Genomic DNA, 51,684 nt, shown 5'->3' on the forward strand with positions numbered 1-51,684 from the left:
CAAAAAAAATAGGGTAGCGTCAAGAATCTTGTGTAAATGAAATGCCTTCGTACATATAATATGTATCTAACTTAAATAAATGATGCTTCCAAGGTGTCCTGGAGTCCTTTGAACCCTCGGTGGATCCGCTTCAGAGACTTCTCGTTATAAGCATTAAACTGAGAAACCAGGAAGCGATCCAGTGAATCTTCCGTTGGAAATTGTTCTTTGTGGTGGGTGGTGCGCTTGAGATGCTTGTTAAAGTTCTCAATCAAGTTAGTGGAGTAGAGTGATTGCCGAACGGCTGGTGGAAAGTCCATGAAAGTGAGCAGATTCGGCATTTTAAGCAGATCTTTGATTAACTTGGGATAGGTACGATGCCAGTTGTTGGCGAACTCATTCAGTTTCAGTTCGGCTGCTTCACGATTGGCAGCTCGATGAACTTGTTTAAGTCATTGATCACGGCCTTACGGTCTTTCACACGAACTTTGTTCATCAAATTACGCCCAACATGAACCAGGCAACGTTGTCGTTTGGCTTTAGGGAAATGCCGATTCAAGCCTTCATCCAAACCAACTAACCCATCGGCCACAAACAACAGCACATCTTTAACGCCCTGCTTGATCAAGGTTCCCAGCAGTTCAGTCCAGATTCCAGTCGATTCCGTTGGCGCCACTTGGTAGTTCAGCACTTCTTTCGTACCATCTGGACGAATGCCAATCGCAATATGAACGGCTTCTTTTTGAACGGTATCCCGCTTTAACGGCAAGTAAGTGGCATCTAAGAAGATGGCCGCATATTGTGAAGCCAGTCGACGTTGCTGGAAAGCTTGAACCTGTTCATTGACGGCTTTAGTCATGTTGGAAACCGTGGCTTTGGAGTAGTGAGCACCGTACATTTTCTCAATGAGTTCGGCAATTTCAGCAGTGGTAATTCCCTTGGTATACAACTGAATGACCGTTGTTTCTAAATTATCACTGTGCCGACCGTAGGCTGGCAAGGTATGATTTTCAAACCGGCCATTGCGATCTCGAGGAATGGTTAAGTTAAGTTGGCCGTACTTCGTATCAAACGAGCGCTCATAACTGCCGTTGCGGTTATTACCAGTGTTAATCCCAGCGTATGAGTAGCGTTCGTAACCCAAAAACTCTGCCAATTCGGTTTGAAGCAGCTGGTTAATCGCAATTTCGAGGTGGTGACGAAAAACTTCGTCCAAATCTTGCTTTTGGGCTAGTGCAGCGATAATTTCTGTGGTAAGTTCATTCATGGGGAATGCCTCCTGTGATGTTTTCTGTGGTTACTAAATATCATAAGGGAAGGCATTCCCTATTTCTATACAATTCAGAAATCTTTTATGCATTTACACAAGATATTTTACGCTCTCTTTTGTTTACAAAATTCAACTATTTGAGTTTTTCTGTTGATTAGATCTATAATAAAGTTTAGATGGGGGTAAGTATAATATAGATTCTTTAGTTTCTGTATTGTCATATCAGTTCAACAACCATTTGGATAAGGTTATTGTACCTTTATTTTTTTTATTATTTAAATAATGCCATTCTTATGTATCCAACTAGCCATAAGTAAACTATTTTCTTTGTTGATAAAATGAAAGCCGGGTGAATTTTAAAATCGAGTTCTGCATTTGTTTGAAACAAAATCACATACCTTAGCTGTCTGTACTTTTGTTACAACTGCATTATTGTGTTTTAAATTTTTTATAATTAACAAATGCGGTGTAACTATTTTTAGAATTTTTAAGTTAATTAACAATTACTGACTCACTAATACAACTTATTTAAGATTACATCAGATTAATGTTGGCTTCATAAAATGAAAGGATGAATTATCGTGAAAATAACATTAATAACACAGTATTTAGAGGGACATGGCGGTACCGAAAGAGTCATTTCGAACTTGGTCAACGAAGATTTAAAAAATGAATATCAGGTTTTGATCCCTAAAAGCGGAAAACCTGAATGGCTCCAATGGATTACACGTACTACCGGCTACCAACTTAAAATTTGCCATGCACAAGATACACAAGCACAAAAAGAGTTTATTGAAAAAAATGTTTTAGCAGCAGAACCAGATATCGTTTTGGGACTCGAAGGCAGAGCTTGTGTAACTGCCTATCAGATCAGGAAAAAATATGACCTTCATTATAAAATTGTTTCTTGGGGACATACCTCCATTGCTGAATCAAACATTTTTGCTCGTCAAGAACTTGCTTTCTCAGAATATCATCTTGCAATTAGTACAGGGATAAAAAAACAGTTGATCAAACTCGGGGTCCCAGCCCAAAAAATCTTTCTGATCTATAATCCTATCCGCACTGTAAATAAGAAAACAATCAGCACACCTAAAGCTAACGCTCCTTTCCATGCAATTTTTATTGGAAGAATATTGTTGGATGATCAAAAAAATGTACGTATGCTTCTTGAATCAATGGCACAGCTTAATATTCCTTGGAAACTGGACATCTTTGGCAAGGGAGCTGATCTTCCAAAAGCAAAAACATTAGCAAATGATTTGCATATTTCACAAAACATTAACTGGCAAGGTTGGATGCCTAATCCTTGGGAAGCAATTAATGAAGCTGATTGCCTGCTGCTCTGTTCAAAATATGAGGGATTCCCAATGGTTGTTATTGAAGCTGCTTCTTATGGCTTGCCAATTGTTTCAACAAACTGTCCTACTGGACCGGCAGACATCATTAATTCCCACAATGGAATTTTAACTCCAATGAACGACCAAAAAGCTTTTATAGCTGCATGCCGGCAAATCTATCGTTTGCGTGGTAAATATAATCATACAGATATCAAAAAAACAGTTTTGAAATTTGATATTTCTCGCTATATTAAGCACATAGAAAACATCTATAACTTAATTGCTGCTGATAATAAAAACACAGATAAATCAGCCATTAAACTTTCTTCTTTATAATAGGTTCTTTATCAAGTGGTACTGATGAAATGAATTATTAAAAATAATAAGCAATTGGTCTACTTGGTCAAGCTGCTTGTTCCTGAATGGAATGAGCAGCTTTTTTAATGTGACTATGAAAATTCAAACTGACATAACTATTCTTTAATTCGATGAGAAGACGTAAACGGAAGTTTTCAAAGTTCCGGAAACCGTAAGCAGTCTTTTTAATGGCTTTGATCTTGTTGTTTGTTCCTTCCACGGGTCCATTAGAAAAGGTCGTCTGAAAGCTGTTCTTGATTTCTTGTAGATGTTTACGCAAGGTACGATTAGTTTTTTTGATGGGCTCAGGCATGCCTGCAGCTGAACGTGTTAGACTTTCTAAGAGCCTTGGATCTCGCTGCTGGACAGCTTGTAAAAGTGTTTGATAATAAACGTAAGCTTGTCGCAAAGCGGAGGACATGTTTAATAAACGCTCCACAATATCCTGTTCACATAACTGCATATTACGAAAGTTTCTGCTTTTACGATAGGTTTTAAAATCAAGTTTGGTCGAGTCTTTAGTTAACAATTTCCAATAATGTTTCAAAGCACGTGCGTTGTGCGAACCCTGTCCCGCCTGTTTCATGGTTTGTGTCCGAACTAAGTTTAAGGCCCGATAAGCTTGGGTTACGACATGGAAGCGGTCGGCAATGATCAGCGCTTGCGGAAAGATCTCATGGATCAAGGATCGATAAGGCGAGTACAGATCAACTGTGACCGTTTGGACTGCCCAGCGAGCTTGACGGTCATATTGTAAAAAGTAACTTCGTAAGTATGTATTATGCCGAGAACGCACGATATCTAACGTGCGGCGTGTCGCAATGTCCATGACAATGATACTCATGCCGCTACTAGAAAAGTTGCCCGCTTTAAAGTCGTCAAAAGCGATATTTTGCGGTAAGAAATGATGATTGGGCCTTAAGTAAGTTGAGAGCTCTTGCGCAAAGCGCATCACTGTCATTCCAGAGATCCCAAAATCAGCGGCAATATCTTTTTGTGAGATATTCTGGTCTAATTTAGAAATAGCCTGATATTTAACGGCTTGTGAGATTTGGTCGTTAGCCTTGACGTCCTTGATCTCCGCAAGTTTTGTAATAGTTTTAGGGCAGGCAGCTGAAGCCGGGCAGAGATATTTTTGTTTGCGGATCGAAAAAACATTTGTGATCCCACCCGAAGGCAAACCGAGCATCTCAACGGTTTTAAAACCGTTGTAGCGCATTTTTTGACCACAAACTGGGCAAGCACAAGGATAAGATTGCCGCAAATGGATCTTGCGGACTTTTTTATGTTGGTAAAATCCTGCAGCTATCACTTTATTCTTATATTTTGGATCAAATTCCAGGTGTGAGTCTTTAATTCCCAATAGATCCAGTGTACAATTCTTCATGTAGGACATTCCTTTCAGTGTAGGGATTGTTTCTTTGAGATGAAGTGTGTCTTCATCTCTATTTTTTTATCATAAAACAAAATTGGTACTGAGAGAAGATTTTTCTATCAGTACCAAATATTATAGAACCCAGTTTTAAGACAATCCGTTGGTGTTAAGAAGGGATCGGGTACTACATGGTTTTGTAAATGTGATTGTGGTAATTATACCGACGTGGCAAGCACAAAACTTATTCAAGGAACTACCAAGAGTTGTGGTTGTCAATTAAAGAAGGCACGAGAAAAATGGAAAAATATTTACAAAGATGAAAAGATACAAGAGAAGATAAAAAAACTTTTAGAAAAAATGACGGTCGTGAAAAAAATACTAAACTATCTATATTGGAACTAGCAACAAGCGACAAATTAAAGGCAAATAATTCTAGTGGTGTAACAGGGGTTTCTTATAGTAAACGTGATAAGAGGTGGCGTAGCTATATCACAGTAAAACATATACGCTACGAGCTAGGATATTTTAAAGATAAGGAAAGTGCAATCCAAGCTCGAAAAAAAGCTGAAAAAGAATTAGTTGAACCCATTTTAAAAAAATACAAAAATAAATAAAAAATTCATAGCCTTTATAAGACACGAAATAGATTTGTTATAAAAAATAAGCTGAAAAATACCTTACTACCCAATTTTTTACAGACATGATATAATAGAAGCAGAAAAAGAAGCCTTGCTTGAACAAGACTTCCCATGTAGAACCGTTTAAGACGGTGGCATAACTTAATACGATTAAATAACCGCTAGCTTGCCAGAGCTAAGGCGGTTTTTTTTTGCTGATTTTTAATCAACTCAACAACTAATGCGATTAAGGCCACGATAAAAGTACCGAAAGCCAGCATTAATTGTAAAGCGTCCGAAACGGACACTTGGGCTACTCCTTTCCTAGAATGTGAGTTTATAGTTTTTACACCATAAGCACCACCCCCTTTAAGGAAATAGCCACCGCCTTAACTTCTCTACTTGAACTATTATACAGGATAACTAGTAATTTACCTATTGATGATTAATGTTATATTACCTTAATAGGCATTGAAACATTGCATTTAAGTTTTATTGTGTATAACGATGTTACACAAATTAAATCGGTGGTGGTTTAAAATGAAAAAAATTTATTTTTTATGTACAGGAAATTCTTGTCGCAGTCAAATGGCTGAAGGATATGCCAAAAGTATACTATCGCCCGATATTTTTGAGATAGAAAGCGCGGGTATTGAAACGCATGGACTAAATCCAAATGCTGTTAAAGTTATGGCTGAAGACGGAGTAGATATTAGTAGCCACTACTCTAAATTAATTGATCTAAGGTATTTTAATACTTCAGATTTAGTTATTACTTTATGTGGTGATGCAAAGGATAAATGTCCTATGCTTCCCCCGCAAACAAAAAGTTTACACTGGCCTTTATCTGACCCAGCGCAAGCAACAGGAACATTAGAAGAGCAACTAGAAGTATTCCGTAAGGTTCGTGACGAGATTAAAAAATTAATTATAGATTTAAATGACCACTTTCATTGATTACAGAAAAGCGACATAACTCAACGATTGTGTCGCTTTTTTAATACCATGTAATTAATGGTCTTAGCATATGTTATAATTTATCGCCCTAATTATGATAGGAAAACTTATGCAAAATCTAATAAACTTGATGTCAAAATACAGTATAGTAACAAAAAAGATACTCTGAAAATTAAGCAGAGTACCTTTCTGTTGATATTAGTGGATGTTTTTCGGATGATGAGGATTAATCATATTTTGAATGTAGTTAGTTACCTAATATTTTTTTCTTCACGATTCAAAACTTTAACCTGATTTGCTTGATTTGGGTGTTTCTTGAGATAACTTATTATTTATAACTGAATGCTTATTCTCATTGATTTTGTTTGTTGAATTTTATTTTTCATTTTGTTTTAACATAAGCAGGATCGTTTCTTTTTGCCGTTGAGAAACATTATTATCCAAGTAGGTTTTACACATCTGATTAACTAAATCGTACATCTTAGTATCGGTAACGACAGACATACTTTTAATTAAGTCATATACAGGTGGATCAACCTTAATGGTCTTTCGTTCGTTAGCCTTATATTCTTTTTTGATTGAAAGATTTCTGCTAACATCGGCAGTATTTTTGATGTTTGGTTGAACATTGTTATCCCTCTTCAGTAAAGCCACTAAGCGTCAGCCCCTTTCCTTTTTCAGTGAGCCTATTATTATTAATAAATTCATGTTCATATTTAAAATCTACGACATCACCAGTTTTTTCAAAAGATTTGATTCTTAATAATAATTCTTTGAATATATCTGCATATAGTGCAAAAATTCTTTTATCATGAAAGTCTTCAAATTGAATTCCTTGTGCTGTGTACCATTCCAATCTAGCATGATTGTTAATAATGTTATTAAATACGTTATCACGGCCAAAATATTTTATGGTTTCATCAACTATTTTTTGCTGTAAAGGTCTACGCGCCTGTAAAAGAACTGGCAAGACACCAGCAACTTGAACATTAATCATATTCCCAAAATCATTTACCAAAGTTTGTAAATATGTAAGAATAAGACGCTTTGATCCATCGAAAGCAAATTGTTGTGTCTCTTGAATAACAATAACATAGTCGGCACAAACCATAGCATTATCGACTTTAATATCTGTGGAAGGTGGAACATCAATGAAAATAAATTCATAGTTATCTTTGATCTGATCTAAAAGTTTTTTTAAATAGAAGGTCTTATCTGTTAATGATTTAAACTTTTTATCCAGGAATTCGGTATAGTTACGCATGTCATAGTCGCACCCAATTAAATCTATCTTCGGAGCTAAGTGTACAATTCCTTGCGACAGGTCTTCTTTTTCCAAGCAGGCCATTAAAGTGTTTGGAATTTCAGGATTTCCGAAAGTCTTTGATAAAAACTGAGTTGCATTCCCCTGTAGATCTGTATCTATGACTAACACTTTTTTATTAAATACGGTGGCGGCCACTACTGCTTCCATTACTGTGTCTGTTGTTTTACCTACGCCACCCTTTTGTTGAGCGTTAATTATTGTATACGTCATTTAGACACCTCCATTAAATACATAGTAAGTCAATTTTATTTAAAAGTAAAGTAAAATGTAGTAAATCTCCTTTATACTTGTTTATCAAAAAGAGAAAAAGAGATTATGCTCCTAAGAGAAAAGGAGAAAAAGAGATTAATCTCCTATTCTCTTAGTACCTTAAGAGAAAAGGAGATTAAGAGAATAAACACTATAAAAAGGCCTTCTAATCAATAATAATAATTTAAAAAGGAGAAAAAGAGATTAAGAGAAAAAGAGATTAGTGTAAAAAGAGATTAAGAGAAAAGGAGAATAGTGTACTAAGAGAAAAGGAGAATAGTGTACTAAATTATCAAAAGGAGATTTTTTGCATAATAGCTTTACACTAGAGATGAAAAGGAGTAATCTATAAATAACAAAAAGAAGCTTATCTAAATTGATAGATAAGCTTCTACATAAAAGAAAAAGCCACCCAATATTGGCGTATTGGAATGACCCGAACTAAGTTTTTATTTATGGTCTCATTGTAGCACATTTTACTAGTGTGTTCAATGTGGTGATTTTCAAAACTCAGGAGACAAGCTGAGTAGTAGGTTAGTAGTACATAGGTTTCATATTTCGATATGCGACAGCTGCTTATGGATGAACGCTAAAAAGTAGACATCTGGTGAACTCAGCCAGAACTTCACAAAAATAATTGAGTAGTCTATGGATTCTGTAATCTGATCTGTAGGCTGGGTTCAGAGCCGACCTGCAGACATAGAAGCTGCTGACTAATGGCTAGAGTGGTAACATGAATGGAGTCTTAACATACAGTAAGGGCATGTTTTTGCTGGTGAGTAAAAAACTTAATTGTTAAGATAGCTGTAAGAAGCTGAAACTAGATTACTTGTGAGTGAAGCGAGGGGAAACCTCAAAAACTGAGCTGCACGTTATTTTTTTGTTTTTCTCTGCAAAATTAAGGGAAAAACTTTGCTCATATCGCTTCAGGCTTCCTAAAAACTAAGCCAGCCAAGAACAGAAGTCAACTAAAGGTATTCATATTTATTGAATAACTTGTTAAGAATGTAAGTGAGGTTTCAAAGTAGGGGATTTGAAATTCACAAGTTCAGAAAGTTAGGTTAATAAGAATCTTGCGAAGTAAAATAACTATACCAATTTTAGTTAAGAAATTGGTAAAATTAGTAAGTTGATTTTAAGTTGCTGAGTAGGGTAGTTGCGAGTATACAGCGGTATACTTAGATTAAGATGCATTATGTAAATTAAAAAGTTTTTTAACTAGTAAACATGCATGTTAATATATAAAAACACCAGGATAACTAAATCCCAGTATTTTTGTATCTACTTCTTGTTATTTCTAAATATCAAGTATATGATAAATAGTTGAATAACTAGAGAAACAGATAAAGTAAATGTTACTTGCAAAGCGTAGCATACAGTTTAATTAAAGGCAACCAGCCTTGTGTTGTAGCCATTTACCAGTATAGCATACTGGACTTGATAGCTATGAAATGATAATACGTAGGTAAGGTAAATGGAAAACAAGGGGTTTTATCCTTTTAAGTGGACTTAATCAACCCACGTCACTCACGGGCTCTCAGACTTAACTCTCTGAGGGCCTATTTTTTGTATTAATTTTCTTTTATTTACCTCATGGTTTCAAAGGTATTTTATATGCTTTAGTACAATGTAACATGTTAGGGTAGCAATAACGGTAATTATGGATACAATAAAGAAACCAGGCATTGAAGATTGGAAGGGAACCTTAGTATTAACACCCCAAAGGCCAACTATGATAGTGGGAATAGTGATAATAATTGATAGTTCTGTTAAAATTTTCATAATGATATTTAACTGATATGAAATGATATTGCTGAACATGTCACTTAATTGGGAAATTAAGGTAGTTAGGGTTTTTGCTAATTTTAGCGTTTGCAATCTTTGGATACGTAGTTGGTATTGCTTGTCCTTATACTTAGCGTTGTTTAAAAAGAGTTTTTCACAGTGTTCTAAAATATATTGGAAGGTTTTTTCATTACTTTCTAAAGCGCTTTCTAAAAACACGATGCTTTTTTGACAAGCAGCAAGCCTGTCTAACCCAGCGCTGTTAGTTTGGAGCTTATGAATATTTCTTTCTATTCCTATTATTTCACTTTCTATTTTTAGAAGCTGTTTTTTAAATTCTTCGTAAACTGAACTTATAAGGTGTATGGCTAACTCTTCTTTATTATTATTAACTTCGCCTAATTTTTTTGGGGGGGCTATGAAAGGTAAAATAATGTCAGTAACGGTTATTATGGTACTATCAACTAGCAGTATTAGTAATGGATAGCCCGTAGTAACATTATTTTTCCCAAATGTACCTTCTCCAGCACATAACAATAATATTTCAGTAATTTGCTGCTGTTTTAGATTAGTAATGTAATTAATGTGAGAGGCTGTATTTAAATTAGAACTTTCGCGAATAATATCTCTAGGTAAAAAATATTTTGACGTAATGTATTTTATTTCCTCCTCAGTCGGTTTTATTAAACTAACCCAGTCGATCCGTTCTTTTTCTTGTGCCACAAGTATTTTCTTATTTTTAAAAATATAGTTTTTTAAAATCATGTTCACCTCCATAAAGAATAAAAACTCTTCATATTATACCTACTTGGTCCCAAACAAATCCATATTTGGCCATATGAATAGGGAAAATTTAAATTTAATTTTGCTCATTTAATTGACTAAAAAGTAAATTCCATTTTTCATTAATATAAGGTAGTCGGAAGTCGTGTGACCGTTGTGTTGCAAGGTTTCCAAATTTTTGTCGCAAGTCAATATTTTTCAATAATGGTAATAGTTTTCTGTAGAGATGCTCTGTATTATGGTCTGCGATTATTATTCCATATTTTCCACTTTGTAAATATTCTTGTGAACCTGTATTCCACATACTCACAATTGGCAGCCCAAAGTTCATAGCTTCACCGATAACTAATGGAAATCCCTCCCACCTAGAAGTTATTACAAAGATTGAGCCATTTCTATAATGTTCTTGTAATTCCTCGTCGGGTAAGGAATCTAAAATAATAAATTGTTTCTCTATTTTTTTGCTATGAACCTCATTTTTTAACCATTCTTTGTCAGGCCCATCACCAGCCAACTTTATTTGCCAATTATCGGGCAAGCGTTGCGCCAATTCTAACAAATAGTCAAGTCCTTTATGTTTTACATCTGTTCTGCAAACAGCTACAATAACATTTTTATTCAAGTTACTTTTATGATTAGACACCAGCGTAACTGGGTTATGGATCTTTATTGTATTAACATTATGTTTTGAAAATTTTAAAAGGTCGCTTTCTGTTAAAGTTACGACTGTATCCACCGCTTCAAGTCCAGCAATAAATTCAACCCGCATATCCTGATAGTATTCTTTCATATAAGTCTTATAATTATTGTGCATCCAAGCGATTAATTTAGTGGTAGGATTTGCTTCCTTTATTAACGGACTAAAGCTAGTAAAGAGTCCTGCATTCAGAAGAACAATATCGATCTTCTCTTTTTTTATGGTCGTGTTTAAATCTGCAATCTGTAACTTGAATTTTTTTAGTGGGAGATCTTCACGGAAACTTTTTCCTGAATTTATTGGATGTTTGGCTTTAATCAAAGGAGCTTCTAAATGGAAAAAAGAACCTGCTGAGGACAATGAATAATAAAAGATATTGTGTTGTTTAGCTAAGCTATTACCAACAACGGTGGCAACTCTTTTAACCCCATCCATTTTTAAGTTTTCTATACAAATTAAAATGTTCATACTATTAACCTTCCTTAGTGACAAGTTAAGAACTTGCTTTAAATTTTAGAGCTTGGGAAAATTAAATTTAAAAAAGAAGCAGTGCAGCTAAGCTTTCACCGTCTTTACTGCTTTATATAGTAGGTTATTGAATATAAGTAGAGCTTAACAATAAATGTTTACCAAAACAAATAATTTGTATTTAAAAAGCTAAACCATTACGCTTGGATTAAGTTTTAAATACACGTTCCGTTTTTGAAACCAATATTTTTTAACCCTATTAAGGAGGCTGATTGTGGTGGTAAAAGACCAAGAACCTAAAAAAGATTATTTGATAAACGATACGGAAAAGGAGTTGAAGCATGCACCCTTACTGGAAGATCCAAATTATATTCCAGCTCACAAACTTGAAGGGAAAGTTGCAATAATTACAGGAGGAGATAGTGGTATCGGAGCTGCAACTGCGATTTTGTTTGCTAAAGAAGGCGCAGATATTGTAATAGTGTATTATGAATCTGATAAAGATGCTAATAATATAGCTAAAAGAATACGGGAAATAGGCCGCCAAGTTTTAGTTTTATCAGGGGACATTGCTGATGAAGGCTTTATTAAAAAAATAACAGCAGAAACTTCACAGAAGTTTGGTCATGTTGACATACTTGTCAATAATGCTGGTGAACAACATGTTCACGAACATTTTTTAGATATTCCAATGAGTGAAGTCACAAGAATTTTCAAAACAAATGTTATAGGTATGTTTATGTTGACTAAAGCAATATTTCCTCTATTCCGAGAGGGTGGCTCAATAATAAACACTACTTCTATTACGGCATATGCAGGCTCACCTGTCCTTGTTGATTATTCTGCAAGCAAAGGAGCAATCTTATCTTTTACTCGGTCATTAGCGCAGAATGAAGACATATTAGAAAAAAAGATTAGGGTAAACGCAGTAGCACCGGGGCCAATCTGGACACCACTGATTCCTGCAACTTTTACTTCTGAACAACTAAAAACATGGGGCAAAAGTAATGCACTTAAAAGGCCAGGTCAGGCTTTCGAAGTAGCTCCAAGTTATTTATTTTTAGCAGCTGAAGAAAATAAATATATTACTGGACAAACTATCCATGTTAATGGTGGTTCTGTTGTTAACGGATAACGCTTAATTAGTTGAATTATAAGCGCTCCTTTTATTCTCACAATTTTGCTTAGTGTTTTAGCTTCACTAGCATAAAAATGCTCACTATACTTGTCCAATCTATGTGCACTGTGTACTAGCTATAATAACAACTTGAAATTAAAGTAACCCCTTAGTGATCGGTGATCACTAAGGGGTTACTTAGTTGGCAATTTATTTTAACTAGGTGACCGATATTAATTAATAATTATTTTTTAGGTTTATTTTATATTTGTCTAAAGGTTATTTATTTCGTTGTTCTCCGCCTTTTTTTCCAATCTTTTCATAAAAATCTTTATCATGTGACTTAGCAGTTGTTTTTCCGCCTTTTTTCCCAATTTTTTCGTAATGGTCTTTATCATGTGACTTAGCGGTTGCTTCTCCGCCTTTTTCCCCAATTTTTTCGTAATGGTCTTTATCATGTGACTTAGCGGTTGCTTCTCCGCCCTTTTCACCATTTTTTTCGTAAAAGTCATCACCATGAGAATCGGCAGTTGCTTTTCCGCCTTTTTTCCCAATTTTTTCATAATAATCTTTATCATGTGACTTAGCGGCTGCTTCCCCGCCCTTTTTTCCGGCTTCTGAACGAGTTAATTTATCATCTTTATTACTCATAACTTGTTCCTCCTTATCATGATATTTTTTATTAAGCATAAGGTATTACTAATGCATATCACTACCTTTAGGCTTATAGTCATAGTACAGCCTATAGAATTTAAAGTCAAAACATCTGTTTTATTTATTTTGATTGAAATTATTGCCAAAATAACATACTTTAAATTCTCTTTACTTAGAAGGCTAATTATTTTATTTTAAAACACTGGCCATAATTTGAGGTTTTTCCCGAATGTATAAATAATTTTAGAAGAGACTACAATTTGCCGTAAAATTTAAAAAAGAATGTTAACAAGGTGAAAGCGCCATTATTATGTAGTATAATTAAAAACACTTTTATATAGATAATAAAAAATCTGGATAACCAAAATTTTACAAACTATAATTATCGAAAAAAACAATTTCTTTGGTTTTTAGAATGTTGTTTAGCTTTTAAAGTGTTTCTTTTAAGTGTACCCTAGTGGTACATTTTTTTAGTTGTGTTATACTAAGAAAAACGTCTGTACCATTTAGATGTACCAAGGAGGATTCAGAAGTGAAAGTCGGATATGCACGGGTTAGTACCGCTGAACAGAACTTAGATCGTCAATTAGAGGCACTCAAAAAAGCTGGTGTGCAAAAAATCTTTGCCGAAAAAATTTCGGGGAAGAATGCAGACCGGCCTCAATTAAAAGTTATGTTGGAATATATTCATGATCAAGATGAGATTGTCGTCTTGAGTTTGGATCGTTTAGGTCGAAGTTCACGTGACTTGACGGAAATTATTGAAGAAGTCCGCCATAAGGGAGCTGTGCTAAATATTTTGGACTTACCAAGTTTCGCAGGGGTCGAAGACCAAAATTTGAAGGCTTTATTATCTAACCTAGTATTGGAGATCTATAAATACACGGCTGAAGAAGAACGGCGCAAAATCCGTGAACGGCAGCGCCAAGGAATTGAATTGGCCAAACAACGTGGCGCTTATAAAGGTGCTGTCCGTTTGTATGCGCCAGACTCACCTGATCGTCGGAAACGCTATTTATATCATCAGGTAGTGCAAATGCTGCAACAGGATCCCCCAGTACCAATTGCACAGATTGCTAGAACAATTGGGACTTCAAGGTCACAGATTTATCGGATTAAGAAGTTTTCCAACCTTTGATTGAGTAAAAGTGATTCTACATGTATTATGGTGGTTGAAAAGAGTTGTTGATGTACTAAATTGGAGTTAGCATAAGAAAGAGTAAAGAAGAACTAGCTGCAGCTTATTTTTTAATATTAGAAAGAAAAGATACAAACGACTTCTCACAAGGACAATTTCAAGATGAACGTCAAAAACTTTTCAATATTCAGCATAATAGTGAACTAACAGATAAGGAAAAATGGCGTGCTATTGATAAAGTTAAGGGTTTAACTTTAGGTTCCACTGAGAAACAGGTATTGGCTGAAAAACAGGCCAAACATGATAAAAAAATAAGAGATCAAGCAAGACAAGAAGCACTTGCTGAACTCCGAAAGGGGTTTGGGAATCATGCCTAAAACTATTAGAGAGCTTGCTGGTGAATTGAATGTCTCCAAACAGACTATTCAATATCACTACCAAAGACTACCAGCAAAGAACCAGCAAAAAGATAGTCAGGGTGCAAACATGATTAGCCTCACAGCTGAAAGGATTATTAGAGACAAGGTAGCAAAGCCTTTGGTAGCAAAGAACCAACAAACAGGTAGCAAAAAAGTAACAAAGACTAGCAAAGAAAATAATGATCTGGTTGCTACTCTGAGAAGAGAAGTAGAAGATTTAAAGTTTCAACGTGACAAACAGCTTGCTACCAAAGATCAGCAAATAAGTAGTAAAGACCGACAAATAGATCATCTAACAAAATTGGTGGATCAGCAACAAAAATTACAGATAGCAACGGTAACAGAAAACCATCGATTAAAAGAGCACATTCGGAAATTGAGTGGATTGCTTGAACCTTCTAGTGCAACTCAACAGCAACAATCAAACGACAAGGACGATACCTTGTCGAATAGTATTAATGCCATTCATGACAATGCTGAAAACGACAAGCAAGATCAAAGTCATATTGTCGATGAAAAGAAAAAAAGAATACATAAAAATAAAGTCAATAAGAGTTGGTGGCATTTTTGGTAAAAATTAAAGGGCGGATTAGAATGGAAATAGAACCTAAGATAATGTCTCAAGTCAAAAGTATTTTAGGAGAGTTTGGAAACAAGTATTTAACTAGTAAGGGTTCTCTGAAACGAAATAATGTAATTAATGACTTGGATAAATTTGACCGTGAATTGATGACAAAGCTATTTAAAGATCCTTTAATACATAAAAATTATGTAGAAAAAATTGCTGACACTGAAGTATTTAGACTCAATCAATTTATTGAAATGTTTGAATATAAAGAATTTTGGGAAAACAGTTACACCAAATATACAAATAAAATTGGTTTAACAGCTAATGGAAAATTTATTGATGAATCTGCTGATGTTGTTTTGGATTTTCCCTTTAAAGATACTGTTTTAAAAGCTGGTATGACTAAAGAAGATCTGGATAAAGATGAATCTGCTGATGAACCATTTTTAAACGAAATCATTGCTAAACCTGAAATTGATGAGCTATTAGAGCCTAAAATATTTGTTAATGCTAAAAAGTATGATCAAAACGGTGAACATAACGCATCTAGTTATTCTGATCAAGATAATTTAATTATTAAGGGGAATAATTTGATTGCCTTGTATAGTTTAAAGAAAAAGTACTCCAATAAAATAAACATGATATATATAGACCCACCATATAACACTGGGTCCGATTCGTTTGCATACAATGACAAATTCAATGAATCTACTTGGTTGACGTTTATGAAAAATAGACTTGAAGTGTCCAAGGAACTACTGACGGACGATGGTGTAATATTTGTTAGCATTGATCGTAATGAGTTTGCTGAGTTGAAAGTACTAATGGATGAGGTGTTCGAAAACTCGTATCTAGGAACCATGATAAATGTTTCTACACCTAATGGTCGAGATTACGGATCCTTTGCACAAACACATGACTATATTCACGTGTACGCGAAAAATATTGATATGGTAAAAACTAATACTTTGGATGTTTCTGAAGATAAGTTTAAGCTGCAGGATGAAATTAGTAAGTTCTACTTGCACCCATTATTTAACAGTAATTCAGCATTTAGTAAAGATAATCGCCCAAATCTTTACTATCCATTTTATATTTCAGAACGCGAAGATGAAAAGGGTTATAGGTCTGTTTCAGTTAAGAAAGATACTTTACATACAATTGAAGTATTTCCACCGAAATCTAAAACGGATGATACTCAGTTTGTTTGGCGTTGGGGAAGAAATAAAGGACAAGAACTTGGTGAAACCGAGCTAGTTGGTCAACAGAAATCAGATGGATCGTTTAGAATTGCCCAAAAAATGCGACCTAAAAAACAAATTCCGCGGACTATTCTCCAAGATGCTAAGTATTCCAATCGTCGTGGTACGGAGGAACTTCAAAAATTATTTGATGGTAAGGTATTCAGCTTTCCAAAACCAGAAAACTTACTCAAGACAATTATTGAGATAGGCTCAAATACTGGTGATACTGTATTAGATTTTCATATGGGCTCTGCAACTACCCAAGCGGTAGCAATGAAAATGCATCGACATTTTATTGGTATTGAACAAATGGATTATATTAATACTGTTTCAGTCCCACGTCTCCAAAAAGTTATCGCGGGAGAACAAGGTGGTATTTCTAAAGATGTTGACTGGCATGGTGGTGGCTCTTTTGTTTATGCAGAGTTGATGGAAAAGAATCAAGGCTACTTAAAAGATCTGCTAGCGGCTAAAGATATAAATGAATTAGATGCTGTATATAAACGCATGAAAGTGGGAGCAGATTTCGACTTTCGAGTGGATCTTGATAAATATGAAAATGATGCAGAACGTAAAGCTTTGTCTTTTGAAGAACAAAAGCAGTTATTAGTTAAATTATTGGATAAGAATCAACTTTACTACAACTTCAATAATATCGATGATGCCGATGTTCGTGACCTGATTTCCGATAAGGATTATCAATTTAATCAAAGCTTCTATGGAAAGAGGGACTAAACTAATGGCTAAAAAAAAAGTTATGCGCAAAATTGAACTCCCACTGGTCGATTTATTGGAAAACAAACGTAAGATTGATCTTCTTAGTAATGAAAAGCCCTTTATTATCCCAGAATATATTAAAGGTAATTTAAAGCACCAATTACGACCTTACCAAAATCAAGCTTTAGTTAATCTAGACTGGACACAGCGACAGCCATTAGCTGATTACCAATATAATCAATTACTTTTTAATATGGCCACTGGTAGTGGTAAAACAGACGTTTTAGCTGCCCTGATCTTGTATTTGTATACTGAATTTACTTATCATAACTTTCTTTTTGTGGTAAATACAAATGCTGTGGTGGCTAAGACTTGTGACAATTTATTAAATACTGCTTCACCTAAATATCTTTTTTCCCAACCTTTGACTATCCATGGTCAAAGAATCGAGCTTCGCTCAGTAACTCGGTTTCCTAGTACACCAGAAGATGGTGTGATCTATTTAAGATTAGCAACTATTCAAGCCTTGACCAATGAGTTAAGTGAAACCAAAGAAAACAGCCTCACTTATGATGATTTTAAGGCTCATAAACTAGTTGTTTTAGCCGACGAGGCTCATCATTTTAGCGCTGGTACTAAAAGTAAAGAGGATAAAAAGGAACGTTCGTGGGAATATGTCCTTGACCGCATTCGTCAAGCTAATCAACATAATCGTCAATTTGAGTTTACTGCAACTCTAGATTTGCAAAATGAAGCGATTTATCAAAAATATCGTCAAAAGATTGTTTATAGATACGATTTAAGCCGTTTTATTCACCAAGGATATTCTAAACGGGTATATCGATTACAAGCAAATAACGACGATGAGAACAAAATGCTGAATGCTGTTTTGCTTAGCCAGTATCGTAAGCGAATTGCCAATGAATTAAAAATACCTGACTTTAAACCGGTAATCTTGTTTAAGTCTAATAAAATTGCGGTTTCTAAAGATGCTCGAACAACTTTTTTAAGCATGATCTCACAGTTGAATATAACGGACCTAACCGATTTTCTTAAACATCAACAAAACACTAGCCATAGTCAAGCATTGAAACAAGCTTATGATTACTGGTTATCGCAAGATTTGGGTACTGCAATTGTTGAATTAAAACGTGACTTTCAGGCTATGAATACTATTAATGTTAACGATAGTGCCAAAGAAGGAATTTTAGGCGATTTAAATGACTTGCATAATCTAAATACCTTGGAAAGTTCTGATAATCCCTTTCGGGTTATTTTTGCTGTCGCTAAGTTAAGTGAGGGCTGGGACGTTTTAAACCTTTATGATATTGTGCGGATTGGTGAACAATCCACTACCTTGAACCAAACAAACAGTGAAGCTCAGTTGATTGGTCGAGGAGCACGCTACAATCCTTTTGTTTATCAAGGCGAAAACTCTTATACACGTCGTTTTGACAACCAGAATCCTAAATATCAGTTATTAGAGAGTCTTTATTACCACACTATCAATGATCCTAAGTACCTAGATAACCTTAAGAAGTCACTTGATAAGATGGACCTACCCGTTGAAGATGATAGTGATTTTGATGTTTTTGAAACTAATGTTAAACGGGCCTTTAAAAACTCTAAAGTTTATCAACAAGGTAATCTTTACTACAACGAAGTTGAACCTGTACCAGATAAAGAATTTAATTGTCTTGACCGTTATGGGGTTAATACCACCACAATGGCTGAAGTCAATTTGGTAGAGAGCACTTGGGAAACAAATTATAATGCTGTTGCTATTGAGAAAGATCCTTTAACAGAAACTAGATTTTTGTTTAAGTTTCGAGATGCCGTAATCTTAGTTAAAAAAGCCTTCTCACGTAATAAGTTCTATCGGTTTAACTCTCTGAAGCAATATATTCCTACTTTGAATTCTTTAAATGAATTTATGACAGCTGATAATTGGTTGGGACATATTCGTTTGTATGCTCGTGTCAGCAATGGTTCACCAGCCTTAAATCGTAAGCAGCAACTTAAAGCAGTTGAACAATATTTAACTTTTGTTCAAAAACAGATTATTAATAACTATCAAAGACAACGCGGTACTAAGCGCTTTATTCCAGTTCCTATAAAATCCTTGATTAGGGACTACCAAAAGAAAGTTGCCAAACATTTTAATAAATCAGTCAGTGAAATGATCTTACCCTACTCAATGAAAAATAAACCTTGGTTTGTTTTTGAAGAAGCCATTGTTGATAAGCTGGAGAAGTCTTTAGTTGACTTAATCGGCGCTTTTGTTGACCGATTAAGTCAAAAATATAGTCAAATTTATTTATTTAGAAATGATGAACGCAATACTAATTTCAAGCTACATCAATTTAAAGGTCAGACAACTCATTATGCCGGTTTCATGCCTGATTTTATCCTCTATTTACAGAATAGAGATTTTTGTTATCAAATTTATATTGAGCCTAAGGGACCCCAATTGCTTGATCAGGATCAGTGGAAACAAGAACTCTTAGAAAGTATTCGTCCTGAAAATATTGAACTTGTTGGTGAGAATGATCAAGTTAAGCTTTATGGTGTTAAATTCTTTACTTACAACGATGGCAGAAATGTTGAGCAAGAAATAGAAAATTTACCGTAGAATTGTGAGGTGATTGTATATTGGAAGATGAAAGTTATTCAATTTTAAATCAAAGAGCTATTATAGATTTACTTATACAAGGAGACATATTCCCCTATATGACTGGATCTGAAATTCAAGATATAGGAATAAAATTTGGAGTAAGTTACGAGGGAGGTAGTCGCTGGCAAATTTTACAATCAATACTTTTTTCGTTACATGAAAATGGGAAAACTAGTGATTTCTTTTACTACTATCTGTTTAAAATGAACATTACTTCTGCTGTTAGAGAAGTGATTGATGGAAATATCAATGCTAAACCGAAATACACAAAAGTAGAAGAAATAGTAGAAGAATCAGAACAAAACAATAAAGCGATTGCTAGTGTATTGAGAACAGATTTAATTAATAAGATAAACTTAGAACTATCAGTATCCGATAAAAAATTAATTGTTCTCAATGATAAAATAGTCATTATTGATTCTAAAGCAACCCCCAAAGTACTTGTTGATCCTGCCGAAATTATGAATATTGGTTATGTCAAAAAAAGTTCTCAGCAACGCTAAAGAAGATTTATTAAATAATGATTTAGACAGCGTAGTAACTAAATCTAGAACAATAATTGAAACAGTATTCATAGTAATATTACGTAAGCATAAGATCGATTTTAAAGAAAATGGAGATATTGGTCATTATAGATCTCTAGTTAATAAAACATTGGGCATGAAGCCTGACAATAGGTGGGATAAGAATGTTTCTTCTTTAGTTGGTGGTCTTAATAAAATCGTTGATTCTATAACTACCATGAGAAATATTAATAGTGATTCTCATGGTAGCTCTAATAGGGTGAAAATCAATGAGGCTGAAGCTGAACTAATTTTAAACTCTGCCGTTAATATTTCTGTATACTATCTAAGAGTGGATGGAAGAAAAGGAAAAAATAGTGTTAATATTACAAAAACATCCTAATAATGAAATTTAAATTTTTTTGATTCGATTTTTTGGGTCTATTTTTAACAAATAGCCCCTCGAAAACATTGAAAGAATAACCCCTAATATCTATAATATAGATGTTGGGGGTTATTTGTTTTAATATTAAATAAATAACTTCTTCTATTTGTCATCAATACTAAACAATAATTTGTACAAAGTGATTATTTCTTCTAGTTCTTCACGCGATACATGATCGACAATAGTTTCATCAGTGACATGTCTTGCCCGTAAATCTAAGGCTATGGTTTGATCTAATAATACTTTTCCATATACTGTTTGACTACTAGTTAGTCGATGATACATTGGAAAATTACGCTTGGTACTGCTAATTGGAGCCACAATCGTCATGTTACTTGTCTGACAGACTAGATCATTGCTTAGCGCAATGGCTGGTCGCTTATTCATCTGTTCATGACCACGGCTTGGATTAAAGTTAACATAAAATATATCACCTTGGCTTACCATTGAAGTTCATTATCTTCTGACTTTCCCCAATCAAGCTCGTGATCCCTTTTCCCGTCATCTTTCCAATCCTTAAATAGTTCGTGAATATTGGTTGGGTTCTTTTTTATTGGTGTTAAAACAATTGATCCATTTTCAATGGTTATTGTCATATCTTGGTTATCATCTAATTTCAGTTGTTTAATAATTTGGCTAGGAATTCTAGCAGCTTTCGAGTTTCCCCACTTTGCTAAGCGTGTTTGTTCTTTAATAGGTTCCATATTTCCCCCTCCTAAATTATTATTAAAAATCAAGTATATCCTGTGTAGATACACAATGCAAATATTCTTACTGGAGGTCATTTACATGCAACAAGTTGTCTTACCCATCAAAGATTCAAACGTTCTTAAAGAGGTTCAAGATACGTTACTCAATAACTTTAAAGCTGGCCGACGTAACTATACGATTTTTCAAGTTGGTAAAGCGACGCTACTGCGAGTGAGTGACGTTATGGGCTTAAAACAGGCCGATATTTTTAATCCGGACGGTTCTATTAAACAAAATGCGTTTATTCATGACCGAAAAACTGGTAAACCTAATACCTTGTACCTTAAGCCTGTTCAAACAGAGCTCTTATTGTACCGTCAATGGCTGCTTGATCATAAGCTGGATTCTGAATGGCTCTTTCCTTCAATTCAACACCCAGAACGCCATATTACTGAAAAACAGTTCTACAAAATTATGAGTAAGGTTGGCGATCTATTAGGAATTAATTATCTAGGTACTCATACGATGCGCAAAACTGGGGCTTATCGTGTTTACACGCAATCAAATTACAATATTGGCCTAGTCATGCACTTATTAAATCATTCAAGTGAAGCCATGACTTTAGTTTATTTAGGCTTAGACCAAGCAAGTACCGAAAGTATGTTAGATCAAATTGATTTCGGTTAGTTTTCTTTGAGTTTTTAGTTGTTGCCGAAGGCAACTTCTGAGACAGATTTTAAGCGCAAACCCCCACTAAATTTTTGTGGGGTGTAAATGCGCATTGACCTAGTTTCACTTGGCCTGCTGATAACCACAAAATCAATTTCCGTCGTTGTTAAATTGAATGTATTTTTAATTCAATTTATGCTTGTACTTAACTAAGTTTGTTATGTTTTAAATACTTACAAAGTGCTGAGGAAAGGCACAATCCTATTTTATTCATTCGACTTCCAAAGCAAAAAGTCCACACCCAATAAAGTGCTCCATAATTGTTAGACAAGAAATCTAACAGTTATGGAGCACTTTTTCTATGGTCAAATATAGTTCAGAATTAAAAGCAGAAGTCGTTAGTGAATATCTTCAAGGTGACATTAGTATCAGTCTTCTTTCAAAGAAACGTAACTTGCCTCGAATACAAGTAGGTAGATGGATACAAAACTTTCGTTTGAGCGGCGCAGACGCTCTTAAACGAAGAAGAGTTAAACGAAGTTTCTCAGTTGAGTTTAAAGTTGATGTGATAAACTACTATCAAACTCATGATGAAACTTTAGCCGAAGTATCCGCAAAATTTGATGTTAATTCTTGTCAAATCAGTCTTTGGAGGACAGCCTTCAATCAGTATGGTATAGAAGCCTTGAAGCCTCATCCGAAAGGCAGAAAAACCAAAGTGAAACATAATAAGAAGAAATTACGTAAGTTAGTAAACAAGAACGAAATCGATCAACTTCGTGAAGAATTGACGAAAAAGAATCAAGAATTATATGATGCAAAATTGGAGAACGAAATCTTAAAAAAATCAATGACCCTGTTCGGAACCTCAAAGGACGAAAGAAAACACAAATAGTTGATCAGATCAGGGTCGAACAAGAGTCTCTTCCGAAATCTAACCGGTATAAAGTCGGCGATATTCTTAAGACCATTGGACTTAAGAAAGCGACTTATCATGATGAACGTAAACGTATCAAAAATTATGTAGATAAGTATGAAGATGTAAAAGTAGAGATACTAAAAATTGCCGAAAGCGGAAGATATCGCGGACGTCTAACCTACGGTTATCGTCGCGTTCAAGAAGAGCTCATTAAATTAGATATCCATCTATCAGACGCCGTAGTGCGTCGTTTGATGGATGAATTAAATGTTCAAGTAAGCCTTTATAACCGCCACAGAAATGGTAGATATTCATCTTATAAAGGTACAGTTGGAAAAGTGGCCCGTAACGTTCTACATCAGCATTTTAATGAAACCGTACCTTTCAAAGTATTACATACCGATGTTACACAAGTACGCTTGGCCGATACTAAGTGGGCTTACGTTTCAGCTATTACTGACGAAGCAAGCAAGGAAGTTTTAGCATTTCAAGTAAGTAATAGTCCTAACAGTAAACTAATTATGGATACACTCGATGAACTCACAGAAAATATTCCGGAAGGAATAAAACCAATAATTCATTCAGATCAAGGTTGGCATTATCAATTGAATTACTATACCGATAAACTCTCTGAAAAAAAATTTATACAAAGCATGTCTCGTAAGGGAAACTGTCTTGATAATGCGCCAATTGAAAGCTTCTTTCATCTTCTTAAAACAGAATGTCTTAATGGATTTCCACAGTGTAAAGATATTGGAGAATTCAAGGAAATCACAAAGAATTACGTCGATTGGTTTAACAATCGACGAATATCACAGAAAACAAAAGTCATGACTCCCTGCGAATACAGGGAACATGCCTTAGCAGTTTAAAAATATTCAATTTTGTCTAACTTTTGTGTTGCACTTTAAACCGCAGAATGTTTGACGACTTTTTTTATATTTTAGAGGAGGATCTGAATTTGTTTGAATGTGTGAATGTATTTAAATCAATTAAATCAAGTTAGCTACTTGCATTAAGATTGGCACAACAATTACGAACAAGACAGTTGATGTTGTAACAAGGTTAGTAGCGTAGTCAACATCACCATGTGATTGATCAACTAGAATAGGTAGGACAGCTAAACCAGGAGCAGCTGATTGAATGATGAATGAGTTTGATTCGATAGTTGGTAATGAAGTACCCATCATTGAACCACCAATAAGAATAATGCTAATCATGATTGCAGGAGCAACCACAAATCTACCTAATAGAGCTAGGATTGTATCACGGTCGAATCTGATTGATTTCAAACCTGCATCGGCTAAGATAATACCGATGTAGATCAATGACATTGGTGTAACGATACCACCGACCATGTCCAAAGTCTTGTTGATCCAGTCAGGAACTGGGATAGCAAGTAGTAAGAAAACAAGTGATACTAAGAAACCAACAAGTGGAGCAGGAAGTAATTTTTTCCAGTTAAAGTCTTTCTTAGCACCCTTTTCAACGGTTGGATCATCACTTGAGATGAAGAAGATACCAACAGCCCAAGTTGAAATTGTATTCATAACATAGTAGATAAGGAAGTAAGGTAAACTCTTAGTTCCAAATAAAGCCATGTTTAGAGGTAAACCGATAAAGATGGTATTAGCATTAACGAATATGTTAATGAAAGTACCACGACGGCCCTTTCTAATACGGAAGACCTTTGTTAAGATCCATGCAATGATGTAACCAATCGTGAAACTGGCGAAGGTAAAGATCAGTCCGCCGGACAAACTTGCTAATTTATCTCTGTTCAAATATTTAAGAACAGAGACGAAGATTGAAGCAGGTAAAGCAATTTTCATAATGATAAATGAAATATTGCCTTTAAATTCGTCGCCTAAACGTCCTGATCCTCTTAGCCAATACCCCAAAGCAATGACAAGAACGATTTCAGCAACACTTTCAAGTGAAGTGATAAATGCAGCCATGAATAAATTCCCCTTTATTTAACAAAAATTTTAATTAATATTTAGGTTCCCACTTAAGATCAGCAACTGCTTTTTTAGCGTCTGTAGCAGTTGTTAATTTTTCGTCAATAGCTTGTTGAGCAACACCATTGGCAACAGTCATACTGAACTTGTCTAGTTGTGAAACTGGAGGAAGAACAGCAGCACCAGGTTGTGTAGGATCAACGATACCACCCAATGAGTGAGCAGCTTTGTTGATCATGCCATCTGAAAGAATCTTAGCATTAACAGCCATAGAACCAAGACCAAGACCTGGGTAAACTAAAGCGTTATTTGCTTGACCGATATGATATGTAACACCATTGTATTCAACGGGTTCAACAGGAATACCAGTAGCAATAAGAGCCTTGCCATCAGTCCATTTCAAAAGGTCTTCAGCCTTAGCTTCAGCAAGCTTTGTAGGATTTGACAATGGGAAGATAATTGGACGTTCTGTATGAGCGGCCATTTCCTTGATAACAGCTTCTGTAAAGGTACCAGGTTGTGTTGAAGTACCAACAAGAATAGTAGGGTGAACAGCTTTAACAACAGCTTCTAAGTTTGTTAATTCATCAGCATTAGCAAATTCACTACGTTTTCTTGTAAATGGCTTTTGTTCTGGTGTTAAATCTTCAGTATCATCGAACAAAAGACCTTGTTTGTCGACTAGGTAGAAATGTTTTCTAGCTTCATCTTCAGAAAGTCCTTCTTCAACCATTGCATCGAAGATTCTCTTAGTAATACCAGCACCGGCAGTACCAGCACCAAATGATAGATAAACTTGATCTGTAAGTTTTTCCTTGGAAATATTCAAAGCACCAAGAATACCAGCAAGAGTAATAATACCTGTACCTTGAATGTCATCATTGAAGGTAAGAATATTATCTTTGTACTTATTTAAGATGTTAGCAGCATTGCTACGGCCAAAGTCTTCAAAGTGAAGATACATATCAGGGAATAAGTTTTCAGCAGTTTCAACAAATTTGTCAACGAAGTTGTAGTACTTGTCGCCAGTAACACGTTCGTGATGATTACCCATGTATAGATCATCAGCTAATAATTCTTTTCTGTTTGTACCTACATCAAGGACAACAGGAAGAACTGATTTAGGATCAACACCAGCAGCAGCTGTGTAAACCATTAATTTACCAACAGAGATGTCAACACCTTGAACACCCCAGTCACCAATACCAAGGATACCCTCACCATCAGTAACAACGATTAACTTGATATCGCGACCAGCAGATGCATTCTTCAATGATGCTTCAATATCATCTTGATCATCGATTGATAAGAAAGCGGCATTTTGTGGATCTAAGAAGAGGTGACTGTAGTTTTCAATTGTGTCAGCGATTGTTGGATCATAAACAACTGGCATAAATTCATTAACATGTTGACTGAATAACTTGTAGAATAAAGTAACATTTTCATTGAAAAGATCCATCAAATACATTCTCTTAGCCAAGAATGTATCCTTATTAGAATAGTTTTCATAAGCTTGTTCGACTTGTTGATCCAAAGTTTGCACGAATGGTGGCAACAAACCTTCGATGTGATTTTCTTTTCTTTCTTCCTTAGTAAAGGCAGTACCTTTATTTAAGAAGTGATTGTTTAATAGATCTAAACCCTCATATTTCATAAAATGATTCCTCCTAATTTAATTTTCTAACCATAATCACATTATAATAAAAAGTATGATTTGTTATATCAATATATATAAACATAATTTTCATATATTGAATTTATAGAAAATATTAACTTAGCATATTTTTTTTTATATATTGTTTTCTTAACTAACTTTTAAGGAGTATCATAGACCATAATAAAAAATATAGTCAAATATATTAACTTGGTAGATTGCAAATTTAATCCGAATTTTTTGACAAATTGGTCAGCATGACCTGATAAGGTGTTTGCCAGTCAAGTATTTTAAGTGGCCTCTGATTAATTTCGAGTAAGGTGGTTTTCAAGCCTTGAGCACTAATGTGCTCAAAATAAGTCCCCTTAGGATAAAAATAGCGTAAGTTCCGATTAAATCGTTCATTACTGCCGCGCTCAGCTGGCGTATAAGCATGGCAGTAATAGGTCTTAATACCGTATTGTGCTTCAAGTGATACTAGACCGCTAAACTCAGTGCCACGGTCCACCGTAAAACTATGAACCGGGCCATTAAAAGTTGCTAGAAACTTATTTAGGGCTTCATTAACAGTCGCTGTCGTCCGGTTTTTTAATCGGTAGGCCCAAAGGAAACGTGATTTGCGATCGATTAAGGTTAATAAAACTGCCTTACTATGCCCACGAGGACCAACGACTGTATCTAGTTCAAAATCGCCGATGCGATTACGTTGATTAATCATCATGGGACGCTGTTCAATTGATCGCCCCAAAGATTGATTATATTTAGAACGTTGGTCAACGTTACGCCGTTGGCGCACGCCATGTTCAGGCAAATCATTTAAAGAAAACTCAATTTTCCCTTGATTTAACCAATTATAAATTGATTTAGTCGCTAGTTTAAATTCGTGAGCTATCATTTCTGGTGACCAACTTAGCCGTAAATGGTTTAAAATTATTTGCCTTAATTTGTCATTCAATTTAGTCTTTCGGCCACATCGTGACCGCTTGTATTCGGCATCTGTTTGTGCTAATTCAGCCTGATAAGGTTCACATCGAGCTAATTCATAAGAAATTGTGGCAGGTGATCGTTTTAGGCGATCGCTCATTTGGATATTGGACAGGCCTAGTTCACAAAAGGTTTCGATTTTAATTCGTTCGGAATAGGTTATACTAGACAAAAGATCAGCTCCTAAAAGATGGGTTTGTGGTAAACACCATTTTAAAGGAAGCTGATCTTTTTTGTCCGAACAGCGTTCGGATTAATTTTACAATCTACCAAATAAATACGTTATCAGTTTTAAAAACATTTTATCTTATGTATGATAACCTGCCAAAAATTTTATCTCACACATTATCTAGACAATCTTGTCTCCAGCTTCTAATGTATCATCTAATTTATAATGGCTCTTTGTCAACCGCTGTTGATGAGAAATCTTTATGAGAAAATGGGCTTTAAAGGTTTAACACCATAAGCACCACCTCCGATTGGAAATAGCCACCGCCTTAACTTCTCTACTGGATCTATTATACAGGCAGCCTAGCTCTTTAACCAAATATAAAATTAAAGAATCAGTAAGAATACTATATTTATATCTGTAAAAACAGTTTTTAACTGCTAAGTCATAATGTATAGATAAATCAAAGCAAGCACCTATGTAAAAAAGTGCCTGCTTTGATTAATTATTAAAAAAATTCCAATCTATATTTATAAAGGGTTATCTCCCCAATTTAAATATTGATTAACTGATCTTCAATTGCTCAATTATTTACGTTCTAAGAAGCCTAATACAGATAAATTTGGCTAATTATCCATGTAATTTTTGTTGCAATGTATCACCAATGCCATCTACTTTCTTAGCAGCCAAGACGGTGCCACCGATGAGGACACCACCTACAATGAGCGTAGAAGCGATCATAAACTTAAATACACTTTTCAAGACGTCCATAAAATTCTCCCTTACTTTTTACTGGTTCGACCAACAACTAATGAAACAATCAGAACTAAAATAATTGCCCCGATGATCGATGGTATCAATGCCATGCCAGCTAACGAAGGGCCCCAAGTGCCAAGGAGCCCTTGGCCAATCCACGCACCGATTAAACCAGCTACGATGTTTGCAATCCAGCCCATAGCAGCACCACGGTTAGTGATTGCGCCAGCAATGGCACCAATGATTGCCCCGACGATTAATGACCAAATAAGTCCCATATTTACTCACTCCCTTAGTTAACACGACTAGATTTATTGTCAGACGTTACTTTATCAACGCTGTCACCTAATGTTTCCTTCGATTTCTTTGCGCCCTTACTGACGGCTTCCTTCGTTTTGTCTGTGGCATCGCTCACGCGATCTTGCAGAGAAGTCGAATCTTTTTCATATTGCTCCTTTGTCTTGACATCAACAACATTCACATTTACCTCAATTACTTCTAATTCGGTCATATTCTTTACTTCCCGAACGATAACATTTTTGATCTTGTCATACAGTTTAGAAATATCAATGCCGTATTCAGCAACAATGTCGAGATCCACTGCAACCTGCTTTTTTCCAACCTCTACATCAATTCCTGATGTGACATCTGAAGTATTAACTAGTTTATCAGCAACATTTGCGAAAAAGCCGCCATCTACGGTTAATAAGCCATCTACTTCAGAAAGTGCGATACCAATGATCTTTTGAATAACCTTATCATCAAATGTTAAATTGCCTTTAACACCAGACTTTTCGTTAGTTGTTGTTTTCTCACTTGGCGTTCCATTCTGCATAATTTTTCCTCCTTATAATTCAAACAGTTATTTAAAAACATTTGTTAAGATACCAGTTTTTTGAATATAATAACCCGCGGTAATCCCGATTGCCATAAAAATCAAAACAAAAAGCGTCTTGAAAAATCCAAATGTGATGATAAGGACCGCTAGGAGCAATCCCATAATTCCACCAATTAGTGGCCAAAAATAGGCTTTAATGAGTTCGGTCACGATATCACCTCCTAGACAACTCGAGATTTATGCACATTAGCGTCCAACTCATTAAAATCAACGAGTCTGATTTTAATTTTTTTCTGTTCAGAAATTCCAAGACAAATACGCAAATCTTTTTTTAATTGATTAAGAAAATTTGCAGTCTGTTTCTTGGCATTGACTGAATTTAGTAGATCACCCCATATTTTAAGTGTGATCCCTTTTCGTGATAACTTAGCTGATACCTTGGGGTTGCCAATAAAGGGTTCATGTTGAAGTGCTGAAAGCGCAAAATGTTCAATAGCTTTCTTACTGACGGTCACTTGACCATCAGACTTTTGATGAAGATATAATGATTGTGACCGTGGCCAAAAAAGTGTGATAAGCAAAAAAATAATTAACAGTACCGCCAGAATTACTCCACTCCAAAAGAGGTATATCGGTTCGTACTGCTCCAACCAACCAAGCTTTAATGACATGGGTGTACTAGTACCAATGGCCGTTGACCAATTTTTAAAGACAAGAACTATGGATAAAGGAAATGCAAGGATAATAACAACTACTATTAATGCCTTAAATATAAATCGCAAATCATCACCACCTTTACCATAATTATAACAGGACAGGTAGTGATGATGGAATTATATGCTCTTATAAGGAACCAATTAAGATTTTTGTTTGACTAAACCAATCTAGCCAATAGGGTGTACGCACAAACACTAAAAAAGCCGTCGAAATTCGGCGGCTTTTCATCATATTACGTTAAATTATTCAGCGTCGTAGGCAGCTTGGAAAATCTTGATGATATCTTCCTTTGTCCCCTTACGAGGGTTAGAGAAAGCATTCCCATCCTTCAAGGCATTTTCAGCCATCAATTCAAAGTCTTCTGGCTTAGCACCAATTTCTTTGATTGAGTGAGGAATACCAACGTCTTCGGATAATTGCTTCATGGCCTTGATGGCTAATTCGGCAGCATCCCGCGTTGATAGGCCTTCAGTGTTTTCACCCATGATTTCAGCCAATTGGGCGAAACGATCTGGGCAAGCAATGATGTTATATTCTTCAACGTAAGGTAGAAGTAAGGCACAGCAAACACCATGAGGTGCGTCGTATTGACCACCGAGTTGGTGAGCCATGGCATGAACGTAACCCAAGTTGGCGTTGTTGAAGGCCATCCCGGCTAACATTTCAGCTTCGACCATCTTAGTCCGAGCGTCCAAGTTGTGGCCGTTAGCAACGGCTTCACGAAGGGAAGTTTCAATCAACTTGATAGCTTCCACACATTGTGAGTCGGTGATAGGGTTGTGGTCAACGGAAACGTAAGGTTCAACGGCTTGAACGAAGGCATCCATCCCAGTAGCTGCGGTTAAGCCCTTAGGCACATCGAGCATCAGAGTTGGGTCGTTGAATGAAACCAACGGAATGTTCCGCCATGAAACAACCACGAACTTCAAGTGGGTTTCTTCATTCGTGATAACCGCGTGACGGGTTAATTCAGAGCCAGTACCGGCCGTCGTGTTAACGGCGATTAATGGTGGCAAAGCCTTGTCGAGTGTTTCAATCCCAGCCAACTTAGTAATGTCGTCGCCATTAGTCAAAATAATGCCGGCACCTTTACCAGTATCGTGAGCAGAACCCCCACCAACAGTGATGATGGAGTCCGCACCGGATTCTTCGTAAAGTTTCTTAACTTCTTTGATGTTACGAATCTTAGGGTTGGGTTCAACGTTGTTGTAAACAACGTAGTCCACACCAGCAGCCTTTAAAGAATCCAAAGTCTGTTCCACGGCGCCGTCCTTTAAACCTTCAAGGAACTTATCCGTGACGATAACGGGCTTTTTCATCCCTAACATCTTTGCTCGATCACCAATCTTACTAATGACACCAGGGCCAAAGAAATTGACGCTGGGCATCAGAAAGTCATAACTACGTTCAGCCATTGTACAAATGCCTTCTTTCGGAAGTTTTGAAAACAATTAGTACCAATTTCACAAAGCAATTATAACTAATAAATTTACAGTTTGCAATCGTTTTTGGGTAAAAGTCCCTTAATTGTGCAATAAAGTGCTAATTTGTCGGCGGTTTAAACCGTAATGATTAATTTTACTGTCAGTATTTTTGGGTCTAGAATTTTTGGTGTTGGAAAGTATTTCCATTCCAAAAGTACTAGGCCCTCTTTTTTTATAGTATTAATTTCATTATTTCCCGAAATAATTATTTCAACATTTCACGAATTACTTATTTCACTATTTCAGTAAAGTACTAAGAAAGTTCTTAAATTGACCCCATAATAGGATTATTATGGGGTCACAAAGAAAGAAGTTGCTCAATATGACAACTACAGAAACGGATTGGATCAAGCAATTTACAATTACTGAGCTATTAGTAATACAGATTTAATTAATCAAGCTGATAATAATTTTGCAATCTACCACTCAAATGCCATCCATGCCGTTGAAAAATATTCAACCCGTAAGGCTGACGTCATGGTTTGTTTCTGCGTCATTGACAGTTGCTGCATTAAACGACCCTCTTTCATGTGACTGTTCATCTAAGTACAGACACATGATATATTCAACATATGTATATGTCAACATATAACGCCGATCAATGACTCCATGAAAGGTCTTGCAGCAACTTCTTAACAAACTAGTGCTGGTGGGCGTGTTGTTGACTTGACTGGGGCCGATAAGCGGCAACTAACCCTGTCACAGCGTCCAAAGTCATAATCAGACCCATTAACCACATCGCTGCCATATTGTGCATGGTACCAATTAGAATCAGCAGCACCACATTTAACGCCAGCATGAGCCAGCCCATTGTTTTCGACATTTGTTGCATGAAAATCCTCCTCAAGTGTATGAATAAGACCTATACCATTTTTCGATACTACTTTAGATTAATTCTAAATTATGTTTATGGCAACCCTAAAAGGTGTTAAAATTCTTGTCAGAGGGGGAAATCACGATGAAAACCTATACGGACTATTTCTTTGATGAGCCAGCGTTTGATCTCCACGATGGCGGGTACGTGCCGCTTGAGGTCAGTGATGCGCCTGAGAAGCCCTTAAATGTGCCGCCGTTGTTGAAACCGGATAAAGAGACGGCGACCGACGTTTATTACACGGTGACAGCAGAGGCTGGGGAAACGCAACTGTTACCTGGGGCGAAGACCAAGACGTGGGGCTATAATACCAGTCTGTTAGGTCAGACGATTGTGTATCGCCGTGGTCAGCATACGCATGTGACACTGAAAAACACCCTGCCTGAGTTGACCACTTTTCATTGGCATGGGGCTAATGTCAGTGGCCCTTATGTTGATGGCGGATGCCATGCGCTGGTTTATCCGGGTGAAAGTAAGCATATCGACTTCACATTGGAACAACCGGCGACGACTTTGTGGCTGCACGCGCATCCGTGCCCATCCACAGCCGAGCAGGTTTGGCATGGTTTGGCTGCCATGGTGATTGTCAAAGACGACCATGAAGCCAGCCTGCCATTGCCAAGGAACTATGGCGTTGACGATATTCCGGTCATTTTGCAAGACCGGCGTTTTCATGAGAACAACCAGTGGGACTACCGGGCTGATTATGATCCTGACGGTGTTGCTGGGCCAACTGCAATGATTAACGGTACAATCAATCCCTATTTTGATGTCACCACGCAAAAGGTCCGGTTGCGTTTTCTGGACGGTGCTAATCGCCGTGAATGGCGGTTGCATTTTTCCGATGACCTGCCATTTACGCAAATTGGCGGGGATGGCTCACTGTTACCGGAGCCGGTCAAATTTACCCATTTGATGCTGACTTGTGCTGAGCGTGCCGAAGTGATTGTTGATTTTGGCCAATACCATGAAGGCGACGAGGTCACCTTATATACGGATGATGTGCCATTGCTAAAGTTCCGCATTCATGCGTTCAAACCGGATCAGACTACCTTGCCTGATAAGTTGTTCGATGTGAAGGCACCAGTGGTTGACCCGGCTTTGCCAGTTCGCCACGTTGTGATGCAGGGGATGGACGAAGGTGTTGCGATTGATGGTAAAAAGTTTGCCATGCAGCGGATTGATGCCACGCAACCAATTGGCAAAGCCCAGTACTGGGATGTTACCAATAGCAATGATGCGCCTGGAATGGTTCATCCATTCCATGTGCATGGAACCCAATTCTTAGTCTTGTCGCGGAATGGGCATGCGCCGTATCCAAATGAACATGGTTTCAAAGATACCGTTGGCGTGAATCCTGGTGAAACGGTTCGGCTGCTGGTTCGCTTTGATTTGCCAGGGGTTTATATGTATCACTGCCATATCATTGAGCACGAAGATGGCGGCATGATGGCACAGATTGAAACATTCGATCCAGCCAAGCCAAAGCAAGAATATAAATTGATGGATATGGATACGTTAATGATGGCCTTGGCTAAAGAACGTGGCGTCAAACCATCTGAGATTTGGATGGGCGGTATGCAGTCTTATGAAAAAATGGGAATGAAAATGTAAACGTCCCACAATACTAATATAGAAAAAGATGATTTTAATATGCACTCTCCAACGATCAAACATCGCGGGGCTTTTGTCGCCACGTTACTGACAGGTACCTTTTCGATGTCAATTTCTCAGTCTTCTTTAAGCACCGCTTATCCTGCTTTTATGAAAGCTTTTGGTTTAGGAGCGGATACAGTTGCTTGGCTGACAACCGGCTTTATGTTGGTGATGACCTTGATGATTCCGGTTAGCCCATGGCTGTTGCATAATGTTACTTTCCAACGGCTTTTCCAAGCGATTGAACTCATTTTTGCCATTGGGACAGGCTTATGTATCTGGGCACCGAGTTTTACCGTGCTCATGATTGGCCGGTTGCTTGAAGCGATTGCGGTCGGGATTATTTTCCCGAGTTTCCAGACCGTGTTGCTGACGATTACGCCGCATAGTGAGCGTGGTCGGGTGATGGGCACGGCGGGGTTGGTCATGGGCTCAGCCTTGGCAGTCGGTCCGATTATTTCCGGTGTTTTGCTGACATGGTTCCCTTGGCAGGCTTTATTCTTGTTCTTCTTGGTCGTTTCGCTGCTTGTGCTGGCCGTTTCAACGGTGACCATTGCGTCTGTCATGCCATTGCAACCGACGCAACTGGACTGGGTGTCCTTCCTTTTATCCGCAAGTTTTCCAATTCTACTTTATGCCTTGGGTGCTTTGTCGAAAAAAGGCTTAACTGTTGGCGTGGTTGGTTTGTTGATTTTAGGCGTTCTGGCAGCTGGTATTTTCGTTGTTCGGCAATTGAATCGCCAACCACCAATGTTGCAAATGCGAGTTTTTGCCACTGGTATGTTTACTAAAGCGGTGTTTCTGACCGGAATTTCATACGTCGGTTTGATTGTCACCACTATCCTGATGCCGCTTTACTTTCAAACGCTACTTGGTTTGTCACCGTTGATTTCTGGCTTGTCCTTAGTGCCAGCTGCGGTGTTGCTGAGTATTTTGAATCCAATTAGCGGGCGCCTACTGGATCGCTTTGGACCGCGTGTCGTGGCCATGATTGGCATGTTGTTGATTACTGGCGGCTTTGGTCTGTTAGCAGTCTTTGCCCATCATTTACCGCTGATTGGGGCAATTATGTTGGCGATGGCGACTGAAGCCGGCAATGCCTTTGTGATGATGCCTTCAGTGACGGCTGGCGCGAATGCTTTGCCGAATGAGCTCGTGGCAGACGGCACTGCGGTTACAACGACGGCTCGTCAGTTATTCGGTTCTGCCGGTGTCATGTTCGCCACAGTGTTGTTGGATGGCATGCAAACCACGCTGCGAAGTCATGCTGGCGGTTTTGCTGTTACCTTCGCTGTGTTTGCTGGCGTGGGCCTGATTGGCTTGCTGTTGGCGTTGACGTTACCAAAGGAAGTCGCGAAGAAAGCGGTATAGCTGCGAATTCGTGCTTTGCATCTACAAAAATGACCGCCTACCAAAAAGTAGACGGTCATTTTTGGCGCTACGATAGTTGATAGGCAGCTTGCCTACCAGCTCCTTTTTCTATACCATTTCTATATTTGAACGCGCAAAAAGGACATTACACTTTCTGCTCGTTCACTGTCCCGACCAAAGAATAGAGAATAGGAGTTTGTGTAATGTCCCTTACAAGTAAGTCTATCCGAATGGTTCTAGAAATCAAGGACCCTAACATTATCTTTATGCAAGACGCTGTCATTGAAGAAATTCGGGGCGCTAAAGCCCTTGTCTTCTATGCCGAACTTAAACTCCAACCAGAGCATTGCCCTGCCTGTGGCTTTGCCAGCAAACTAGTTCGTTATGGGTTTGAACGTACCTGCGTATTTATGCCCAGTTACAGCTACCGTCCCACCTATATAAAGCTTAGCCGTCAGCGATTTCGTTGTGAGTTGTGCCGGTCGGTCTTTCAGAGTGAACTGATTACGTCCGACCGCGTAGCACCATCAGCACCCCAGTCCGCCAGATGGGGCTATTTGAAGCCTTCAGCAACTGTTCATTAACCGACATTGCGCGACGCTTCCACGTGGCTGATAAGACCGTCCAGCGGATTATTGATGAAGAAGCGGCGAAGCATAACTACCATCAAAAGCTATGGCTCCCGAAGCATCTGGCTTTTGATGAGTTCAAAGCTACCAACAAAATGAGCTTCATCTGGGGTGATGGCGATCGACACCAGATTGGCGCAATTCTACCGAGCCGGACGGCATACGCAATAACGAAGTACTTTGAAGGCTTTCCACTCAGTGTCCGCCAGCAAGTGCAGACAGTGTCGTTAGACCTGAACGCCGGATATATCAACCTAGTTCCACGTTTGTTTCCAAACGCCAAGATAGTTGTGGATCGGTTCCATATCGTCCAGATGGTGTCGACCGCCCTCAACATGGTCCGTATCCAAGTAATGAAGGGTCTATCTAAGCGTAGCAAGGAATACCGATTCATGAAACGCGAGTGGAAAATCTTTCTTAAGGACTTCAACGAACTTGAAGCAATAAAACCCACGTATCACACCAGCGTCGGCTATTACGAAACAACTGTAAATCTGGTCGCCAAGAGCTTAGACCTGAGCCCGGAGTTCCGGGCAGCATATGAAGTCTACCAGGAGATTATAGGAGCGGTTAGAAAGCGTGATGCGTCAGCACTCGCAGCCGCACTAGAGAGCTATCGATCATTAGGAAACCGAATGGATCAGTCTATCAAAACGTTAAAGAAGTACAAGAGACAAGTCATCAATGCATTACGCTATGAGTACTCAAATGGCTTCTTTGAGGGTATTAACGGCATCATCAAGAAGATTAAGAACACTGCGTACGGCTATACGAATTGGAACAATTTCATCAATCGTATATTCCTGGAACGGGTTTGGTTCAGAGCTAAGAGCAGCAAGGCAGCAGCATAATAAAAGCACCTAGACCAATTAAGGCCTAGATGCTTCACAAAAGATCTATCAACTCTACTTGACGAAGAGCCGTATATTTTTATTTTTTAACTATTTACTTGTATTTTGTTCACCTTCAAGCATTCTGCGCCCTTCTTCAACAGCAGTGCTTGGATCTTCAGGTGGCGTATTTCTTAATATTTCTGGGGCAGCTGTTAAATCAGGTTCACCACCTGCCATAATGGGGTCACTACTATAGTGGAATTTGTTTCCATCACGGGCAGTTTCTCCTTCGAGTGCTTGAGAGGCTTCTCCTTCTGAGAAGTTGTAAAGTGTATGTGTAAACTCCTTACCTTGTTTTTGTAAGTCTTGAGTACCATGTGGTACAACTGGACCGTATTTTTCTTCCAATTCTTCACAAGCTTTTAAGAATTGAAGCTGGTGCTGCGTTTCACGAGCCATGAGGTAACTTAGCATATCGCGAACACCTTTATCCTCCGTTTGCAGGAAGTTTCGTGATACTTGAAGGCGAGCCTGTGATTCACGGACAACATTGAAGCGCATATCAGCGAGTAAATTCCCGCTTGAAATGATGAAATTTGCGCTCCAAGGATTGCCGTTAGAATCCGATAGTCCTGCACCAAGCCCATTGACGAATGCATGTTGAGGGTCCATACCACCAAGTATTGCAGCGGTCGCTGGATCACTATTTCTCGCCAATTCTTCTATCGTATCAGTAGGAGCGTCACGTAATAGGTCATTAATCATGGTTGCTAACATTTCCATATGGCCCATTTCTTCCGTACCAGTGTCTAATAATAAATCTTTATATTTTTCATTGCCAACAGTGTTCCAACCTTGAAGCGTATAGGCCAACATTCCTGTAGTTTCTCCCCATTGCCCCCCTAAAATCTCCTGTAAGCGTCGTGCGATAATAGGATTACTCTTCTCAGGCTTTGCATGATATTGTAATTTTGATTTTCTTATATACATGTGACAGTCCTCCTAATGTATTATAATGCCATACGTCGCATTAATTTCTTCTAAATAAGGATTACATGGTCAATGTAACATGCATATATTCATATTTCAAATGAAATGGTTTCAAAAAATATTACAAAAGAGGCCTAGATTGACTTGATTGGGGACGTCTTTTATAACTGATATATTCATTTGGTATTTTTCTATCGCTCCATAACTTAAAACTTTAGGACTAATCGGTTATGGCCATATTGCGCAAAAAGTTGCTAAAATATGACACGCTTTTTCTATGAAAATTATTTTCTATAATCATCGTCTTAAAAAGGTTCCTGAATCATGGATTCAGCAGGTTTCATTTGATGAACTATTAAGGCAATCTGATGTGCTTAGTCTGCATGTGATCCAAACACCAGAAACAATTGATTTAATTAATAATGATACGATTGCCAAAATGAAAAATGGGGTTATTATATTGAATACGGCCCGAGGCAAATTGGCTAATGAATCGGACATCAAGAATGCCTTGAATGAAGGCAAAATTTATGCCTACGCCACTGATGTTGTTAAAGGGGAGCCCATTGCTAGTGATAGCCCATTATTACAGGCCAAAAATTGTTATATTACCCCACATATTGCTTGGGCACCATATGAGACAAGAGAACGGTTGTTGCATATGACTGTTGATAATATAAAAGCATATTTATCAGGAGATCTGAAAAACGTTATCAATTAATGGCAATGGTCTGTGAATTCTTTTGCCTACATTGAAGTAAAATTGTCTAAAATAAAGCAATGAGAAAAAACAGAGCCAGCAAATAAAGTGTTAAGAAAAATACGGAGAGCTAGAATTTTATAGCTTCTCCGTATTTTTAAAGACCACATTGCGAATTTCTTGTAGTGGGATAAACCGATCAGCGTCAATCACAATATCATTGGCATTGTAGCCATGGATCAAGGTGGTGATATCTGGTAAATGGCGGTTGTTTTGGTCAACCGTTTTTAATTGAATGGTCACTGGTTGCTGACGCTGATATGCGTCCGCCAATACCTCGGTAATTACTGCTAAGGATTGTTGCGGTCGTGGAACGTATACTGCATTCAACTGCTGGTTCTGTTGGTTTAAAGCGGCAGTATGATCAGATAAATAGAACCCCTGCCATTTCATCATGCCCCGGTCATGATAATCATGTTCAAAAAAATGCTTAACCGTGCCTAAATCAAAGTCTTGGTTATTCAAGGGGCACCCGCTTTCGTTGAATCAGCTTTTGACTTGCCGGCCACCGTTCTCCTGTAAAGCCGACAAATTCGATCGTTAGCTTTATATCTTGTCGTAATGCTTTTAACAGCTTTTCTAAATCAGCTAAATCATAGTGTACTAATTTATGTAAGGGAACGGATTGCAAGCGCTCATTAGCCCGTTGACTGTTAAAAAACAGATTATAGGTCTGATCGTAGGTGTCATTAGTCAGAACCTGTCTAGTATCTTTTAAGAACTATCTTCAGAACCTGTCTAGTATCTTTTAAGAACTATCTTCAGGAAGGCCAATACAACCATTTGAAGACTGCTGTTAAGGGCACGTTCACAGTTTTTCCAAAGTCGCCGACATTTGTCTAGCCAACTCCATGAACGTTCAACGATCCATCGTTGCGGTAACACCGTGAACATATGCAACTCGTTGCGTTTAGCTACCGTCGTCTTAGCATTCAAAATGAGCTTCACCTGATCCGCAAAGTCATTGCCAGTGTAGCCACCATCAACCATGACATGCTGAACCAGCTCTAAATTTTGGCTAGCCAAACTAAACATAGCCAATGCACCTGAACGATCTGATACATTAGCCCGTGTCACGAGAATGGCTTGTGGTAAACCATTAATATCAACCGCCATATGACGCTTAATCCCTGAAATCTTTTTGCCGCCATCGTAGCCACTATTTTTCGTTAAATCAGTGGTTTTAACACTTTGAGCATCAACAATCACAAACGACGTTCGGGCCGATCGGCCCTGTGCAAAGCGATAGGAAGCAACAGTTTTTTTAAAAGCCTTTCTAATAGCGAATCAGCTGTCGGGTCTGGTTTATCTCGCCACATATCGTAATAGCGGTAGACAGTGTGCCATTCCGGGAAATCGTGCGGTAATTCACGCCATTGACACCCTGTAGTAAGCGAGTAAAGGATGGCATTGAATACGTCATAAAGATCATAACGACGCGGTCTTGTATGCTTGCGGAAGTTTTCTAAATCAGGTTGTATTAACGCAAATTGCGCTCGAGAAATATTGCTTGGATAATCTGGCATGACAAACTCCTCAGTCGGTTTTCCACAATTCTACCAGATTCAGCAGATACTAGACAGGTTCTCAACATTAACCAATAGCGGGTTTGGGGACGCCGCTTAAACAATAAGGTTAACCGCCCCTTAATAATCTCTATATCGCTATTCATAGCTATTGCCTCCATTATGTCCGCCCACTAGTGAAGCCCGCTTGATAGCGGTGCCTCCCTTTAATAAACTGGTCGCGTAAACTAGTTTGGTGAACCCAAATTGCCGGTGAATTTCATCAATCACTTGGTTTAACCGGCTACGGCGAATTTGGTTGTGCGGGGTTTCAAATAAATTAAGTTGTTGGCCGGAGTTGGCACTTAGTTTACTGCTATAAACGCCAATATTCCGGACAGCTTGACCGTCCCAATTCTGACGAAATAACCACAATAATTGTTGCGTCAAAACTTGATTGTCGTTAGTCGGTTCAATTTTTAAAGCCCCATCTAACCTGCCAAGTCGGCAGGTTAGATGGGGCTTTATTTTGCCGATAAAGTGGTCTTATCAGGCCAGCTCAACGGACTGAAGCTCTTAATCGTCCTGTGTGTCTTGCTGGTCTTCCAGTGTCAGCCTGTCCAAACTAGCTGTCAGGGCTAATTCGAAGCTGTCATCTGCAGAAATTCCCTGATCAATAAACCACCCCGCACCAATGTTGACCACATCGCCGACGATGAGGTCACGTAGCCAACGCGCGGCAATCAGCCGCACCCGTGAGTGCTGAAAAACAGGCCGGATCATACCGCCCAGCAAGTCGCGAAACAAGTCCGTGCCCTGTTGCATATCCGCATTCGCTGTGTCCCGCGGAATGCTGAGTAGATACTGGGTCAGCCGCACGTGGGCCAGCCCTTCCCGCCGCATCGCAACAGCCAGCGCAATGAGGCCCTCCCGACCGCTTAACCCAAACAGTTCTGTTTTTATCTGATCATTCAACTGTCTGGCGACCCAGTCAAAAATCGCAAAACTTAATTCGGTTTGATTTGCGAAATACGGATACAGGGCCTGAGAACGACTTCCAAGCCGTCGTGAAATGGTGGAAAACGTGGGTGTGCCACCCGCTTCAATAATGGCAACGGCAGCCTGAATAATGCGATCTTTTGATAAAATTTGGCGTGACATGTGGATCACCTCGATATTTTTTGCTTGCAATTTACATGTTGTAAACTATAATAACATATTGTAACGTAAAACAAAATTTAATTGTCGTTTGATAGCCACCTTGTTTGTGTCAAGGTGGCTTGCTACGGCACCGAATAGGCCGTACCGACCTATTCGTTTGAAAGGAAGTTCTATCTTGGAGATTGTATCACTCTTACTTATTGGCCTGATTGTCGGGTTTGTCGTCATTTCAATGGGTGGTGGCGGTGCTGCCATTTATTTAGGTGTGTTAACTGCGGTATTTCATCTCGCACCTGCAGCCGCTACCGCTACCTCGCTGGTCACCGCGCTGCCTTCCCTTATTCTAGGCTCATTGGGCTACTATCGGCAACGGGCAATTAATTTCAAACTAGGCAATCAAATGCTGATCGCGGCACTGCCCGCAGTGGTGGTTGGATCATTACTGTCGCCCTATATCCCTGAATCAATCTACACCTGGGTCGTGGGCATTATCTTAGTCTTACTGGGACTTAACATCATGCGCAATAAGCAAACGGGGTCAACTCAGTTGCAGGCGCACGGTCGACTTAAAGCCAGCAGCTTTGGCATCCTAAGCGGGTTGATGGTGGGGGTTGCCGGTCTCAGCGGCGGTGGTCCCATCCTCGCCGGGTTATTGATCCTCGGCCTGAACATGGTCAATGCCGTTGCGACCTCGTCGTACGTGTTGGTCGGGATGACCATCGTTGGCGCAATCTTCCACACCGCTGGCGGACAAGTCGACTGGCACGCTGGCCTCGGCCTCATGATCGGCGCACTGATTGGTGCCGCCATTGCCCCATACGTGATGAGCCGCTTTGTTGGCGGTTCTAAGAATGCTGGGGGTAAACTCAAACCAATAATGGGCATCCTACTGATATTGATGGGCATAAAAACCATTTGGTAACACAAAAACGTCAGTTCAATATTTAGCTGACTGACGTTCATCGCATTTATTATTGACCGTTTGGTTCCTTGTTCAAAACAACATCGTCGTTGCTAACATCCGCAATAACGTCAAACTTCTTGTCATTTTCCAGCGGACCGAGGTTCAAAATCGTATTATCACCATCATGCGCGATACTATTGACCCGGTTGCTGATAAACAACCGAATAATATCAGCATTTGCTGAACAGAATCCGGAGATCAAACAATCCAAATCCGAACTGGATCAAAGTTTAAAGCGTTAGCCAGTTTTTAAAGGTCATGCTATAACATAAACAGAAAAAGGAAGTCCCGCCGAAAACAGGACTTCCCGTGCAAGCCGCTTCAAAGGCGGTGGCCTAGATTACAAAACTACATTGTCGCCCTGTAACCGACCAAAGTTACGCAGGGCGGCTTTTTTATTTGTGGTGCTTGTCGATATTGACCTAATTTTTATTTGCTTTTAGCCAATAGGGTATACCCTAGTGGCCTTTCTTGCTTCTGTGCTATACTAGGAATTACAAATGTTTATTAGAACTGTCCAAAAGGAGGTCTGAAAATGGCTAAAATTGGTTATGCGCGCGTGAGTTCCAAGGAGCAACATTTAGATCGGCAGTTAGCGGCTTTAAAAGACGTTGATAAATTATTTACGGATAAATTAAGTGGGGCTAACACTAATCGGCCAGAACTGCAAAAAATGCTGGCCTATATTCGTGAGGGTGATATTGTCCTGGTCACTGAATTAGATCGCTTAGGCAGAAACAACCATGATTTGACTAAGATCATGAACTCCATTCAAAATAAGGGTGCCACCCTAGATGTGTTGAATTTACCGTCCATGACAGGGATTGCTGACCCCAATTTACGTCAACTCATGACCAACCTCATTATTGAACTTTATAAATACCAAGCTGAAAGTGAACGTAAGCGGATCATCGAACGTCAGCAACAAGGCATTGCCCTGGCTAAACAACAAGGCAAATATCATGGGCGCAAACCCCAATACACCCAAGGCGATCCCCGCTTGCAACATGCTTTTAAGCTTTATCGAGCAGGCATGAGTGACATTGATGTGTCCCAAAATACAGGTATTAAACGGACGACCTTTATTCGATACCGTGTGAAATACGGTATTAAAAGAAAATAGGGCCCCCCTTTTGGTTGGCGCTGGTCCGTGTCAAGTAGACAGGTCAAATAATTAAAGTTCCTATGCAATTTCTTTTACGGCATGATTCCGATATTCCATCGGCGTCATGCCGTTTGGTGTTTCTTGGCGTCGTTCATAGTTATACCAGTGAATGGTGTCTTCAATCTGTTTCATCATCTCAACTTCAGATAAAGCTTGTTCAAATGCAAAGCGTTCGGTTTTCAGATGACTCCAGAAGCTTTCCATCGGGCTGTTATCCCCTGGAGTGCCTGGGCGAGACATACTATGAATAATGCCTTCTCCAGCCAAAAATGTATTGTACTCGCCACCTGTGTACGCCGATCCTTGATCACTATGCATCGTCTTGGGCTTAATGCCATTATTGTTCTTAAGGGCCAATTTGATGGTATCTGTCACTAGTTGTGCAGTCTCAGTTGGCGCGACGCGCCAGGCAATAATGCTATGATCATACAGATCTTTTACGGCACTGAGTCGAAGCTTCTTCTCGTTCTTGATTCCATAGGTTAACTCTGAACAATCGGTGACCATGACTAAATTAGGCCTGACTGGATGGAACGCATGTCCAGCGTCCACAGTGTACAGCTTGTTGGCAAGGAGATACTCTTTCTTCTCGGCTCTGCGATCATGCTTCGCGACGCGAATAAGAGGCCCGTATGTGACCTTTGCGCATAATTCGACGAACACGGCCGTGACTGACATGATACGGCGTTTCGACGTTGATGTAGGTCACGAGTCGCTTAACGCCGAAGATGTAATGATTATTTTCTTCAAGCTCAATAATATATTCGAGAATCGCCTGATTCTCTAATTGATGTATCGTTGGTTTACGATTCAACCACTTGTAATATGCGGCACGCGAAATATCAAGAGCACGGCACGCAGTGCTAATGCCATAAGGCTTGGCCGAATCTGGATTCATTTCTTGTGCGAGTTGTTGAATGGTCTGATATTGCTCGTCTGAGCGGCATTCCTTCTTTCTATTTCCTGAAGTTTTTTTAGAACGGCGGCCTCCGTTGAGACGTATTCAAGTCGCGCCTTAAGGCGTTTGATCTCAAGATCCTTCTTCTCAAGTTCGGTCAGTTGATCATTATTTTCCTTGGATTTACCACGCCGATCGGCAAGTGACGATTCACCACTTCGCTTGAATTTCTTGACCCAGGCATAGACTTGTCCATACGAAACGTCGAAGTGCTTTGTCGCTTCAACGTAATTCAATTCATTGGCGATAGTCCATTGTGCAATCTCGATACGTTCAGCTTGCGTCGTCTTAAGGCCATCCTTCATGGGTGCAGCCCTCCTAGCGGATTTAAGTAATTTACCACCATTATACAGGGAAACCCATTGAACTATGACACCACTATTGGGAATACCGAATTCTCTGGCTAACTTGGGATATGAGGTACTACCTCCAAGATACTTCTGAACGACCTCAAGTTTGAATTCTTGAGAGTAGACTCGATTGGTTCGTTTTCGCTTAAGCCCGTCCACACCATCTGACTCGTAACGTTCTAACCATTGCTGGATTTGTGAATCATGAACACCATACTGTCTATGAATTGAATTAGCAGACTGGCCCTTTTGGACCAGACCAATATAAAAGAGCTTCTCATCTAACGTATATCTAGAACCTTTTCGGCCCATACAAAAACTCCTTTCTAGGAAGACAAGCTTTAATTATTTGCTTGTCTACCCAAGAAGGAGTATAGCCTTAACTGAAAGGGTCCCTATTTTCTTTACTTAATAAGTCTAATTAAATTAGGTAGATTGCAAATTTAATCCGGATTTTTTGACAAATTTGTCAGCATAACCTGATACGGTGTTTGCCAGTCGAGTATTTTAAGCGGTCGCTGGTTAATTTGGAGTAACGTCGTCGTTAAATCTTGAGCACTAATGTGCTCAAAACGAGTCCCTTTAGGATAAAAATAACGTAAATTCCGATTAAAGCGTTCATTACTACCACGTTCAGCTGGAGTATAAGCATGGCAGTAATAGGTCTTAATACCATATTGTGATTCAAGTGATACTAGACCGCTAAACTCAGTGCCACGGTCCACCGTAAAAATATGCACCGGGCAATTAAAAGTTGCTAGAAACTTATTTAGGGCTTCATTAACAGTTACTGCTGTCCGGTTTTTTAATCGGTAGGCCCAAAGGAAACGTGATTTGCGATCGATTAAGGTTAATAAAACTGCCTTACTATGCCCACGGGGGCCAACAATTGTATCTAATTCAAAATCACCGATGCGATTACGTCGATTAACCACGATGGGTCGCTGTTCAATTGACCGTCCTAATGATTGATTATATTTAGAACGTTGGTCAAGGTTACGCCGTTGGCGCACGCCATGTTCAGAAGCTGTCCAAGATCTATGATTTTTGATATACTTCTATGTAAAAAGCGAGTTTAAGCTATGAAAAATTATCCCAGCAATATTACTCGGCAACAATTTGAATTAATTCGACCAGCTTTAGAAAATTTTCGTAAGCGAACTAAGCCTCGAAAATATGACCTCTACGAGGTCTTCTGTGCGGTCCTATATGTCTTGAAAACCGGTTGCCAACGGCGTCAAGTCCCCGGTGATTTCCCAGAATGGCGGTCAGTTTACAACTATTACAAAATTTGGTCAACTAAAGCTGAGCCTACGGCTGATTCTTTATTGGAACAAGTTTTAAAAAAATTGTCATTGCTCGGCGAACTTACCAAGGACGTTCAGCTTTAACTTCCTTTATTATCGTTGACGCTCAGAGCGTCAAAAACACCGCTACTGCTGAAAACAAAGGTTACGACGCTGGTAAGAAAATCTCGGGGATTAAGCGCCATCTGGCAGTTGATATCAATGGCTTTCCGCAGGCCATTCACATGACGCGAGCGAACGTCTCTGATCGAGACGGGGCCAGTGCAATGATCGCTTTACATGCCATGCATTTACGCCAGGTTCAAAATGTCTTAGTTGATGGTGGTTATTCAGGCGTTAATTTTCAGCTCGATGTAGCCAGTAATTTAAACGCAACCGTGCAGGTTGCGAAGCGCAATGAGTTGCATCGATTCGAAGTCATGCCCCAACGTTGGGTAGTCGAACGATCTTTTAGTTGGCTAGAGAATTGTCGGCGACTTTGGAAAAATTGTGAGCGTCAATTAACCACCAGTCTGCAAATGGTCGTTTTAGCGTTTTTAGCACTATTACTTAAGAGATTTTAGACAGCTTCTTACAACTTTTAGTTAATAATATTAGAGAAAAAATTAGGGTAGCTGTCCCACCGAAGGGAGATCATGTTGTCACTCTATGTACTCAACAAAATCTTCAAATTTATTATGTAAAATCGAATGGTATAACTGATAATCGTGTTCGACATGTTACGAAAATTATTACCATCCATTTTTTATTAATAGCTATAATAATTCTAGGCTTTTTCCTTTTAGCCTTGTTTATTCTTAAGTTAAGAATAAATTACTTACAAAGAACACAAGAATTGACAGATATACATGCAAAAAATGCTAGTCGGGGAAAATAACAGATTCCGTTCTTTTCCGTGTTATTATTGAGTCAAATCAATATATAAGGTAGTGATTTTAATGCCCTCTCTTTTCCTGGTTTCACAAAATCAAAGTCATAAATATGAATTTCAGCACAAATTACTTTGGTCTCCTAAATTAAATCGGAAACATGGTAGAAATCCCGGGTATGTAAACATGTCTCATGTCAGAAGAGGAGATATTATTTTTCATGTTTTTAACCAAAAGATTCATGCTGTAAGTGTTGCTAAATATGACGTTTATAGCTCCCCCAAGCCATTAGCATATGATGGAAATATTTGGGACGATGATGGTTGGAGGGTTGATTGTGATATGTATAAACTTGAAATTCCCTTATCTGATCATCGAGAATGGTTAAATGCACATAAGGGTGAAGTCTTTGATAAGAATGGGCGATTAAAGCAACAATATCTTTTTGAACTAAACCAAGAACAAAAAAATTATTTTTGGCATTTGATTCCAAGTAAACTAATGGAATCACTTTTGATTGATAGTACTACATCAACTACAAAAGTTCCAAATTTAAGAGAAGTAGGTAAAAGTTTATCAAAAAAAAGAGTTATCGGTAATAACCAGATATGGATTCATGATCTCATTCAATGATCCTCGGAGGTGATTTTCAATGTTATCCAACCAGCACTTTCAATCGACACCCGCGGTAAACTTCGACTTGCTCGCCTATACGATTGGTAGTTACCACTACAATTGGCATCCGCAAATCGAATTATTTTGGCTCCTGCAAGGCCACGTGGAAGTCAACGTTGACGGCCGCCGGTATGATTTAAAAGCCAACGACTTAATTTTAATCAACACCAACTGCGGTCACGCCACGTTTGCCCTGGATCCAGAATGTCTGGCGCTGCGCTTACATATCGCCCCTGCATTCTACACCAGCCAAGGACTCGACTTGTCACACGGAGCTTTTCACCTAAACAGCGTGACAGCACCGCAACATCGCGACTACCAGACCATCCGGCAAATTCTGGCACAGCTCTATACGGGACTGCATCAATCAAGTTGGTCCGCATTCGAGCTAAACGCGGCCTATTTCCAGCTGACCAACTTGTTACATCATGACTTTTTTGACACTCAGGCAACGATTGCCTATCCACAGCCGAAAAAACAAAGCTCGCTCAGCCGGGTCATCGACAATCTCAATCAGCACTACGATCAGCCCGTCACGCTCGAATCGGCAGCCGCCATCAGTCACTACTCCACGGCCTATTTGTCCCGTATTTTTAAAGCTGAGCTCGGCATCAATTTTTACGAATACCTGACCCGCTGCCGCCTTCAACACGCGATTGCCGACTTGGAGGACCCTAATCTAAAAATTGCAGACGTTGCACCCAAAAATGGGTTCCAGGAGGTCAAGTCATTTAATTTGATGTTCAAACGGCATTTCGGTCAGACGCCTTCGAACTACCGCGAGCACCTCTCAAATGGGCCGCGTTCAGCATTCAAACAACCACTGACGCCCACGCAAACCGCCTGGGTCCAAGCACAAATGACGCACTGGGCGCAACTGGCGACGGTCGATCAACTGAGTGCCTGTGAGAGTTGTGCTTACAAATTACACTTTGAAGAATACCAAGCACTCAAAACTAAGGTCACACAATTAAAAAATCTGCTCAATCAATAATTAATGGCATAACAATTTTTGTGATAATGATTAGTCACACTTGTCGGTCCGAAATATGGATTTATCGCTCAGTACCAGTCTAATTCAGCATTTGCAACTGAATTAGACTGGTACTTTTTTGTCATATCACATACCAGATTTGGTTGATTGCGTGGTTTTTCACAACGCCTCGTGCCGTCGAAGTCATCATCTAGCGGTTAGTCTGCGTGCCCAGGGTTGCCTAAAATGAAGCTGTAAATTGATAGGAGGAAATCAATCATGGATACAATGACTTACGACTATACCGAACCCACACTATCGACCAAGGGGCAGCGAATGCGTGACATCTTGGCCGACTACATTGCCCTCATCAGTCACCGCTTACCCGATGACGTGACGGCCAAACTCGAAGAACTCAGCAAAATTGAAGTCGATCCCTTACAAAAGCTCGTTTACGATACGATGATGGAAAATCAGTTACTCGCCAACAAGCTGCAGCGGCCGAGCTGTCAAGATACTGGGGCCTTACAATTCTTCATCAAATGTGGCGCCCAGTTTCCGTTACTCGGAGAATTGAACCAGATTTTAAAGGATGCCGTTTATCGTGGCACGAAGAAGGCCCCGTTGCGGCACAACGCCGTTCAAACGTTCGACGAATACAATACTGGCATGAACATTGGTGACGGCATCCCGTCGATTTTCTTACGAGTCGACGGCAACGGTACGGACATTTCAATGTACGTTTACATGGCTGGTGGCGGTTGTACCTTGCCTGGCGCTGCCAAAGTGCTGATGCCCGGTGAAGGCTACGAAGGCGTCGTGCGGTTTGTCATGGATCGCATGACAAGCTATGGTATCAACGCTTGTCCACCATTACTCGTCGGCGTCGGCGTGGCAACCTCCGTTGAGACCGCCGCGTTGAATTCCAAACTCGCTTTGATGCGCCGCGTCGATAGTGAGAATCCAAATGCGAACGCCGCTAAGTTGGAACACCTCTTGGAAGACGGCATCAACCACATTGGGCTCGGGCCACAAGGCTTTGGTGGTCAAAAATCGGTCATGGGCGTCAACGTTGAAAATACGGCCCGGCATCCATCAACGATTGGCGTCGCCGTCAGCACTGGTTGCTGGTCCCATCGACGCGGTCTCATTAACTTTGACCAAGATTTGAATTACGAATTACCACTGAACAAAGGAGTCGAATTATCATGAAAACTTATCATTTAACCACGCCCATCTCAGATGACGACATCAAAGACATTCGAATCGGCGACATCGTGTACCTGACCGGCTCACTCACGACCTGCCGGGACGTCGCGCATCGTCGGTTAGTCGAAGAACACCGGCCGTTACCCGTCAACGTTACCGACCGTGCCATTTTACACGCTGGTCCAATCATCAAAGATCTCGGCGACGGCCACTATCAGATGGTTGCGGTCGGCCCAACCACGAGTATGCGAATGGAAAAATTCGAAGAAGCCTTTGTCAAGGAAACTCACGTTAAGTTGATCGTTGGTAAGGGTGGGATGGGCTCGGGGACAGAACGCGCCTGCAAAAAATATCACGCTCTCCATCTGGTTTATCCCGCAGGTAACGCGGTATACGCTGCGCTGCACGTTGAAAAAATCGTTGATGCACAGTGGAAGGACCTCGGCATGCCCGAAACACTCTGGGCGTGTGAAGTCAAAGACTTTGGCCCGCTGATCGTCTCGATCGATACGAACGGTGACAACTTGTTTGAGAAGAACAAAGTCATTTTTAATGAACGCAAGGAAGCCGAAATCAAGAAAATCAACGAACAAGTCAAATTTATCAAATAAGGATTGCGCCCCCGTCACAGTGGCTGTCATCGCCGTGCCGGGGGCGTCACTCAAAGGAGGTTATTTTTCATGATTAAGACAAGACCACCATTTAAGGAAGCAGCGTTAACCGCCTTACGAACCGTCATCGACCCCCGAACTTGGCGTTAACATCGTCGACCTGGGGTTAATTTACGACATTGCTTATGACGCCGACCTTCAACTGTGCACCGTCACGATGACGCTCACCATTATGGGCTGCCCATTGACGGGCTATCTGGACGACCACATCAAGGCAGCACTAAGCGCGTTGAATGATGCTGACCAGGTGCTCATTAATCTTGTCTGGGAACCCGCATGGTCAGTCGCTAAGATGTCACAGGCTGCCAAGCTAGAACTCGGTTTACAATGACATGTCTACTCTGAGGACCGATTGGCTAGTCGAACATTCAGATATGACCAAACTACTGGTAAGTATCTCAATTGTGATTGATATCGCACAGCTTGACCGAGCCAGTTCAGACTAGCGTGCCTCAGCTGAAGTTAATTGAAAGGCGGTTTTACGTATGTCACATTTGAATCCAGTCAACTATCGAAAACTCATTTGGCCGCTCAGTTGTGGCCTGATACTTTGGCTGGCTGCCCCTCTGCGTCCAAGTGATTTGAGTTTGCTCGGATGGCAAATGTTGGCAATCTTTGTCAGTACGATCATCGGGTGTATTACCCAGCCGTTGCCCATCGCTGGGGTGGCAATCATCGGCTTGACCTGTTGTGTGCTATTAGGCGTCACGCCGATTGATACCGCGATTGCAGGATTTGGTGATAGTACGGTCTGGATGATCGCGATGGCCTACTTTTTATCTTGCGGTTTTGTCAAAACGGGTCTGGGTCGGCGAGTCGCGTTAGTGTTCGTCAAATGCTTCGGCAAACGAACACTCGGACTGGCCTACGCACTAATTGGTGTGGACTTAGTCACGAGTCCCGCGACACCGAGTAACACGGCGCGTGCTGGTGGCATCGTCTTTCCGATTATCGAATCGCTAGCCAAAGCGTACGGTTCCGACCCGCAAGAAGGGACCCAGCGCAAAATCGGCGCGTTTCTCATGATGACCGCCTTTCATGGCAACATCGCAACCAGCGGTCTATTCATGACAGCCATGGCGCCCAACCTAGTCGCAGTTGCTTTAGCGGCCGCTCTGCACGTTCATATTACTTGGACTGGCTGGCTGCTGGCCGCCCTGCTGCCCGGTCTCATCAGTCTGATTTGTGTGCCTGCTATCATTTACAAACTTTATCCACCTGAAATCAAAGATACGCCGAA

Annotated in this window: 49 protein-coding genes and 12 pseudogenes; 27 read left to right on the forward strand and 34 right to left on the reverse strand. The window is 39.2% G+C overall.

Annotated features, from left to right (window positions below; all coding sequences use genetic code 11):
- Positions 1-71 precede the first annotated feature (71 nt).
- Positions 72-1,246 (reverse strand): annotated as a pseudogene (locus GSM_RS14370) (IS256-like element IS1310 family transposase).
- Between the two features lie 584 nt (positions 1,247-1,830).
- Between GSM_RS14370 and GSM_RS12725 the strand changes: the two are divergent.
- Entirely contained in the window at positions 1,831-2,925 is a 1,095-nt protein-coding gene (locus GSM_RS12725) for a glycosyltransferase (protein ID WP_003691196.1), read from the forward strand.
- A 67-nt stretch (positions 2,926-2,992) separates the two neighbouring features.
- Here GSM_RS12725 and GSM_RS12730 read toward each other — a convergent pair whose 3' ends face one another.
- Together GSM_RS12730 and GSM_RS12740 are read right to left on the reverse strand one after the other, a co-directional pair.
- Positions 2,993-4,333: an ISL3 family transposase gene (locus tag GSM_RS12730; RefSeq protein ID WP_003691194.1), complete on the reverse strand. Its 1,341-nt coding sequence runs from the start codon at positions 4,331-4,333 to the stop codon at positions 2,993-2,995.
- A gap of 787 nt (positions 4,334-5,120) precedes the next feature.
- On the reverse strand, positions 5,121-5,246 hold the full coding sequence (locus tag GSM_RS12740) for a putative holin-like toxin (RefSeq protein ID WP_010078378.1): 126 nt from the start codon (positions 5,244-5,246) through the stop codon (positions 5,121-5,123).
- A 232-nt stretch (positions 5,247-5,478) separates the two neighbouring features.
- Here GSM_RS12740 and arsC point away from each other — a divergent pair, with 232 nt between their 5' ends.
- The gene (arsC, locus tag GSM_RS12745) at positions 5,479-5,895 is read left to right on the forward strand and encodes an arsenate reductase (thioredoxin) (RefSeq protein ID WP_003691189.1); all 417 of its coding nucleotides are present in this window, start codon (positions 5,479-5,481) and stop codon (positions 5,893-5,895) included.
- Positions 5,896-6,270: 375 nt separating this feature from the next.
- On the opposite strand, the gene prgO is transcribed toward arsC, so the two are convergent.
- The 4 genes from prgO to GSM_RS12765 all read right to left on the reverse strand — a co-directional run bounded on the left by prgO (position 6,271) and on the right by GSM_RS12765 (position 11,204).
- The gene (gene prgO / locus GSM_RS12750) at positions 6,271-6,549 is read right to left on the reverse strand and encodes a DNA segregation protein PrgO (protein WP_003691188.1); all 279 of its coding nucleotides are present in this window, start codon (positions 6,547-6,549) and stop codon (positions 6,271-6,273) included.
- The gene (gene prgP / locus GSM_RS12755) at positions 6,527-7,432 is read right to left on the reverse strand and encodes a ParA superfamily DNA segregation protein PrgP (protein ID WP_003691186.1); all 906 of its coding nucleotides are present in this window, start codon (positions 7,430-7,432) and stop codon (positions 6,527-6,529) included. Before prgP ends, prgO begins: the two co-directional genes overlap by 23 nt.
- A 1,638-nt stretch (positions 7,433-9,070) precedes the next feature.
- Complete coding sequence (locus GSM_RS12760; RefSeq protein ID WP_003687914.1) at positions 9,071-10,021, reverse strand: magnesium transporter CorA family protein; 951 nt, start codon at positions 10,019-10,021, stop codon at positions 9,071-9,073.
- 94 nt (positions 10,022-10,115) lie between these two features.
- Positions 10,116-11,204, reverse strand: coding sequence for a glycosyltransferase (locus GSM_RS12765; protein WP_003687916.1), 1,089 nt, complete (start codon positions 11,202-11,204; stop codon positions 10,116-10,118).
- Between the two features lie 274 nt (positions 11,205-11,478).
- Between GSM_RS12765 and GSM_RS12770 the strand changes: the two genes are divergently transcribed.
- On the forward strand, positions 11,479-12,339 hold the full coding sequence (locus GSM_RS12770; RefSeq protein WP_235720387.1) for an SDR family oxidoreductase: 861 nt from the start codon (positions 11,479-11,481) through the stop codon (positions 12,337-12,339).
- 261 nt (positions 12,340-12,600) lie between these two features.
- On the opposite strand, the gene GSM_RS12775 is transcribed toward GSM_RS12770, so the two are convergent.
- The gene (locus tag GSM_RS12775) at positions 12,601-12,972 is read right to left on the reverse strand and encodes a general stress protein (RefSeq protein WP_010078379.1); all 372 of its coding nucleotides are present in this window, start codon (positions 12,970-12,972) and stop codon (positions 12,601-12,603) included.
- 535 nt (positions 12,973-13,507) lie between these two features.
- On the opposite strand from GSM_RS12775, the gene GSM_RS12780 reads away from it, so the two are divergent.
- From GSM_RS12780 to GSM_RS12810, 7 genes and pseudogenes are all read left to right on the forward strand, one after another.
- Positions 13,508-14,113: a recombinase family protein gene (locus GSM_RS12780; protein ID WP_003687943.1), complete on the forward strand. Its 606-nt coding sequence runs from the start codon at positions 13,508-13,510 to the stop codon at positions 14,111-14,113.
- Between the two features lie 119 nt (positions 14,114-14,232).
- Positions 14,233-14,490, forward strand: a pseudogene (locus GSM_RS14600) (replication initiation protein); the annotation flags it as partial.
- Positions 14,483-15,106 carry a DUF536 domain-containing protein gene (locus tag GSM_RS12790; protein WP_010078380.1) on the forward strand — a complete coding sequence of 208 codons (624 nt, stop codon included), beginning with the start codon at positions 14,483-14,485 and terminating at the stop codon, positions 15,104-15,106. The pseudogene GSM_RS14600 and the gene GSM_RS12790, both read left to right, overlap by 8 nt.
- A gap of 20 nt (positions 15,107-15,126) precedes the next feature.
- On the forward strand, positions 15,127-17,079 hold the full coding sequence (locus tag GSM_RS12795; RefSeq protein WP_201781412.1) for a site-specific DNA-methyltransferase: 1,953 nt from the start codon (positions 15,127-15,129) through the stop codon (positions 17,077-17,079).
- Positions 17,080-17,083: 4 nt separating this feature from the next.
- Complete coding sequence (locus tag GSM_RS12800) at positions 17,084-19,693, forward strand: DEAD/DEAH box helicase family protein (RefSeq protein ID WP_003689113.1); 2,610 nt, start codon at positions 17,084-17,086, stop codon at positions 19,691-19,693.
- Positions 19,694-19,713: 20 nt separating this feature from the next.
- Positions 19,714-20,238 carry a hypothetical protein gene (locus GSM_RS14605; protein WP_010078381.1) on the forward strand — a complete coding sequence of 175 codons (525 nt, stop codon included), beginning with the start codon at positions 19,714-19,716 and terminating at the stop codon, positions 20,236-20,238.
- Positions 20,210-20,641 (forward strand): abortive infection family protein, encoded by a 432-nt coding sequence (locus tag GSM_RS12810; protein WP_010078382.1) that lies wholly within the window; start codon positions 20,210-20,212, stop codon positions 20,639-20,641. The genes GSM_RS14605 and GSM_RS12810 overlap by 29 nt, the downstream gene beginning before the upstream one ends.
- 144 nt (positions 20,642-20,785) lie before the next feature.
- On the opposite strand, the gene GSM_RS12815 is transcribed toward GSM_RS12810, so the two are convergent.
- Both GSM_RS12815 and GSM_RS12820 read right to left on the reverse strand, forming a co-directional pair.
- A complete protein-coding gene (locus GSM_RS12815) occupies positions 20,786-21,130 on the reverse strand; it encodes a type II toxin-antitoxin system PemK/MazF family toxin (protein ID WP_001748110.1) in 345 nt (114 codons plus the stop codon).
- Complete coding sequence (locus GSM_RS12820) at positions 21,124-21,387, reverse strand: AbrB/MazE/SpoVT family DNA-binding domain-containing protein (RefSeq protein ID WP_003689111.1); 264 nt, start codon at positions 21,385-21,387, stop codon at positions 21,124-21,126. Before GSM_RS12820 ends, GSM_RS12815 begins: the two co-directional genes overlap by 7 nt.
- Before the next feature lie 85 nt (positions 21,388-21,472).
- On the opposite strand from GSM_RS12820, the gene GSM_RS12825 reads away from it, so the two are divergent.
- From GSM_RS12825 to GSM_RS12835, 3 genes are all read left to right on the forward strand, one after another.
- Positions 21,473-22,060, forward strand: coding sequence for a site-specific integrase (locus GSM_RS12825; protein ID WP_010078383.1), 588 nt, complete (start codon positions 21,473-21,475; stop codon positions 22,058-22,060).
- A gap of 343 nt (positions 22,061-22,403) precedes the next feature.
- Positions 22,404-22,937 (forward strand): helix-turn-helix domain-containing protein, encoded by a 534-nt coding sequence (locus GSM_RS12830; protein ID WP_002331365.1) that lies wholly within the window; start codon positions 22,404-22,406, stop codon positions 22,935-22,937.
- Positions 22,934-23,833, forward strand: coding sequence for an IS3 family transposase (locus GSM_RS12835; protein WP_076621452.1), 900 nt, complete (start codon positions 22,934-22,936; stop codon positions 23,831-23,833). Before GSM_RS12830 ends, GSM_RS12835 begins: the two co-directional genes overlap by 4 nt.
- A gap of 120 nt (positions 23,834-23,953) precedes the next feature.
- Here GSM_RS12835 and GSM_RS12840 read toward each other — a convergent pair whose 3' ends face one another.
- The 11 genes and pseudogenes from GSM_RS12840 to GSM_RS12890 all read right to left on the reverse strand — a co-directional run bounded on the left by GSM_RS12840 (position 23,954) and on the right by GSM_RS12890 (position 32,356).
- Positions 23,954-24,919, reverse strand: a complete 966-nt coding sequence (locus tag GSM_RS12840) for an AEC family transporter (protein WP_003691075.1) — start codon at positions 24,917-24,919, stop codon at positions 23,954-23,956.
- Between the two features lie 34 nt (positions 24,920-24,953).
- Positions 24,954-26,576, reverse strand: a complete 1,623-nt coding sequence (locus GSM_RS12845; RefSeq protein ID WP_003561621.1) for a malolactic enzyme — start codon at positions 26,574-26,576, stop codon at positions 24,954-24,956.
- Positions 26,577-26,802: 226 nt separating this feature from the next.
- On the reverse strand, positions 26,803-27,732 hold the full coding sequence (locus GSM_RS12850) for an IS30 family transposase (protein ID WP_010078384.1): 930 nt from the start codon (positions 27,730-27,732) through the stop codon (positions 26,803-26,805).
- Between the two features lie 627 nt (positions 27,733-28,359).
- Positions 28,360-28,500 carry a hypothetical protein gene (locus GSM_RS15300; protein ID WP_003681696.1) on the reverse strand — a complete coding sequence of 47 codons (141 nt, stop codon included), beginning with the start codon at positions 28,498-28,500 and terminating at the stop codon, positions 28,360-28,362.
- Positions 28,501-28,511: 11 nt separating this feature from the next.
- On the reverse strand, positions 28,512-28,763 hold the full coding sequence (locus GSM_RS12860; RefSeq protein ID WP_003680323.1) for a GlsB/YeaQ/YmgE family stress response membrane protein: 252 nt from the start codon (positions 28,761-28,763) through the stop codon (positions 28,512-28,514).
- Positions 28,764-28,777: 14 nt separating this feature from the next.
- Entirely contained in the window at positions 28,778-29,320 is a 543-nt protein-coding gene (locus tag GSM_RS12865; RefSeq protein WP_003687343.1) for an Asp23/Gls24 family envelope stress response protein, read from the reverse strand.
- A 27-nt stretch (positions 29,321-29,347) separates the two neighbouring features.
- Complete coding sequence (locus GSM_RS12870) at positions 29,348-29,533, reverse strand: DUF2273 domain-containing protein (RefSeq protein ID WP_003596522.1); 186 nt, start codon at positions 29,531-29,533, stop codon at positions 29,348-29,350.
- 11 nt (positions 29,534-29,544) lie between these two features.
- Complete coding sequence (gene amaP / locus GSM_RS12875) at positions 29,545-30,105, reverse strand: alkaline shock response membrane anchor protein AmaP (protein ID WP_003687341.1); 561 nt, start codon at positions 30,103-30,105, stop codon at positions 29,545-29,547.
- A 177-nt stretch (positions 30,106-30,282) separates the two neighbouring features.
- Positions 30,283-31,455 carry an iron-containing alcohol dehydrogenase gene (locus GSM_RS12880; protein ID WP_003593433.1) on the reverse strand — a complete coding sequence of 391 codons (1,173 nt, stop codon included), beginning with the start codon at positions 31,453-31,455 and terminating at the stop codon, positions 30,283-30,285.
- A 491-nt stretch (positions 31,456-31,946) separates the two neighbouring features.
- A pseudogene (locus GSM_RS15310) lies at positions 31,947-32,036 on the reverse strand (cation transporter); the annotation flags it as partial.
- A 128-nt stretch (positions 32,037-32,164) separates the two neighbouring features.
- Positions 32,165-32,356, reverse strand: coding sequence for a hypothetical protein (locus GSM_RS12890; protein ID WP_003576326.1), 192 nt, complete (start codon positions 32,354-32,356; stop codon positions 32,165-32,167).
- Positions 32,357-32,482: 126 nt separating this feature from the next.
- On the opposite strand from GSM_RS12890, the gene GSM_RS12895 reads away from it, so the two are divergent.
- From GSM_RS12895 to GSM_RS14795, 3 genes and pseudogenes are all read left to right on the forward strand, one after another.
- On the forward strand, positions 32,483-34,012 hold the full coding sequence (locus tag GSM_RS12895) for a multicopper oxidase family protein (protein ID WP_010078385.1): 1,530 nt from the start codon (positions 32,483-32,485) through the stop codon (positions 34,010-34,012).
- A gap of 39 nt (positions 34,013-34,051) precedes the next feature.
- A complete protein-coding gene (locus GSM_RS12900; protein WP_003690687.1) occupies positions 34,052-35,425 on the forward strand; it encodes an MFS transporter in 1,374 nt (457 codons plus the stop codon).
- Between the two features lie 203 nt (positions 35,426-35,628).
- Positions 35,629-36,905: pseudogene (locus tag GSM_RS14795) on the forward strand (ISL3 family transposase).
- A 90-nt stretch (positions 36,906-36,995) separates the two neighbouring features.
- Here GSM_RS14795 and GSM_RS12915 read toward each other — a convergent pair.
- Positions 36,996-37,877, reverse strand: a complete 882-nt coding sequence (locus GSM_RS12915; RefSeq protein WP_003690681.1) for a manganese catalase — start codon at positions 37,875-37,877, stop codon at positions 36,996-36,998.
- Between the two features lie 208 nt (positions 37,878-38,085).
- Here GSM_RS12915 and GSM_RS14380 point away from each other — a divergent pair.
- Positions 38,086-38,598: pseudogene (locus GSM_RS14380) on the forward strand (NAD(P)-dependent oxidoreductase); the annotation flags it as partial.
- A gap of 117 nt (positions 38,599-38,715) precedes the next feature.
- Here the strand turns inward: GSM_RS14380 and GSM_RS12925 are convergent.
- The 6 genes and pseudogenes from GSM_RS12925 to GSM_RS12950 all read right to left on the reverse strand — a co-directional run bounded on the left by GSM_RS12925 (position 38,716) and on the right by GSM_RS12950 (position 41,303).
- Entirely contained in the window at positions 38,716-39,102 is a 387-nt protein-coding gene (locus GSM_RS12925) for a hypothetical protein (RefSeq protein WP_003690678.1), read from the reverse strand.
- A pseudogene (locus GSM_RS14385) lies at positions 39,095-39,337 on the reverse strand (acetyl-CoA carboxylase); the annotation flags it as partial. The gene GSM_RS12925 and the pseudogene GSM_RS14385, both read right to left, overlap by 8 nt.
- Positions 39,338-39,375: 38 nt before the next feature.
- Positions 39,376-40,163 (reverse strand): IS5 family transposase gene (locus GSM_RS14965; RefSeq protein WP_094515910.1). Its coding sequence is split into 2 segments (ribosomal slippage): positions 39,376-39,896 and positions 39,896-40,163, totalling 789 coding nucleotides; the frame shifts between segments, so codons are not numbered across the junction.
- Positions 40,164-40,225: 62 nt separating this feature from the next.
- Positions 40,226-40,309: pseudogene (locus tag GSM_RS15305) on the reverse strand (acetyl-CoA carboxylase); the annotation flags it as partial.
- A pseudogene (locus GSM_RS14805) lies at positions 40,302-40,643 on the reverse strand (DinB/UmuC family translesion DNA polymerase); the annotation flags it as partial. The pseudogenes GSM_RS14805 and GSM_RS15305, both read right to left, overlap by 8 nt.
- Positions 40,644-40,718: 75 nt before the next feature.
- Complete coding sequence (locus GSM_RS12950) at positions 40,719-41,303, reverse strand: TetR/AcrR family transcriptional regulator (RefSeq protein ID WP_003691587.1); 585 nt, start codon at positions 41,301-41,303, stop codon at positions 40,719-40,721.
- A 175-nt stretch (positions 41,304-41,478) separates the two neighbouring features.
- Between GSM_RS12950 and GSM_RS12955 the strand changes: the two genes are divergently transcribed.
- Entirely contained in the window at positions 41,479-42,225 is a 747-nt protein-coding gene (locus GSM_RS12955) for a sulfite exporter TauE/SafE family protein (RefSeq protein ID WP_010078387.1), read from the forward strand.
- Positions 42,226-42,274: 49 nt separating this feature from the next.
- On the opposite strand, the gene GSM_RS14390 is transcribed toward GSM_RS12955, so the two are convergent.
- Complete coding sequence (locus GSM_RS14390; protein WP_003691581.1) at positions 42,275-42,469, reverse strand: hypothetical protein; 195 nt, start codon at positions 42,467-42,469, stop codon at positions 42,275-42,277.
- On the opposite strand from GSM_RS14390, the pseudogene GSM_RS15630 reads away from it, so the two are divergent.
- Positions 42,435-42,509: pseudogene (locus tag GSM_RS15630) on the forward strand (LtrC-like protein); the annotation flags it as partial. The gene GSM_RS14390 and the pseudogene GSM_RS15630 overlap by 35 nt on opposite strands.
- A 293-nt stretch (positions 42,510-42,802) precedes the next feature.
- Complete coding sequence (locus tag GSM_RS12965; protein WP_010078388.1) at positions 42,803-43,390, forward strand: recombinase family protein; 588 nt, start codon at positions 42,803-42,805, stop codon at positions 43,388-43,390.
- A 60-nt stretch (positions 43,391-43,450) separates the two neighbouring features.
- On the opposite strand, the gene GSM_RS15635 is transcribed toward GSM_RS12965, so the two are convergent.
- The 5 genes and pseudogenes from GSM_RS15635 to GSM_RS14400 all read right to left on the reverse strand — a co-directional run.
- The gene (locus GSM_RS15635) at positions 43,451-43,636 is read right to left on the reverse strand and encodes an IS3 family transposase (protein WP_235720390.1); all 186 of its coding nucleotides are present in this window, start codon (positions 43,634-43,636) and stop codon (positions 43,451-43,453) included.
- A gap of 75 nt (positions 43,637-43,711) precedes the next feature.
- Positions 43,712-44,110 (reverse strand): annotated as a pseudogene (locus GSM_RS15640) (DDE-type integrase/transposase/recombinase); the annotation flags it as partial.
- Positions 44,034-44,330: an IS3 family transposase gene (locus GSM_RS15645; RefSeq protein WP_235720389.1), complete on the reverse strand. Its 297-nt coding sequence runs from the start codon at positions 44,328-44,330 to the stop codon at positions 44,034-44,036. The pseudogene GSM_RS15640 and the gene GSM_RS15645, both read right to left, overlap by 77 nt.
- Positions 44,327-45,052: a helix-turn-helix domain-containing protein gene (locus GSM_RS12975; RefSeq protein ID WP_003688004.1), complete on the reverse strand. Its 726-nt coding sequence runs from the start codon at positions 45,050-45,052 to the stop codon at positions 44,327-44,329. The genes GSM_RS15645 and GSM_RS12975 overlap by 4 nt, the downstream gene beginning before the upstream one ends.
- Positions 45,053-45,183: 131 nt before the next feature.
- A pseudogene (locus GSM_RS14400) lies at positions 45,184-45,762 on the reverse strand (IS30 family transposase); the annotation flags it as partial.
- 60 nt (positions 45,763-45,822) lie between these two features.
- Here GSM_RS14400 and GSM_RS12990 point away from each other — a divergent pair.
- From GSM_RS12990 to GSM_RS13020, 7 genes and pseudogenes are all read left to right on the forward strand, one after another.
- Positions 45,823-46,610 (forward strand): IS5 family transposase gene (locus GSM_RS12990; protein WP_152134803.1). Its coding sequence is split into 2 segments (ribosomal slippage): positions 45,823-46,081 and positions 46,081-46,610, totalling 789 coding nucleotides; the frame shifts between segments, so codons are not numbered across the junction.
- Between the two features lie 375 nt (positions 46,611-46,985).
- A complete protein-coding gene (locus GSM_RS12995; RefSeq protein ID WP_003690997.1) occupies positions 46,986-47,549 on the forward strand; it encodes a hypothetical protein in 564 nt (187 codons plus the stop codon).
- Positions 47,550-47,568: 19 nt separating this feature from the next.
- Positions 47,569-48,585: a helix-turn-helix transcriptional regulator gene (locus tag GSM_RS13000; protein WP_010078390.1), complete on the forward strand. Its 1,017-nt coding sequence runs from the start codon at positions 47,569-47,571 to the stop codon at positions 48,583-48,585.
- Positions 48,586-48,843: 258 nt separating this feature from the next.
- Complete coding sequence (ttdA, locus tag GSM_RS13005; RefSeq protein ID WP_003690999.1) at positions 48,844-49,776, forward strand: L(+)-tartrate dehydratase subunit alpha; 933 nt, start codon at positions 48,844-48,846, stop codon at positions 49,774-49,776.
- Complete coding sequence (ttdB, locus tag GSM_RS13010; protein WP_010078391.1) at positions 49,773-50,384, forward strand: L(+)-tartrate dehydratase subunit beta; 612 nt, start codon at positions 49,773-49,775, stop codon at positions 50,382-50,384. Before ttdA ends, ttdB begins: the two co-directional genes overlap by 4 nt.
- A 69-nt stretch (positions 50,385-50,453) precedes the next feature.
- Positions 50,454-50,775, forward strand: a pseudogene (locus GSM_RS15240) (metal-sulfur cluster assembly factor).
- Between the two features lie 154 nt (positions 50,776-50,929).
- On the forward strand, positions 50,930-51,684 hold a 755-nt coding region (locus GSM_RS13020; RefSeq protein ID WP_010078392.1), incomplete at its 3' end, for a DASS family sodium-coupled anion symporter.

The sequence above is a fragment of the Liquorilactobacillus mali KCTC 3596 = DSM 20444 genome (assembly GCF_000260415.1).
Lineage (GTDB): Bacteria > Bacillota > Bacilli > Lactobacillales > Lactobacillaceae > Liquorilactobacillus > Liquorilactobacillus mali.

Bases quoted from the DNA above. Each gene is read 5' to 3' on its own strand.
- GSM_RS12730 (WP_003691194.1), bottom strand. From the start codon at position 4,333: ATGAAGAATTGTACACTGGATCTATTGGGAATTAAAGACTCACACCTG.
- arsC (WP_003691189.1), top strand. From the start codon at position 5,479: ATGAAAAAAATTTATTTTTTATGTACAGGAAATTCTTGTCGCAGTCAA.
- prgP (WP_003691186.1), bottom strand. From the start codon at position 7,432: ATGACGTATACAATAATTAACGCTCAACAAAAGGGTGGCGTAGGTAAA.
- GSM_RS12760 (WP_003687914.1), bottom strand. From the start codon at position 10,021: ATGATTTTAAAAAACTATATTTTTAAAAATAAGAAAATACTTGTGGCA.
- GSM_RS12765 (WP_003687916.1), bottom strand. From the start codon at position 11,204: ATGAACATTTTAATTTGTATAGAAAACTTAAAAATGGATGGGGTTAAA.
- GSM_RS12775 (WP_010078379.1), bottom strand. From the start codon at position 12,972: ATGAGTAATAAAGATGATAAATTAACTCGTTCAGAAGCCGGAAAAAAG.
- GSM_RS12790 (WP_010078380.1), top strand. From the start codon at position 14,483: ATGCCTAAAACTATTAGAGAGCTTGCTGGTGAATTGAATGTCTCCAAA.
- GSM_RS12795 (WP_201781412.1), top strand. From the start codon at position 15,127: ATGGAAATAGAACCTAAGATAATGTCTCAAGTCAAAAGTATTTTAGGA.
- GSM_RS12800 (WP_003689113.1), top strand. From the start codon at position 17,084: ATGGCTAAAAAAAAAGTTATGCGCAAAATTGAACTCCCACTGGTCGAT.
- GSM_RS12810 (WP_010078382.1), top strand. From the start codon at position 20,210: ATGTCAAAAAAAGTTCTCAGCAACGCTAAAGAAGATTTATTAAATAAT.
- GSM_RS12815 (WP_001748110.1), bottom strand. From the start codon at position 21,130: ATGGTAAGCCAAGGTGATATATTTTATGTTAACTTTAATCCAAGCCGT.
- GSM_RS12820 (WP_003689111.1), bottom strand. From the start codon at position 21,387: ATGGAACCTATTAAAGAACAAACACGCTTAGCAAAGTGGGGAAACTCG.
- GSM_RS12825 (WP_010078383.1), top strand. From the start codon at position 21,473: ATGCAACAAGTTGTCTTACCCATCAAAGATTCAAACGTTCTTAAAGAG.
- GSM_RS12830 (WP_002331365.1), top strand. From the start codon at position 22,404: ATGGTCAAATATAGTTCAGAATTAAAAGCAGAAGTCGTTAGTGAATAT.
- GSM_RS12840 (WP_003691075.1), bottom strand. From the start codon at position 24,919: ATGGCTGCATTTATCACTTCACTTGAAAGTGTTGCTGAAATCGTTCTT.
- GSM_RS12845 (WP_003561621.1), bottom strand. From the start codon at position 26,576: ATGAAATATGAGGGTTTAGATCTATTAAACAATCACTTCTTAAATAAA.
- GSM_RS15300 (WP_003681696.1), bottom strand. From the start codon at position 28,500: ATGGACGTCTTGAAAAGTGTATTTAAGTTTATGATCGCTTCTACGCTC.
- GSM_RS12860 (WP_003680323.1), bottom strand. From the start codon at position 28,763: ATGGGACTTATTTGGTCATTAATCGTCGGGGCAATCATTGGTGCCATT.
- GSM_RS12865 (WP_003687343.1), bottom strand. From the start codon at position 29,320: ATGCAGAATGGAACGCCAAGTGAGAAAACAACAACTAACGAAAAGTCT.
- GSM_RS12880 (WP_003593433.1), bottom strand. From the start codon at position 31,455: ATGGCTGAACGTAGTTATGACTTTCTGATGCCCAGCGTCAATTTCTTT.
- GSM_RS12890 (WP_003576326.1), bottom strand. From the start codon at position 32,356: ATGCAACAAATGTCGAAAACAATGGGCTGGCTCATGCTGGCGTTAAAT.
- GSM_RS12895 (WP_010078385.1), top strand. From the start codon at position 32,483: ATGAAAACCTATACGGACTATTTCTTTGATGAGCCAGCGTTTGATCTC.
- GSM_RS12900 (WP_003690687.1), top strand. From the start codon at position 34,052: ATGCACTCTCCAACGATCAAACATCGCGGGGCTTTTGTCGCCACGTTA.
- GSM_RS12915 (WP_003690681.1), bottom strand. From the start codon at position 37,877: ATGTATATAAGAAAATCAAAATTACAATATCATGCAAAGCCTGAGAAG.
- GSM_RS12950 (WP_003691587.1), bottom strand. From the start codon at position 41,303: ATGTCACGCCAAATTTTATCAAAAGATCGCATTATTCAGGCTGCCGTT.
- GSM_RS12965 (WP_010078388.1), top strand. From the start codon at position 42,803: ATGGCTAAAATTGGTTATGCGCGCGTGAGTTCCAAGGAGCAACATTTA.
- GSM_RS15635 (WP_235720390.1), bottom strand. From the start codon at position 43,636: ATGGAAAGCTTCTGGAGTCATCTGAAAACCGAACGCTTTGCATTTGAA.
- GSM_RS15645 (WP_235720389.1), bottom strand. From the start codon at position 44,330: ATGAATCCAGATTCGGCCAAGCCTTATGGCATTAGCACTGCGTGCCGT.
- GSM_RS12975 (WP_003688004.1), bottom strand. From the start codon at position 45,052: ATGGGCCGAAAAGGTTCTAGATATACGTTAGATGAGAAGCTCTTTTAT.
- GSM_RS12995 (WP_003690997.1), top strand. From the start codon at position 46,986: ATGCCCTCTCTTTTCCTGGTTTCACAAAATCAAAGTCATAAATATGAA.
- GSM_RS13000 (WP_010078390.1), top strand. From the start codon at position 47,569: ATGTTATCCAACCAGCACTTTCAATCGACACCCGCGGTAAACTTCGAC.
- ttdA (WP_003690999.1), top strand. From the start codon at position 48,844: ATGGATACAATGACTTACGACTATACCGAACCCACACTATCGACCAAG.
- ttdB (WP_010078391.1), top strand. From the start codon at position 49,773: ATGAAAACTTATCATTTAACCACGCCCATCTCAGATGACGACATCAAA.